Origin of the sequence: Bacillus sp. DE0042 (genome assembly GCF_007680225.1) — a bacterium.
GTDB classification, from domain to species: domain Bacteria; phylum Bacillota; class Bacilli; order Bacillales; family Bacillaceae_G; genus Bacillus_A; species Bacillus_A wiedmannii.
The window spans coordinates 112,185-169,855 of sequence record NZ_VEJP01000008.1 but is presented as its reverse complement, the minus strand read 5'-3'; the positions used below and the strand labels follow the sequence as shown (position 1 = coordinate 169,855).

The window sequence follows — 57,671 nt, the reverse complement described above, 5'->3', positions numbered from 1 at the left end:
CTTCCAATCTCTTTTCCTGGTACTGGAAACCGTCAACTAGAAAGACGAGTAAATGAACTTGAACAAAGAGTACGTCAATTAGAAAACACGGTTGAGCGTCATACACGTAGATTAAACCGATTAAACCAACGTTTACGTACAATAGAAAACAGACTAAACATTCCATTTTCAGCATTAGAAGACGGATTTTAATTTCGAAAATAAAAAATATATAAAGGAAGGGGCTCCCCCTTCCTTATATAAATTGACGAAAGTTTTTTCCATCTCTATACTGATAAGAGTTAATGAAATGAAACAAGGTGATAAATATGGATTTTGAAATAAATTATCTTTCCTTTTATGTTGTACAAGTAGAAGGAAAAGGTGAAGCTGTTGATAAACGCTACAAACATTTTCAAACGTTAGACGCTGAAGAGTATGAAGATAGCTCCTTAAAAGAATTTTTGAATGGTGAATTATTAAAAATTTCAAAGCGAAAAGTAGAACGTCATGCGAAAACAGAACAAGCTCCGACAAAGATCGGTCGCTTCATTGTAGAAGAAGGGCACGAACTTGATTCAAACCCTCATTACAACCTCTTTAATCGCATTCGCTTTGCGGAAACAAAAGAAAACTTCAAAGATATGAGTGAACCTCTCGTTTATACATATCTGGACACAAGCGCTGTACGCGGTGGTGTATTTTTAATTGCGCAAGCAAAACTACGCAAATACTTTGATGATCCATTCGTTTTCGTTATGAAATGTGACTTCGAACCGAAAGTCGCTTCTATTTCAGATGAATCCACACTGATTCGTAACGTTGAAATGGCCATCACAACAAAAAACATGAAATCTATCCAATATCCGTACATGCCTGAAGAAGGTATGGTCGAAGTGGGTGAGCTAAAAATTCACCAAGCATCACACGCCCGCTACTTTGAAGACTTCTTAAAATTCGTCGAGTACGAACGCTCTATGCCTGAAATTATGAAAACACAAGTAATGGACATGGTATACGACCAAATTGAAGATGTATTTGAAGAAGGTACGGAAGAACGCGAACAATTCGACCAAGCAATGGAAGTATGGGCTGCCAGTCCGAAACGCGAAATTATGGAACAATTTTCAACCGAAGAAGTAATGGAAGCTACCGCTCAAATCGTCGAGCATGCTCCTGAAGTGGAATTAAAGCTAAAAGCAGATCATATCTCTGTGAAGGCCCTGCTTGCTGATTTCGGGGATCAAATACATATCGCAAAGGTAAATGATCGATACGTATTAATGATTGAGGCTGATACACTTACGTTTGAGAAAGGCTTCTCTCCAATTGAGTTTCTGAAGCCAGATGAATTGCAAGATGTGATTGAGCGGATTGAGAATAAGCAGCAGTATTCTTATGATCCGAACGGGATTGAATAAAGTGAAACTTTAATCAGTGGGGGTTTTGTTCATCCCCACTGATTATTAGTTGAACCAATCGGGCTTTTACGGGCAGTTGATCCCCCATCTAACTTCGTTGCTTCAGCTGAATTTTAAGGTGGGGGGTCTTACTGCCCGTTAATGCGGGATAAATCCTTCCATATATCTATTTTTACTGAGCGCTGTTAATAAGCGCTCTTTTATTTTGAACTTAGTTGACGTTTATATTAAAAACCGATTCTACTAAGAATCGGTTTTTCTGCTTTATAACAAAATATGTTTATTTTTAATCCAAGATAACAATTGTTGCAGAATCCAGCAGATTCCTTCCTTGTTGTACAAGCGTATTTCCATTAGAGTATTCACTATGTATGTTGGTAAAATGAAAATTTCACTTCACTACCTCAAATTTATTGTACTCGTAAAAAGATAATTGAAAACGATATTCTGGATGCTCTCTCACCCAATCATAGGCTTCTTCTAAAATATCCATTTTGTTTTGCAAGTCATTAAGTTCACTACATTCGTCCCTTTTCTGTTTGCACAGAGGGCAGAATCCATTCACTATTTCGGCACTCGTCGCCCTAATAGTTTTACTTTCTAAGTCAACTACTAGACGAAGAATAAAAGAATGCTCAGCTTTTGTAGTCACCATCATTTCAGCAAGCCCATCCTCATTCCAAAAGACTCCGTTTAATTCCATCTGTACGGTGACGTCTTTAATATCCAAGTCTATCACTATCACACCTCCCTTGTATAAAACTCATATTTACTCTTCGATTTTAATCTTTAATACACCACGCTTTAAAGATATATTAAGCTTTTTCCAATTCTTCTTCTTTGCTATGAAAGGAAGTGTAATTACTGCTAATAGCGTGGTAAATATTATCCCAAAAACTAAAACTGTTACAATGTTAAAGATTGCTTCCATTTAACTCTACCCTCTTTCATTTCTATGGGCTCTAATTTTATGAATGTATTTAAAAATTCTTACCACACCTTAATTTTCAAAGCAATTATAATGGCCTAATCACAACAAATCAATTCCTATTTAATATGAATACTTTATTCATCCATCAGTACAATGACGTTAAATTTATGTAGCTAGAAATAGAGGAGAATGTCATTTAACCTCTACATTCTCCTCCATCTCAGTCAAATACCTAATCTGCCTTTCCGCTTTTCTAACCGCCGTACGAAAATGCTTTTTCAGAAGTTCTATTGTAGCTTCACTTATATAATATCTTTCCGTTATACTTTCCCACGTGTCACTACTTTCAAATGCACTCCAAACGAAAGGACGCTCTGTATTTTTTCTCATTTCTTTAAATACCCATTTTCGCATCTTTTTTTTCGCTTTTTCTGTTAGTTTTCCGTTCTCTACAAGTTCAAGCTCACCATGTCTTTTGTACCGTTTATGAATGTCTCTCTCGCTATATACTTTAAGAAGTATATTCGCTGTATTCTCAGCATCCGCTAAAGCTCGGTGCTGCTTCCCTTCCCACGTTAAACCGAGCTGTTCTACTGCAAATTGTAAACTTGGTGTATGCTCAAATAACTCTTCATACGCTTGGAAAACAAACTTCTGCAAATCAAATTTGCTCTCTTTTTCCATACATGGGCATTCTACACCGTATAACGTACAATCATGAGATAGAAAACGATAATCTTCTCTACCCCATGAAACAAATACAGAGTCTTCTCCGATAAATTGAATAAATTTCTCTATAATTTGTGGGAATTTCTCCACACCAATTAAATCTTTCTTTGTAATTCCCGTTAATTTTGTCGTATGACGAGTGAGTCGTGCACTCGGCTTTACTAACTCCGAAAATTCTCCAATTACCTTCATTGTACTTGCTTCTATTTTTACAGCTCCGATATCAACTATCTCTGACGGATCTTCTGATTTATACGGCCTGAAATTTCTCTCTATATCGAACACAATAAAATGTGTAGCGTTTTCCAATTTATTTACCTCTTTCTAAATTCCTTTTCACACACATACTCTATTTTCAGTATTTATTTATTCATTCATGCACTTTATGCATGAAATACTTCGTCTAATAAACGAAAATTTAATCTCATTATTATATGTACATAGGAGGTTATTCAATAAAAATGCAAAAAAAAGAAGGGCAAGCCCTTCTTTTTTCCGTAATTACTTCTTGTTTACGTTTGTAGCTTGAGGTCCACGGTTACCTTGTTCTACTTCGAAAGTAACTTCTTGACCTTCTTCTAAAGATTTGAAGCCGTCGCCTTGGATAGCTGAGAAATGAACGAATACGTCTTCTCCGCCTTCAACTTCGATGAAACCGAAACCTTTTTCTGCGTTAAACCATTTTACTTTACCGTTTTGCATTTAAAAAATCCTCCTACAATGTACCTATATGTACATATTCATTTTCAACCACTTTACAATAATACTTCAAACATTAAAAAACTGCAACCCCAGAGGAGATTTAACATTGCTATCCTCCTCGGAAGTTACAGCTCATTTAAATCTCTATATTATTAAAAGTAAAATGGTTTAAAGTAACTATATCATATCAATATAATAAAAGTAAAGTTTTTTTTGCTATATAATTTTTTTCTTCCATTGCATCGCTTTTGATTCACCTGATCCAGCTACAACATAACCCTCTTTTTGGTTAACGATGCGCCAGCCATGCCCTTTAACTGAGTCACATACTGTAACAAGTCCTTCTTCTAGAAGTACACGACAAACCGTACTAATCCCCGCCTTATTTTGCGTTGACGTTGTATATAGCACATGTTGATCTACACTCAAGGCTAAATAGCTACTTGCTTTCTGCTCACTTTGACATGTATGCCAATATGTTTTTTCACTCTCAATACTTTCATCTATTTTACAAAAAGAAATATTCCCGCTAATACCCTTGCATGATCCACTCGCTGCTACTATATAAGAATTGTGTACAGTCAACGCTGAGATCATCTGATTCATCACGATTTTAATCCTCTTTAATTTACGTGTCTCCAAATTAAAGAGCCAAACACCACCATATTTAGCATGTATTTTCGTACCGATAAATAAGTAATGTTTATATAAAAATAACGATCGAATAGATGGTGCCCCGCCACCATACTCAAGAAATGGATGAATGGTTTCCCATGTCGAACCAAAATCATTAGAATGATACAACGTTTTATCTCCATGAGCAATGACTGTTCCTTGTACATTACTACAAACATTCCAACTCGTTGCTTTTGTTGGAAAACGCTGAACCGTCCAGTTCTCTCCACCATTCATACTACGAATAAAAATCCCTTCGTCACCTACACCATACACTACATTATCTTCGCTATGTAAATCCCTAATTCGTTTTTGAAAACCATTTAATATTTGTTTCCATTCTCCGTCTCGTTCAATAAATAAGCCATTATATGTAGTAGCTAACATAAGTTTTCCATCTCTTAACTTTGTAATAGCGGTCGCACTTAACATTGTCTCCACGTTGACACTCCCATTCTTAGAACTTCTCAGCAAATGCAATTGCAAAATTACTGCATTTTTCAACATCCTCTTCATCTTCTGGAGCTAGTTCGATTTTCAATCCTTCTTGCACAAGCTCTGCACCGCGTTCTACAAGTCTTTCTTCAAATATCGTTACCGCTTCACAAAATAGTTCATACGCCGTATCACCTGATCCGAATACCGCTACTTTCTTCCCTGATAAATCTATATTTTCTAAGTCCTCATGGAAATCTTCCGCCTCAAACGGTAATTCACCATCGCCCCACGTATAAGATCCTAAAATGATTCCATCATAGGCTAATAATTCTTCAGCATCCATGCCTTCCATTTCTTGCAATACTACTTCATGATCAAAAGCATCTAAACTAACTTTTATTAAATCAGCAATACTCTCTGTATTTCCTGACATACTTGCATAAGCTATTAAAATTTTTGCCACTTCGGCATCCCCCTCTTACAATAAATGATTCTCATTCTCATTATATTAATAATGAGAATCAATTTCAATTATATTTTTCATTTTTATTTATTCCATACAAAAAAGCACAGATGACTATACAATCACCTGTGCTTTTTTATTACTTTTTAAAAATACCAAACGGCTTTCCAACTGGTAATACAACTTTACCGAAGTGTGTATTTAACACTGCTGCTGCTGAACCATAGAAAGATAATAATGAAATACATAGTTCAGAATACGCTGCTAAATTATGCATTGCATGCGGCATAACACCTAAAGTACTTAATGAAAGACCAATAAATAAGAAATCAATAAGGACGAAAATCATAAATAATACTTTATGTGTTTCCATTGCACCAATTGTCATAAAGATTGTGAAAATCAAATATCCAATAAAGGCTACACCCAGCTGTTTTGAATCTGCAGCTTGTGCTAATTTTTCGCCAAATACTCCAAGTTGAATTAACCAAGTCATTCCAACACCTAACCAAAATAGGCCGTATGCACCGAATGCTGTTGTACCGAACGTATTGTTATGCTTTGCATCGTGAATGCACGCAAAGATTTGTGCAAATCCTCCTAAAAAGATTGCCCACGGTAATACAAGTGAAACGCCATCTGTTAAGCCTAACTTTTGAGATGATGCTACAAGTGTTACCATCGCTAATCCAAATAGACCAATTCCAGATGGATCTGCTGTTGTCATTTTCACATGATGTGTAGTAGATTGATTGCTCATATAAACCTCCTGATTATAAACATACTCGAATACAATACTTAAATCAGAAGACTATGTCAATGGTTTTTTTTGTATGTTGTCAGACCTTACTTTTTATAATGATTGAATATACTTCCGACCACTTCATACGGTTTTATATTCACTTTTTCCAACTCGTGTATCGGCAACCACAACGGAATATAACTCCCTCTATCTTTCAGCTTGAATTCTTCAGCTTTACCACTTCCGAAAACTCCATCTATAATATGGGCATTAAAATAATACTCCGTACCTTTATACTCCACCTTTGCAATCAGATGCTCCACTTTTATATGTACCCCTAATTCTTCATAAATTTCTCGCTTCGTTGCTTCTTCAGCTGTTTCTTCTTCTTCAATTCCTCCGCCTGGAAAAACATAATATGTTTCCCCTTCTCGAATACGTTTTATAAGAGCAATTTTCCCTTCCTGCACAATGATAGCCCCGCCGCGATTTCTTATCATTTTATTACCTCAATACGAATCGCAACTGTTCCCCACTTTTTTTCTTGTTCTTTCGTATATATTTTGTATGTACTTTCTAGCATTTCCTCTAAACTATCATTTTCACAATCCAATAATTTTTTATCAATTTGTTCGTACATTGCTTTAAAGCTTTCGTATCGTTTTATTTCCGTCACTTTGACAGTCATCGTTGCTGCTGTCGTAAGGTTCGTAAATACAATATGATCGCCTTGTTTTATAAGTTGACGTTTTGCATCGTATAAACGTACTTCATATACTTTTTTTCCTGATTTAATTGACTGAAAAGGTTTATTATATAATCCCATTTTGTATATCATTCATTCCACCCCCTTTTTATTCGTTGCACCTACTAATTGTATATTACCAATTCATACAACACAGTTCGACTTATTCCAAGTTGCATATAATGTTCCATATCCATTACTTGCTTTAGAGAGGATGCTAAATTTGTTATGTTATTTTTAAATCAAAAACCTGAATATAATAAATATGATATTGGTGATTATACTTATAGTAAAGTAGGTCCAACCATTTTTTCTTGGAATGATGAAACGAAATTAAAAATAGGTAAGTTTTGTTCATTAGGAGAAGAAGTCGTTTTCATACTTGGCGGTGAACATCGCGCAGACTGGATAACAACTTACCCATTTAATGCATTTTTTAATGAAGGAGCACATATTACTGGTCATCCTTCTTCAAAAGGTGACATCGTAGTCGGCAACGATGTATGGATTGGTTATCAATCCTGCATTTTATCTGGTGTTACAATTGGTAACGGAGCCATTATTGGGGCAAAGAGTGTTGTCACAAAAGACGTACCTCCATATGCAATTGTAGCTGGTAATCCTGCAAAATTTATTCGATATCGTTTCCCGCAAGAAACGATTGACAAACTAGAGAATCTTGCATGGTGGGATTGGGATATTTCTGTAATAAAAGGAGCCATTCCATTTCTACTTTCCAACAAAATCAACGAGTTTTTTACCTCGCCCGAAAATGAATCTATGTGATTAATACAAAAAGAGCATCCTGAAAGAATAGGATGCTCTTTTTTGTTTTATTTTTTATGTTCGTGCAACTGATTACACGGAGAACATTGAAATGGAATTTTATCTAAGCAATTAAAGTTTGTTTCACAAATTTGTTCGATCGTTGGGACGAACGGTATGACCACAATATTACTTTCTATTATTTGTGTAACAGGTGGTAACACTGTACCTACTTGATGTTCGAAGCGAATACTCGCTTGATTTATATAATTTCCTGAACCACTTGGCGCACTCTGAACTACTACTTGGAACGAGACTGTGCGTGCTTCACCTGGATTTAAACTTCCTATCAGAAATCCTGATACTGGATTTACATTTGGCACTGGCGTATTATCAACCGTTACACTTCCAAGGACAAATTGAACACTACTATCTAACATATCTTGAAAACGAATATTTTGTATCGCTGTATCTCCCATATTTGTAATAACTGTCGTAAACGTAATAACATCTCCAATTGTTGCTGTTTGATGATCCGCTGTTTTTACGACTGTCGTTGAGACATTTTGAGGAATAAACGGGATAACAACTGTATTGCTATCGCCTTCAACTACTACAGGCGGTTCATTTGGATTCACAGTTGCAAACCCACTCGCTGTCGCTGTATTTGTAACTAAGTTATTTATTTGCCCTCCTGTTATTACAACTTGAAAATTAATAATAGCTGCATCATTTGGCTGAAAATCACCTAACGGAATACCCGTATTCGGGTTGGCAAATGGAAAAGGTACATCATTTACCGTTACCGTGCCATTTATAAATAGCGTATTCGGATCAATGATATCCGTTAAAACAATATTCGTCACAGGAACTGTACTATCATTTATAACAGCAATTCCGTAAGTGACAACATCTCCTACCATTGCTACTTCAAAGTTTGCTCCTTTTGCAACAAATAAGATTGCAGTATTTACCGTTACAATAACTGTATTACTCGTGTCCATCACTGTAACTGGCGGCTCTCCTGGTACTAAAATATATTCTGCTGATGCCCCAGCAACGTTCACTACTGTACCACCATCTGGAAAACTCGTAATCGTAGCTTCATATGTTACAATCGCCGTCTCACCGACTGGAATGTCTAAAATCGTAAATCCAACCTGCGGATTTACTCCCGGACGCGCTACTCCATTTATCGTTACACTATTTGGTACAAAAACAGCTTCCGGAGATAGTACATCAATAAATTTAACATTCATTGCATCAGCCGTACCAGTATTTAATATGCGAACACGGTACGTTACCGTTTCTCCTACTCCAACAATTGAATGATCTACTTCTTTCAGCATATCTAAACTGCCTCTATTTACTGGTGTGACTGTCGTATTACTTGAATTCGTAATTGTAAACGGTGGTTCTCCTGGAATCAATTCGAAATCACCAGTTACTCTCGCTGTATTCATAATGCTACTAGAAGGCGGAATTGCGATTACGTTTACTTCAAATGTGATTAATAAGCTATCCCCTACTGCAAGATCCGGTAATGAAAAGCCTACAAAAGGATCTAAACCTACTTGTGGAATCCCATTTATTTGCACACTTCCTGCAACGAATTCTAAACTAGGCGATGGGACATCAATAAACTGAACATTTATCGCAGTTACCGTTCCCGTATTTGTAACTTGCACACTATACGTTAACGTATCTCCTAATCGCGTTGCTTGCTTATTCACGGTTTTTATAACATTAAAGCGCCCTCTATTTACCCTTGTTATCGTCGTATTACTCGGTTCAGTTACTACAACAGGTGGCTCTCCTGGCACTAAAGTAAAGTTTCCTGTTATATTTGCAACGTTCGTAATTGTTCCTGATGACGGGATGGTTGTAACTATCGCTTGAAACGTCACTATAACGGTTTCACCAACGAGTATATCTCCAACTCCAAATCCAGTAATCGGATTTAAGTTTGGTTGCGAAACTCCATTTACCGTTACACTACTCGATACAAATGACGCTCCTGCTGAAATTGTATCAATAAACTGAACATCATTTGCTGTTACTGTTCCTGTATTCGTTATTTGAACCGTATACGTTAATACATCTCCAGCGAGAGTAGCTGCTCTATTTACTTGTTTAATAACATTAAATCGTCCTCTATTTACAGTTGTGAGCGTTGTGTTACTTGGCTGATTTACTATAACTGGTGGTTCTCCTGGTACTAATATAAAGCTTCCAGTAACATTTGCCGTATTGGCAATTGTTCCGTTTGATGGAACACTAACAACGGTTACTTGGAATGTGACTTCTACACTTCCCCCTGGATTTATATCTGGCAGCGGGAATCCATTATTAGGATTGAACCCAGGTTGTATCACACCACCTATCGTTACACTATTCGGCACGAATGCTATAGAGGAAGGTAATACATCACTATATTGAACATTCGTCGCCGTCACTGTTCCCGTATTTTGAACTACTGTCGTATATGTGATTGTATCGCCTACTGCAACAATCGGCTCACTTACTGATTTTAAAACATTCAAACCAGATTCATTTATTTCGGTTAATGTCGTGTTACTTGTCGTCGTCTCAGTAATAGGCGGTTCTGTTTCACTTACAGCAAATGTAGCGGTAACGTCTACAAAGTTAACAACTGTACCACCTTCTGGTATGCTCGTTACCATCTCTTGATATGTGACAAGCACAAAATCATCTACAGGTATATCTGGAACTGTAAAGCCGATGAACGGATCTAATCCCGGTGCTGGTACCCCGTTTATGCTCACACTTCCCGGTACAAATGCTACACCCGCGGAAGTAGTATCTATAAATTGAACATTCGTCGCTGCCACTGTTCCAAAATTAAAAATCAATACATCATACGTTAAAATTTCTCCTACAATCGCTACTTCTTTATCTACTAGTTTTAACGGAAAAATAAACGCTATATTAATTGTCGTAACGACTAAATTTGTTAATATCGTTTCCGTAATCGGTGGTTCCTGCGGATTTGGTTGTGAAGTAAATGTAACGTCTGCATCATTTAATATGACTTCATTATCTGGAATTTCTGTAATCGTCACTCGGAACGTTACCTCAATACTTCCACCATTAATTAATAATGGAGTAACTGTAAATCCTATTTCTGGATTTACACCAAGTTGCTGCACCCCACCTATCGTTACACTATCTTCTACAAATGTCGTTCCTTCTGGTATGACATCTTGGAAGAACACATCTGTAACAGGTATAATTCCTACGTTTGAAATTAGCACGGTATACGTTAATACATCCCCAACCGCTCCAGTTGCAACGTCAACTGTTTTTGTTGCTGTTACTTCACCAGGAGGAGGTAACGGTATCGTAACTACTGTCGTATTACTTGAATTTGTTGTTGTTACAGGGGGCTGTAAAGGATTTAATAAGAAAGTAGCTGTTGCAGATGCGGTGTTTAGTACGGCTCCACGCGTGGATGGTGCAACTACTGTTACTTGGAACGTTACAGTCAATGATGTGCCAGCAGCTATATTAGGAAGCGTAAAACCTATATTTGGATCAAATCCAGGTTGAGGAGTTCCATTTATCGTTACACTATTTGCTACAAATGTTGTTTCTGAAGCAATTGGATCAATGAAAGAGACATTCGTCGCTGTTACCGTTCCATTATTTCTAATGACAACAGAATACGTGTAAATTTCTCCAAGTGCCGCTTGTTGTACAGATGAAGATTTTTGTATATTTAACTGCGCTGTGTTTACTTGCGTCACGACGAAATTGCTATTCGTAACAGTTGTTATTGGAGGATTGGCTGGATTTATAAGAAAACTTGCAGTAACGTTCGATTGGTTTCTTATATTTCCACCACTCGGAACGCTCGTCACTGTAACTTGAAACGTAATCGTAGCCGTTTGCCCGACAGGAATATTTGGTACTGGGAAACCTGCCATAGGATCCGCGCCTTGCTGAACGACTCCATTTATCGTCACACTATTTACTACAAACGCAGTACCAGACGGAATTGGATCTTGAAAAATAATATTCGTTGCAGGAACAGTTCCTGTATTTTGAATACGAATCGTATACGTTAACGTATCTCCTACACCTGCTTGTGGTGTAGTTACACTCTTTATTACATTAATTGATCCTACATTCACTCGTGTCACAACAATATTACTAATTGTTACAATTGTAATTGGCGGCTGCAAAGGACTTACTTGAAAATCAGCTGTTACATTCGCATTATTCGGAAGAACTCTATTTGGTGGTACACTCGTGATCGTCACTTGAAAAGCAACTGTTACCGTTCCTCCTACTGGAATATTAGCAAGTGGAAATCCAGTTGTTGGGTTTAAAACTGGTTGAGACGTTCCGTTTATTGTTACACTATTCGCTACAAACGTTGTTCCAGATGGAATTGGATCAAGGAATGATACATTTGTTGCTGCTACTGTTCCACTATTTTGTATACGAACTGTATACGTTAACGTATCCCCTACACCTGCTTCACTAGCACTTACGCTCTTCATTACATTTAACCCTGAAGAATTCACCACTGTCATAACAGTATTACTTGGCACTGTTACAGTAATTGGTGGCTCTGTTGGATTTACAAGGAAATCTCCAGTGACATTCGCATTATTGACGACATTATTTCCTTGGGGAATTTCATCAATTAATACTTCAAACGTAACAATTACACTCGTGCCAGTAGGCAAATTATTTATTGGGAATCCAAGTTCTGGATCTGCCCCTTCTTGTAAAACACCATTAACCAATACACTATTTTCAATAAATAAAGTCCCTTGCGGAATTGAATCTTGGAAAAACACATTTGTAGCTGTTACACTACCTGCATTAATTATTTCGATTGTATATACTAAAACATCCCCTACCGTTGCAACATCCGTATTCACTGCCTTCACAACTTCAAAGTTCCCTGATTGTACTGTTGTATTCACAACATTACTCGGAACATTGATTGTTACTGGTGGTTCACTCGGATTCACTTGAAAACTCGCTGTTACATTTGCTTGATTTAAAATATCTTCATTTTCTGGATCCTGTACAATTAATACGTCAAATGTGACTACAACTGTTTGAGCCGCAGGAATATTTGGAAGAGAAAATCCTGTATTTGGATTCAATCCACTTTGTGGTACTCCATTAATTGTTACAGAATTTGCAACGAATGAAACAGCGGAAGGAATAGGGTCTTGGAAAAATACATTTGTTAACAGTACGTTTCCTGTATTTTGGACGGCAATTGTGTATGTTAAAGTATCCCCTACCGCCGCTTGCATTGTATTCACTTCTTTTATTACATTTAAACCGCCTGTATTAACTTGTGTCACAACTGTATTCGTTTGTCTATTAATCGTTATCGGTGGCTGATTCGGAATAACGACGAAATTAGCAGACACATTTCCACGATTTGCAATCGTACCTCCTGATGGTGTAGATGTCACTCGTACTTGAAAAGTCACTGTCCTACTTCCGCCAGGAGATATATTCGCTACGGTAAACCCAGTCGCAGGATTTGCCCCAGGTTGTGAAACCCCATCTACAGTCACACTATTTAGGATAAAAGTCGTTCCAATTGGGATTGGATCTTGAAAAATAACATTCGTCGCAAGTACATTCCCGGTATTCTCAATTGTAACGGTGTACGTAAGAACGTCATTAACTGTCGCAAAAGCTCTATCTACTGTTTTTCTCGTTCTTATATCAGCTATATTAATTGTAGTAAATACAGTATTACTTGTCGCTTGGCCTGAAATTGGTTGCTGACCAGGCACTGGAATAAAGTTAAATGTTACACTCGCACGGTTTGGAATTGGATTTACAAGAGGATTAGATGTTACTCGAACTTGAAAGCGCACTACAGTCGTTTGCGAAGCATTAATACTTCCAAGATTAATACTACTTGCCGGATTTGCTCCTGGACGCGCTACTCCATTTACCGTAACACTATTTGTTATAAACGTTGTTCCAGCAGGTATACTATCAACAAAAATAACATTATTTGCAGCGACATTCCCATCGTTGGTGACATTCACTGTGTACGTTAATACATCATTAATTGTTGCCGTCTGTAGATCTACAGATTTTTGTAAACTTACATTTGCGCGATTTACCGTCGTCTGTACTGTATTTGAAGAAGCTGTACTTGTGATAGGAGGACTTCCAACAAAAGGACGGAATTGGTATGACACCATCGCACGATTTGAAATTGGATTCGGATTCGGGAATGACGTAACTCTCACTTGAAACGTGACAACTCTTTGAGCATTATTCGGTATCGTTCCTAAATTAATTCCACTAGCTGGATTGGCGCTCGGCTGAGTTACTCCACCTACTGTAACACTGCCTGCTATAAACGTAGTTCCATTCGGAATACTGTCTTGTAATACAACGTTTTCTGCACTTCCTGTCCCTGTATTCGGAACAGTAATCGTATAGGTGAGAATATCACCTACTGCTGCAACGGTTTTATCAACAGATTTAACAGGGTTTATAATTGGCCCTGTCGCATCAATTTGAACACCAAAACCAGCTGCAGCATATCCATCTCCATTTGTAACGAAGCGAACAGTCGCTGACGTTTGATTATTTACTAATGATGACGAGGCATCTACATTCGTAATATCCCATCCTTGTCTTCGGACGGCTAAAGCTATCCCTAACGGCTGATTCAAATTTCCAAAGGTGCCAGTTGTATCTAAATTCCCACTATCATTACAAATTTGTGACTGAAAGAAATTATTTGCGGGATTTCTCGGTCCGAATAAAGCAACTGTAGCATTCGCATTCGGTCCAAAGCGAAGTTGATCTCCAACAATGTTAGAATCACCTTCTTGAGCAGTTACAAGTACTCTTCCTGTAACAGAACCTGTAGATGGAGTTGCGAAACCTGAAATAGTAGCATCAACTGGTGGTGATGAAGCATCAATAATTTCTTGGCCTGCATACACTGACAAATTCCGAAGTGGTAAACTTGTATTTTGATAAACTACCTCAAGCGTCCAACCAGCTGAACGACTGACCGTTGGATCAGCAGAAGTTCTTGTAGCCGGTACAGCACCCGTTGTATATGTTCCCGCTCCCCCTGTATTAACAAGATTCGTTACGTTAGCTGAACGTACGTAATAAAACTGGTTCCCTACTGAACCTTGCTGCGCAGTTGCAGGATCTGGTGTAACAGAAAACGTTCCTGCCGGTGTTGTAAATGTAATGTTATCATTTAAAAAAGCTGAAACATCCTCTGTATCGGTCCGGTATGTGCCGGCCCATACTAGTTCTGCGTATAAAATACTACTCCCTGCCGGAAGATTCAAAATTGCACTTGAAGAATTTAATGGCCAGTCATTCGTCGTTCCTGCTGGGAATCCAGGTACTTGGATTGATGTATTTACCGTTGTAAATACATCAATCGTACCGAAGTTATTATTTGGTGCAGGCGATGTAGGACTTAGTCCTAACGTGTTCCCAGTGAACGTGACGGCACCAGTTACTGTTGTTGTAAAGCGATTCATAAAAGGCACACAATCATCTCATTTCAATTATAGTAAAAAGTGCTCTATACTATAAAATGTAGACAAACTATACAATGTACGTTGTCCAACAAAATTCCACATATATGGAGAGGAGTTTACTACACTATGCGCTACGTTATCATAACAGGAACTTCACAAGGTTTAGGTGAGGCAATCGCCACACAATTATTAGAAGAAAATACAACCGTCATCTCTATTTCTAGAAGAGAAAATAAAGAGCTTACTAAACTCGCAGAGCAAAATAACAGTCATTGCATTTTTCATTCCTTAGATCTTCAAGATGTACATAAATTAGAAACTAACTTTAACGAGATCCTTTCATCTATGAAGGAAGACAATATATCATCTATTCATTTAATTAATAATGCAGGCACGGTTGCACCAATGAAGCCAATTGAAAAGGCAGAAAGCGAGCTTTTCATTACAAACGTTCAAATTAATTTACTTGCACCGATGATTCTTACCTCTACTTTCATGAGATATACGAAAGACTGGAAAGTAGATAAACGTGTTATCAACATTTCATCTGGTGCAGGAAAAAATCCTTATTTTGGATGGGGCGCTTATTGTACAACGAAAGCTGGTGTAAATATGTTTACACAGTGCGTAGCAACCGAAGAAGCAGAAAAAGAATATCCAGTAAAAATCGTCGCTTTTGCACCTGGTGTTGTTGATACAAGTATGCAAGCACAAATTCGTGAAACAAATAAAGAAGACTTCATAAATTTAGACCGCTTCATCGCACTAAAAGAAGAAGGAAAACTACTGTCACCTGAATACGTTGCGAAAGCAATTCGTAGCTTACTAGAAACTGAGAATTTCCCGCAAGGTGAAGTCATTCGAATTGATGAATAACAAAAAGGCACGCTCTAATAGCGTGCCTTTTCATTTTATTTCTCTAAAAATATAAGTACAGACTCCGCAATTTTTTCATAACCAATTTCTTGATAAATTTTATTAGACGTAGGGTTTGCTAGATCAGTATATAACGTAGTCGTCTTATATCCTTCATCTAACATACGTTGACTAAGTGCAGCGACACAACTAGATGCGTACCCTTTTTTCCGCGCTTCTTTCGGTGTATATACGAAATTAACTGTTATATTGTTTGTAGTTGGTCTCGTTTTTGCAGCTACAGAAACAAGCTTCCCATCTACTTCTAAACCAAATAGACGACGGTTCGTAATTAATGTATGAGCGGTTTGTTTCGCTTCTTCTTTCGTAGTAGGAAGCCTTACATCTTCGCAAAATTGATAAATCCACTGTTCTATTAATGGTAGCTCATCACTACCTATTTCTCGAAAATCCCCATCCTCGGTCCACTTCTTCTTAACTTGTTGTAATGCATACACACCTTGCTCCATTACAACATTCGTTTTCTTATTTTCTAACACGGCAATCTCTTCCGCTAATTTCTGTACAATTTTCTTATTACCAATCAATCCAGGAACATTTGAATATACTTTCGTTAATTTTTTTGCAAGTTCCACGATATCCTCTTCCGCAATTTCAGACGTAGCAACAATGATTTGTTTCTTTTCTTCTGTTTGAAGAAATACAACTACAATTTCTTCCTCTTGTTTGGCTACCCCCATAAATATCGGTTGTTGGACCATTTGTAATACACCTAATATGAGATTATTTTCCTGCTCATTCTTTTCTAAAAATGGTGTAACCTCTTCTTTAAAATTAAGAATCTCTTCGTATACATGTAATTGAATCATCGACAATCTCTTCCCTCTATTTATAGTTTCATTAAGTATTGGCGATTAATTCATTAAATCCCTCTTTTACGATTCAATATTATGCGAAGTTAACATATTCAAATCAGTTTCAGCTTGTAAAATTCTCTGTTTTTCTTTTTCAAATACCTCTTCTTCTTTTTGAAATGACTCTTTTCGATTTTTAATCATACGCTCCATTTCTTTTTTACTCGGTCCACCGTATACATTTCTTTTTTGAATAAATGCTTCTGGCGATATAATTTCATTCCAATCTTTTTCTAATAAATGTATTTTGAATTTTTCTTGTAAGTATATATTTACATCTTTTAAATGTAATTCATGCAGCTCCTTTTGCTGCTCCAATGACATATTCGCAATAATACTCGCTGCATGATGCGCATGCCGAAATGGAATGCTATAGTTTTTTGTTAAAACATCTGCGAAATCAGTTATCGTAATTGCATGTTTATAAGAACGACTTTTCAACGTTTCTTCTTCTACTTTCATCGTTCGAATCACTGCATTCATAATACAAAAAACACGAATGGTCTTTTCAATTCCTTTATATAAATACGGCTGCAAATCATCTTCTGTATCGACAATATCACCAAATGGTGTATTATGAATCATTTGAAATACTGTAAATGCTTCTCCTAAAGCGCTACTCGTAATCGCACGGGCATGTTCAATGGAAACTGGATTTCGCTTTTGCGGCATAATGCTACTTATTTGTACATATGGCTTTGCAACAGTAATACCATCATATTCTTTCGTCGCTAATAATAAAAAGTCATGAATCCATCTACTCGTATTCGTCATAATTACCATAAGTAACGAGCTAACTTCTAATAAATAATCCGCTCCAGCAACAGCATCATATGAGTTCTCAATTACATTTGTAAACCCAAGTAAATTGGCAACTCGCTCTCGTTTAATTGGGAAACTTGTTGTGGAAAGAGCGGCAGCTCCCATTGGAGACTGATTTATAAGTTTGTACGTTCGTTTCATTCGTTCTAAGTCTCTCTGCATCGTATCATAAATAGCTAACGTATAATGACCAAATGTTGTGGGCTGCGCTGGTTGTGTATGTGTATAAGCTGGCATAATCGTTTCCTTATGATCAGCAGCAAGTTGTAGTATACTTTCTTGCAATAACAAATGATGCTCCATTAGTCGTAGTACATATCGCCTTAAACTCATACGATACATCGTTACACCCATATCATTTCTACTTCTACCAATATGCATATTACTTACAAAATCGCATTTCGCTTCTTGAGAAATTAAATGTTCGACTAGAAAAAAGAGATCTTCATGCTGCTCTGTATATAGCAATTGATCTTTTGGAATTCCCTCTATCTTTTTTAGTGCGTGTAATATAACTTTAGCTTCTTCCTTTTTCATTAAATTTTCTTCAGTCAGCATTGTAATATGTGCTTTATGCACTTGAAACATATCTTTTAATAAGTAATTTCGTTGAAAATGAAATACATGTTGTAATACACAATCCACATATGTTTTCCCAGGGAAATCAGCGCCTTCACTCTTTATAAACTCTTCTTTACTTTGTTTCATCACCTTTTCCCCTCTCACTTAAGTATTACTACCCATCATACCCACAGAGAGTAAAAAAGTGCTTGTACATAAAAATAAACTCGGTGCTCTCTGCACCGAGTTTACTTAATAAAAGTCGCATCATACTTATCACTTTGCAACACTTGGAAATGTAAGTTTGCTAAATGTTTCCGTATTTCTGCACTGTCGTCCTCATTTAAATTATTGGCTAAAAACACTATTTCTGTACAGTTCCCGCGTTTATCCATCGCATAAACTGCTTTTGTAACTGTCCATGGCGTATAACCATTCTTTTGCCCTGCATGTCTAAATGTTTTACGGTATTTTTTAGCACTCATATCCGTTTCAACGATATTAGCCCACACTTTTTCTTCGGCCTCTGTTAGGCCACCTTTATGATTTGCCTTTTGAAGCAGTACCATATAATCGTTTGCAGAAGCTGCTGGTAATCGATCTGACCAAATTTTATCGTAACGTTCCTCTAAATAAAGAGGTATTTCCTTCTGTAATAATGGCCCCTTCTTTTTTAAGCGTTCATGAATAATCATGGCATATTCACGATATTGCTCTTGAGACATTTCTTTTAACTTTTTCTCTATTTTATATTTCGGAACATGTAGTTCTTTATGCAAATATCCAGGGATGTATAAAGATGAAACAATCGGAAATAGCGGCTGATGTGCTGGAAGGGATAAACTTTGTAAATTTCGATTAATATTATCTAACCCTAACACTTCCATTAAATATTCAGCATTCGCATTCGAACTAAACTTAACCATTCCTTTTGCCACTTCTTCTAAAGAAACTGCCTCTTCTGTTATCTTGTCTGTCTTTTGCAAATACCTTTGCCATCTATCTTGTGCACCGCCATCTGTATTCGGCACATAATAACGATTTATATCATTAATGGAAACGAAACTAGACGGATCAATTTTTCCTTCCGTAACTTGTTTCGTATATTCAAGCGCCACAATTAACTTCATCGTACTAGCAACTGGCAATACAACATTTGGATTTACAGAATAAACAACTTTATCATTTCTCTTCACGAGAAGCGCACTATTTTTTTCATCTTTATGTTCTTCAATAAAGGATGCGATATACTCTGCATCATCATTATTTGAACTCCACACTTTTTTCACTAAAAAATTACCCGATATTAGCAAAACGAAAATACCCACAATCACTGCGCATACTATAGTTTTTTTCAAGTAAAATTCCTCTCCTATTGTATAACTCTTCTCTATCTATCTCTTACAAACAAAATAATGGAGATGATTATTTTAGTAATCATCTCCATTATTTTAACTTGTATTCTCCTATTATGTCTACGTCATAATTTTCACGAAGTCTTCGAGAAATTTTTTATAATGTAATGACCAACCGATTCGCACCCAATTCTTTAAAGATTTTGCATCAGGTTGTGGACGGAAATCAGCAATACTTTCTCCCTTTGCAATCCCTACTGTATCCACATCGACACGACGGTACACATAATCCAAAATAGACGGATTCGCCGCAACCATCATTGTAACAACGTCATGTACTGGGCTACCTGTTATTTTCGGATTTAACTTTTTATACGCTTTATAATAATACGTAAATATCGGTTCAATTAATTTATTAAAATTCGTTTTAGAGTGTTTCGTAATATATTTCACCATTTCTGGCGTAATAATTGCTTCAGATGTAACGTTAAGTGGCACTAATGTCAAATTCTTGGCATTTTGCATAACTAATTGTGACGCAATCGGATCACCATGAAAATTCGCCTCTGCGACTGGTGTCACATTGCCGGGCATTAAAAAAGCACCACCCATTATATAATATTCTTTCACATACTTCATCATCGGCTTTTCTAAAATAAATGCTGTCGCTAGTGTCGTTGACCTACCAGCATCAACAATGATTAATTCTCCTTTATACTTTTCAAGAATATCAAAAAAAGCACAAAAAGGTTTTATATTTGGCGAAAAAGCTTTTGGAGGTTTAATTGGCCCTAAACCGTCTGCCCCATGAATTTCTGGATAATACGTTGTAACATCTCCGGATAAAGGAATTTTCGCACCATTAATAACAGGTATATCCTCCCGCCCTGCCATTTGCAGCAAATATGCTGCATTACTTGTCGCCTTTTCTTGTGTTACATTTCCATATCCGGTTACAACACCAACAATATCAATATCAGGATGCATAATTCCATACATGATGGCTAAAGAGTCATCAATTCCTGGGTCTCCCAAAAATAACACTTTTTTCATCGACCTCAACTCCATCCCCTCAATTGTTATTAATTTATGAATAACCTTACATATACAGAATAAAAAAGAATAAATTCACACAAAAAAACGTAATCCTCTATAAGGACTACGTTCTTCCTCTAACCTATACTGTTTTTCTTCACAGCACTCATACTTCCAATGATATAAGCGATAAACGCAAAACAAATTGGGAAGACAACTGTATGTATACCGAACGGATTTGGATAGAAAAGATGAATACACATATATGAGCCTACCCCAACTAAAATAGAGGCAAGCGCTCCTGTTGCATTTCCTTTTCTCCAATATAACCCTAATACAATTGGCCAAATGAATGCTGCTTCTAATCCACCGAAAGAAAATAAATTTAACCATATTAAAAAATCTGGTGGTTTAATTGCTGCTGCATAAACGAGCAGCCCTACGATACCAGTAATCCACAAACTTCCTTTTCTGATCGTACTGTCTGCTGCATCTTTATTTATGTAATTTACGTATATGTCTTTAATAATTGATGAACTTACAAGTAACAATAACGAGTTTACTGTAGACATAATTGCTGCCATTGGCGCGGCTAAAAAAACTCCGGCTAACCAAGGTGGCAACACTTCCATCGCGAGTAGCGGCATTACTTTATCTGGTACCGTTATACCCGGAAGTACGACTCGTGCAAATACACCTGTTAAATGCATACCAATCATAATTGTACCTACAACAACCGTTCCAATTATTAACGCTTGATGCATAGCTTTTGAATTTTTATAAGACATGGCACGCACGCTAATTTGCGGTAAACCAACAACACCAATTCCAATTAAAATCCAAAATGATGTCACATATGACTTCGTTAAACTACCATCCGCTCCGAATGGTGTAATTAAATTTGGATTGATTTGAATAAGCTCCTGCATAATCTTTTCAATTCCACCACCAGCAATGACAGTAGCAATTAAAATGATTGTCGTTCCAACTAACATAATGATTCCTAATAACGTATCTGATAAAGCAACTGCACGAAACCCACCAATTAATACGTACACAAGTACAGAAAAAGTAAATAAAAATAGTGCTGTTGTATAAGATAGACCCGTTAGCGATTCAATTAATCGTCCACCGCCGACCCACTGAGCTACTGTTGCTGAAAATAAGAAGATAATTATACATAACGCAGAAAGTATAACAACTGCTTTATTATTGTATCTTCCCTTTAAATAATCGATAAGAGTAATGGCTTCCATCTTCCTAGCGATAATTGCAAACTTTTTACCGATAACCGTTAAAACGATATACCCTGTTACAACTTGAATCGCAGATAATAATACCCATCCGAGGCCCATATTGTACGCAATACCTGGACCACCAATAAAGCTACTAGCACTACCGTACGTAGCAATCATTGTCATCGCTAATAATAAACCGCCAAGTTCACGCCCACCAAGAAAATATTCTTGTAAAAATTTATTATTAGCAGTCGCTTGTACGCGTCTTGAAGCATATACACCAATTAAAAACACAACGATAAATGAAATTATCATTGGAATGATTACATACCAATTCATCTATTATTCCTCACTTTTTTCTTCCTCATCGAGTGAAATATCTTGAAATACAAAACGAACAACTAAACTAAGTAAAATAACCATAACGACAAATCCAACGATACAGCTATAAAAAAACCATGCTGGAAAACCGAATACATATGTATATTCACTTGGATTTTTACTACCAAGCCCATAAGCAAATCCGTACCATATAATAAAATTAATAATAGCAAGTCCAAGACCAATTAACGCTTCTCTATGGGCAATTCGAAAGCGTGGATCATCATGATAATCCTTCATTTTTCTCCCTCCTCTCACGATGTATTATTGTACCATTGTTCTTCTAGTTTTTCCTACTAGAAAGCAAAAACAAGCAGGATTTTTTATAATCATATAGAAGACCCTCTTACATTACATATTTTTTACAATTGTAACACAAATGAAATTTGAATTTTCAGCATTTGTTAATTATGATTTAAATTAGAGGCTTTCCATCTAGTTCCCACATCCTTGATTTCGGAATAAACGCCGTCTCGTACTGCGTTTACATTATACTTTCAAGGGGGTTATACAATGAGTCAACTAGCTGTAAATCTTCATGAAAAGGTAGAAAAGTTTCTTCAAGGTACAAAAAAGTTATATGTGAATGGATCTTTCATTGAAAGCGCTTCCGGAAAAACATTTAAAACACCTAACCCAGCAACCGGCGAAACACTTGCCGTTGTTTCTGAAGCTGGTCGCGAAGATATTCATAAAGCTGTCGTTGCAGCTCGCATGGCTTTCGACGAAGGTCCTTGGTCTCGCATGAGCACTGCTGAGCGAAGCCGTCTTATGTACAAGTTAGCTGATTTAATGGAAGAACATAAAGAAGAGCTTGCACAGCTCGAAACGTTAGATAACGGAAAGCCAATCCGTGAAACAATGGCAGCAGACATACCACTTGCAATTGAGCATATGCGCTATTATGCTGGCTGGGCTACGAAAATCGTTGGTCAAACAATTCCTGTTTCCGGTGATTATTTTAACTATACACGCCATGAAGCTGTTGGTGTCGTTGGTCAAATTATTCCTTGGAACTTCCCACTTCTTATGGCAATGTGGAAAATGGGAGCGGCGCTGGCTACAGGATGTACAATCGTTTTAAAACCTGCAGAGCAAACTCCACTATCCGCTCTATACTTAGCTGAATTAATTGAAGAAGCTGGGTTCCCGAAAGGTGTTATTAATATCGTTCCTGGATTCGGTGAATCAGCTGGACAAGCTCTTGTTAATCATCCACTCGTTGATAAAATTGCATTTACTGGTTCTACTCCAGTTGGTAAACAAATTATGCGACAAGCATCTGAATCATTAAAACGCGTTACACTTGAGTTAGGCGGTAAATCACCAAATATCATCTTGCCAGATGCTGATTTATCTCGCGCGATTCCTGGTGCACTTTCTGGTGTTATGTTTAACCAAGGACAAGTATGCTCTGCTGGATCACGCTTATTTGTTCCGAAGAAAATGTATGATAATGTCATGGCTGACCTTGTCCTTTACTCTAAAAAATTAAATCAAGGTGCTGGCTTAAGTCCAGAAACTACAATCGGTCCTCTCGTTTCTGAAGAACAACAAAAACGTGTAATGGGCTACATTGAAAAAGGAATTGAAGAAGGTGCTGAAGTACTTTGCGGAGGAAGTAATCCATTCGATCAAGGCTACTTCGTTTCTCCTACAGTATTCGCTGACGTAAATGACGAAATGACGATCGCAAAAGAAGAAATTTTCGGTCCAGTTATTTCTGCAATACCTTTTAACGATATTGATGAAGTAATTGAACGTGCAAATAAATCACAATTCGGCTTAGCGGCTGGTGTGTGGACAGAAAATGTTAAAACAGCACACTATGTTGCAAGTAAAGTACGTGCTGGTACTGTATGGGTAAACTGTTATAACGTCTTTGATGCAGCATCTCCATTTGGAGGATTTAAACAATCCGGTCTTGGCCGTGAAATGGGATCTTACGCATTAAATAACTATACAGAAGTGAAGAGCGTTTGGCTCAACTTAAATTAACGAAAAAAGAACCTGGCCTATCCGGTCAGGTTCTTTTCATTATGTATTCCTTTAAACTTGTAGTCCTCCGCTCACATTCAATACTTCTCCTGTAATATAGGATGCGTATTCTGATGCTAAAAAGGCTGCTGCGTTCGCAATATCTTCTGGCGTTCCAATTCTACCAACTGGAATCGCGCCAACCATCTTTTCTTTCACTTTATCTGGTATCGTTTTTGTCATATCTGTATCCATAAACCCTGGACAAATCGCATTGCACGTAATGCCGAAGCTTCCAACTTCTTTCGCCGCTGTTTTCGTTAAACCTACAACTCCTGCCTTTGTAGCAGCATAATTCGCTTGACCTATGTTTCCTTCTCTACTAATTGAAGATATATTAATAATGCGTCCATACCCTTGTTGTCTCATGTAAAGAAGCGCTGGCTGCATACAATAAAAAACACCTGTTAAATTTACTTGCAGTACTTGCTCCCATGCAGGTTTCTCCATTTTATGTAACATTGCATCTCGCGTAATGCCTGCATTATTTACTAAAATGTGCAGTGTACCAAATGTTTGGACAGCGTATTCAATTAAGGACTTCGCATCATTTTGATTACTCACATCACAACGATACTGCTTCACTTCATATCCTTCATCTGCTAATTCACGTGTCGTTTTTTGTAGCTTCTCTTCATTTACATCGCTAATTAATACTTTCGCCCCTAGTTTTGCATAAACCCTTGCAATCTCTTTTCCAATTCCCTGTGCAGCTCCTGTTACTACAGCTGTTTTCCCATTTAAAAACTCCATCCCTATCCCTCATTTCTATTACTTATACTGTATATTTCGGCTCTTTGCTTCCCAATTCCTCTTTGTATAAAAAAGTCTATTTGTGTCAAACTAACTTTGCAACGTCGCATAAAACACAAGGAGATTGTGTCGAATGAACAAAAAAAATTTCAAGCAAAACAAAGCTGCTGATGGCATTGATGTTGAGTTCTCTCGCGAACTCGCTGACCACAATGACTTAGAAGCAAACGCACGTGCAAATGCCGCTGATGCACGTCAAAAACGCCAGTCAACAGAAAAATAAGGAACGCACAACCTTATTCTTTTCAACAGGGACCTACTACCCAACAAAATAAACCGAGAGATATCCTCTCGGTTTATTTTCTATATTTTTTTATATAATGTGCCAAAGTAAGTAGCGGATATATATAGGCATAGCTATGATAACGAATATAAAACCCACCTGGCAAACCTGTTCCGGTAGGATATTTTTCATTCACATAAGGATTCGCAAGCAAATATGAAATACCTTTTCGAATAGCTGGTGTTTCTTCATCATGGTAAGAAATGAGAGCATCTAACGCCCAAGCTGTTTGGGATGGTGTACTAAATGGTAAAGTAACGAACCTTTTTTCCACGCTACTGTGGCACGATTCCCCCCACCCACCATCTTCATGCTGTATATGTTCTAACCATAAAGCTGCTCTTTTCATTGATGGATTGCTAGATGGAATTCCGAGTGACCGTAAACCAGTCATAACAGCCCACGTACCATATATATAACAAATCCCCCATTTCCCATACCATGATCCATTTTCCTCTTGCACATTCATTAACCAATTTATCGCACTTTGTTTTTGTTTCTCAGGCAATTCATTTTGCGCGTATGTCCCGAAAAGCTCTAACACTCTTCCTGTAATATCTGGTGTAGAGGGATCTGTAATCATATCGCTTGCATTTTCGATTGGTAAATTTGCTAATAAATTACTCGTCACACCTTTTTCAAACGCTCCCCAACCACCATCATTATTTTGTAATCCTTTAACCCAATTAACCCCTTTCTTCCAAGCATTATCTACATTTTCGTTCCCTCTACTTCTTGCCAACGCTCTTAGCACAGCTGTTGTATCATCGACATCTGGAATTGTCGTATTCACATCCGAAAAACCCCAACCGCCTGGAGTCAGCGCCGGAGCATGTACGCTCCAATCAGCTTTTTTTGTATGCTGTTTTTTTAATACATACGCTGTTGCATGTTGAATCATCTTATTATCTTTCGAAGCGTGGGCCTCTTGTAACGTATAGCTGAGTAAAGCCGTATCCCATACAGTTGAAGGAGAGTTTTGCAAATGATTCCCTCTTTCCATCTTCCATATATAAGATGTTATCCCTGCTATAGCTTTTTGAATCATCGATGATTGAAGAGAATGTCCTAACGCGAGTAAAGCATAAATCATATAAAATGAGGCAGTTGCGTAACTATATAACGTTCCATTTTCATCAATACGCTCTTTCATAAAACGTTCGACTTCCTCATATCCTTTATGGTGTAAAGAAAGTGGATACGATATAATTTGTTTTACATCACTTAATAACGTTTGAAACAACGGAGACCGCTCCTCCCGAAACCATTCCCCGCCCCCGCCTGCGATATGATTTAAATTTGGCAGTAACTTTTTTCCTACTCGAAATCTTTTATTTAAACAAACCATCATCGGAATTAAATGGATACGTGCTGAGCTACTCAATTCAAATATACTGAGGGCTGAATCATTTTGCAGAAACATAATCGGTGTTGGCAAATGAAAAAGCGAAGGGTATTCATATTCTCCATGAATTGCTAATAAAAACTTCGTCATAAAATGAGCACGCGCCACGCCTCCACGTTCCTTAATAAACATTTCGGCTCGCCTCATATTCGCATCTTCTTTTGTATATTTTTTTGAAGCTAGTAAGGCAGTATAAGATTGAATTGTAGCAGATAAATTGCCACCCACTTCATCTTCATACAATTTCCATGTTCCTTCATTTGTTTGAAGTGATGCTAATCTTTTTACAAACGGTTCTATCTCTTTATCTCTACCTAATAATTTTAATAAAAAAATCATATGGCAATCTGTTAATGGTGCTCCTTCAAAACAAAACTGCCACGTACCCTCTTGCCGTTGCATCGTTTGAAGTGCAGTTGTTCTTCTCGCTATTTCTTCATGCACTTTTTCATATAATAACAAGTTACTCACCCACCCTTTCGAAATCCGTATAACGATATTCAAAAAGGTAGCTAAATATGTATGAAAACAAAGAAAAACAGAACATATAAAATGTTCTGCTCATAAGCAATATCCCACTCCGACAATAATCCCTACTAAAGCACCGACTACTACTTCATACGGTGTATGCCCGACAAGTTCATTTAACTTCTTATATTCTGTTTGTCTACCGTGAAAGAACTCATTCAATATTTTCGCTTGTTTACTAACTGCAAGTCTTACTCCTGAAGCATCATACATAACAATTATTGCAAAGATAGCAGCAATAGCAAATAAGGTACTTTCCACACCTTCCACAACGCCAACACCTGTCGCAAGTGCTGTAACAGTTGAAGCATGAGAACTCGGCATCCCACCTGAAGCGAAAAACTTTGCAAAATCAAATTCACCCGTTTTGAATAATTTAAAGACTACTTTCGTTAATTGTGCTAGAAACCATGAAATTACAGCGGCCATAAGCGGATCATTATGTAAAATTGTTTCCACGTTCTCAGCTCCCTACTGACTATAATGGAAATCTATATAGTATCAGTATAAAGAAAAATGCGTAGAAAATACTACGCATTATGATACTTTTGCTGATTTATTTTTTATAAATTTCGGTTGTTTCTGCACTAAAAACCTTGTTTTCGCTATTGAAAACACAAATAATGCAACCCATATACAGAAAAATGCCATCATATGAGTAGATGTGAAATGTTCACCAAATACGAATACACCTAAAATTAAACTAATCGTTGGTGCAATATATTGTAAAAATCCTACCATATAAAGCGGAATAAGTTGTGCTCCTTTTGCAAAATAAAAAAGTGGTAAAGCTGTAACAATGCCTGCTCCTATTAATAGTAACGTCGATGACATGGAAATAGATCCAAATGAACCGAATCCATGCGCTCCTGTCATAACGAGATAGATAATCGCAAACGGCGTCACTAACATTGTTTCCATCGTAAGACCAATTGTCGCATCATAGTTTAACAATTTTTTTGTTAATCCGTATAATCCAAATGAAAAGGCAAGTGATAAAGAAACCCACGGAATAGATCCGAAACGGACTGTTAAAATGATAACCCCTATTCCAGCTAAACCAACTGCAACATATTGCCAAAAGTTTAACTTTTCCTTTAAAACGACTGTACCAAGTAAAATACTAATAAGCGGATTAATATAATATCCAAGACTTGCTTCAATGACATGATTATGATTAACGGCCCATATGTAGACAAACCAGTTTCCGCTAATCAAGACTGAAGCTATTGTTAATGACGTTAATAATTTAGGTCGTTTAAAAAGATTCACGAACTCCCCAATAAACTGACGAAACCTCTTCGTAACACCTAACACAAGTAACATAAAAACGAACGCCCAAACGATGCGGTGTGCTAATATTTCATCTGCTGGAACTTCCTCAACCCATTTCCAATAGATTGGTAGGATTCCCCACATCGTATAAGCACCAGCCGCATATATAATCCCTTTTTTTTGCTGTGCTGATTGACTCCCCATCTTCCCTTTTCTCCTCTTCTCATTTTTCTCCATTATACGGTCCCGCATGCTCACTTTACCAATAATCAATCTGCAATTCTTTCGACATTTCTCATACAGCAAAAAGTAAACATACTGTTATAACGACAAGTAACGGTATACCGAAAACAAATTTCTTTTTATGTGTTTTATGGTGAAACATATACATACCAATCCAAGCACCAACTGCGCCTCCAGCTACCGCTGATAAAAACAACGTACTTTCTGGCGTTCTCCACTGTTTCTTCTTCGCTTTTCGTTTATCAAGCCCCATAAGGCTAAAAGCTATAACGTTAATAATAATAAAATAAATCCATTTCATCGCTTTCTCTCCCTATGAAAAATTCGCTTAATGGTAACATGAAAAAACGATGGAAACAACTGAAGATCACTTTTTATTAATTAGTTACCTTTATATTTAAATAACCAACTAAAATCACAGTTAAAGCAATTAAATAGAAAGATGTTATGAGCAGAATCTTATATTGCATTCCCTTCATCCACTACCATATCATCGAAAAAACTTCTCTCAATCTCTTTTTCATCAAAATGCAGAACTACAATTAGTCCTACATATAAAGAAACGAAATTTAGAAACCATTCCCCATTATCATCTTTCTTAGCTAAACATTTAAATATCTCTTGAAATTGCATACGTTCATCTGCTGCAACAACCGGGCGCACACCAAAATATTTCAATACGAAATGTAGGTTTAGCTGCACGGATAATGATAAAATATATTTTAATATCTCCGTATACTCCGCACTATCTTTTTGACTATACAACTTCACAAGCTTTTGATGTAAAGTAGAAATCGATAATTCTTCGTCAGTCACTTTAGTTGCTTCTATCGTTTCAATCATCTTTTTCATATCCATTACATTCACCCCTTCTGCAAAAAAACAAAAGCCAAAGCGTATTTATTTTATAATCAGCAATAATTGAGTATTTCTCATCTCTCTTTCTTCTTCACTAACTAAGTCATACTTTTTTAAAAGATGAAAGATATCATTTAATATTTCCTGTGAATGATTACCTTGCAAAAATCCCTTCAATCCTGTAAAAATCTCTTTAGGCAAAAAACTCTTCTGACTTTCAAGCTTATTCATTACATCTTCCATAGAATGATCGATATTACACGCCATACTAAACTCCCCCCCTCTATCCTTTATAAATAATATCCTCCGCTAACGATGTAAACACTTCTCCTACAAGAGAGTCTTCATCATATACAGATGAACCGTTATTTTCTTCTCGTTTTGCAAAAGGTATTTGTGCAATCACTTCTGTTTGCAATTGTTCTGCAAGCATTTCGCCGCCACCTTTTCCGAAGAGATAATTTTTCGATCCATCTTGTTCTTCATAATAAGCCATATTTTCTACAATCCCTAAAATCTCGTGTTTCGTATGTTTTGCCATAACACCTACTCTAGATGCTACGAATGAAGCTACGTTGTGTGGTGTTGTAACGATAATTTCTTGCGCCTGCGGGATCATTGCTGCAACATCAATAGCTACATCTCCTGTGCCAGGTGGTAAATCAAGAAGTAAATAATCTAATTCCCCCCAGTGCGTATTCGCAAGGAAATTTTGAATCCATTTATTTAACATCGGTCCGCGCCACATAACTGGGTTATTTCCTTCCGTAAAAAATCCCATCGACATAATTTTAACACCGTGACTAACAACTGGAATTGCTGTTTGATCAATCATCGTCGGTTTTTGATTCGTTTCCATCATAGCTGGAATGCTAAAACCATATATATCTGCATCTAATATCCCCACTTTTTTGCCCATACGAGCTAAAGCAGTGGCAAGGTTAATTGTCACCGTTGATTTTCCAACTCCACCTTTACCGCTCGTTACAGTAATAAATCGTATCCCTGAATCAAGGCGAAGCATGCTCGGCATTCCAGTTTCTGTTCTACTATTTTTCTTTAACTTCTCTGTTAGCGCAGCTCGTTCTTCTTGTGTCATAGAACCAAATGTCAAATCTACTTTAGATGCACCAATTGCCTGAAGAGACTCTTCCACATCTTGTTGAATTTTTGCCTTTAATGGACAACCTTGAATCGTTAGCACTACTTCAAGTTTAACCTCTGTTCCATTCATTTGTATATTTCTAACCATATTTAATTCTACAATACTTTTGTGTAACTCCGGATCCTCTACATGTTTTAATGCGTTCATTATTTGTTCTTGAGTAATCATAGAACTCATCCCTTCTCGTATTCGAATTTATATACAACATCTTCTTGGCGAAAAAGCTTATTATCCCCCACTAACGGGCGGGATTAATGCGACTATATCTCCAGCTTTTATCATCTCTTCATCCGTTACAAACTCTTCATTAACAGCCGCCATCACTCTATCAAGCGATTGTAAGCAATAACTTGCTTTGAGCCATTCTTTTAATTGCTGAACTGTCATTTCTTGCTTTTCTAAAATTACTAGTCGATCCGATCCGACTTCCTCACGTAAATTTGCGAACAATAAAATTGTAATCATCTTCTCATTCTTCCTTCTTCGGTTTTCCATCCGGATATGCCGTATTTTCAAGTTGATCTCCAATCCACATCGTTCCATCTTCCCAAAATTCTTTTTTCCAAATTGGGACGATTCGTTTTATACGTTCAATCGCGTATTCATTCGCTTCATACGCTACTTTACGATGCGGTGATGAAACTGCAATAACGACCGCAATGTCCATGATTTCTAACCGCCCTACTCGGTGCGTAATTGCTACTTTTGCGTCCGGCCATTTTCCATTAATTTCTTCACCAATTTTCGTAAGTTGTTTTACTGCCATCGGTTTATATGCTTCATACTCTAAATGTAATGTTCGTTTTCCTTTTGTTAACTCTCTCACCGTACCAATAAAAGTTGTAATTGCACCTGCTTCTCTTCTTGCGACTTTATTCGTTACTTCTTCAACTACAATCGGTATATCTACAATCTCAAATAGCGCTTGTCCCATTAGAAACACCTCTCACTTTATAAAATGCCCAAGGCCATTCACTACCTTCGTTATCTTCCAGCAAGAGAACATCTACGAACATATCTTTTTTATAACCTCTCGTACCACCTGGAAGTACAATAAATATATTTGTCTCTGCTAGAGAAGAAACCGAGCTAGATTTATCAAACCCTGACGGATAAGCAATTAATTGCCCTTCGTTATATGTCAGTTTTGCTCGCACAAATCTTGTAAATGGATTTGGTTTTAAAAAATCTTCTCCTAATAACGCTTTTTCTCTTTTTACATGTGCTTTTTCACTAAACATATACGTCCGAATACACGGCCTTACAAATAATTCAAATCCTACGTAACAAGCAGATGGATTTCCTGATAAACCAAATAATAACTTGCCATTTAATTGCGCTACAGTCGTAACACTTCCTGGCCGCATTGCAACTTTATTGAAAAGAACCGATGCACCTAACTTTTCGTAAATAGCTGGTAAATAATCGTAATCCCCTACTGATACACCGCCTGTTGTAATGAGCATATCCACTTGGCTTAACGCTTCTTTTACAGCTGTGAAACATGTTTGAAAATCATCGCTAAACTTCCCAAAATATTTTACTCTTCCGCCTGCTCTTCGAATTTGAGACAATATCATATACGTATTACTAATTCGGATTTTCCCTGGCTGTAATGAATCATTTACATCCAGTAATTCACTACCAGTCGCTAACAATCCAATTACAGGCTTTCTCGCCACTGGTACCTCACTATATCCGAACGTAGCAAGAAGAGCTAAAATCCCTGGATGAATGTATGATCCTTTTTTTGCAAGAACCGTTCCTTTACGAGCATCTTCACCTTGAAAAGAAATATTGTCGCCCATTTTGAATGATCGCTTCACTTCCATATAATTGTTGCCAGCTTCCTCATATTGACGAGTCAGCTCTAACATAACAACCGCATCACACCCATTCGGAATTTGTGCTCCCGTCATAATTCGAACCGCTTGAAACGGACCTACTTTCTCATCGAATAGCGATCCTGCGCCAATTTCACCAACTACTTTAAATACAATTGGCGTTTCATAACCCGCTAAATTCGTATCTTCTGCTCTAATAGCAAACCCATCATACGGTGAACGATTGAATGAAGGTACATCATGGTCAGCTACTAAATCCTCCGCTAATATACGTCCGTAAGCTAATTCAATAGGTAGTAGTTCCTTTAATCCCTCATTAGCAAATCCCATTACTTTACGAACAGCTTCTTCAACCGTAATTGGCACTCTTCTTTCCATTATTGACAACCCTTTCTATTAACCGAATACACGATAATATAATTGTTTCGCTTTCGAAATATCATTTGTACCATGAATGAAAACACGACCATCCCGAAAAATAACGACGCGGTAATCATCTAGTTGGCAAGATAGTAAATACAGATTCCGCTCTACTTTCCCTAGTTTGTTTAATACTTTTTCTATATCGTCAAAATCGTACTTTCTATTTTCTACTGGCCTAATTTGCACTGTATTTCTTCCGCATAAAGCAGCTACCTTCGTTTGGTTTTCGTATGATAAATAAGGATAAGTTCGATTCGAACCGCACGAAGGGCAATCGTCTGTTTTGCTTTTCCCTAGTTTTATAAAATGGTTTTGATTACTCCATATATCAAACATGAAAAATGTTTTTCTAATTGCTGAGAAATCTCCTACTAAAATTTTGAATGCTTCCGCCACTTGATATGCTGCGACAACTTGAACAGTCGGGCTAATAATTCCAGCTGTATCACATGTCACACCTGTAACAGGAACGTTCTTCAGCACACAATGTAAACATGGTGTCTCTTGCGGAATAACCGTATAACTCATACCGTACGATCCAACGCAAGAACCATATACCCAAGGAATATTATGTTTTTGTGATAAATCATTTATTACAAATCGAATATCAAAATTATCTGTTGCATCAATTATTACATCTACATTTTTTAATAGGTCTTCCATATTTTCTGCAACTGCATCCATTACGAAAGCATGTATTTGTACTTCCGAATTAATTTGTTCTAGCCGATTTTTAGCAGCGATTGCTTTCGGTATTTTCTCTCTCACATCTTGTTCAGAGTACAATTGTTGCCTTTGTAAATTACTCCATTCAACGTAGTCACGATCAATAATCGTCAACTTGCCAATACCTGCACGTACGAAACTTTCGGCACTTGCACTTCCTAATGCGCCTGCTCCTACAATTAACACATGTTTATTTCGAATTTTTTCTTGCCCTCTACTCCCAATCGGTTTGAACAACTGTTGTCGTGAATACCGCTCAGCCATTACATACCCTTCCTCTCAAGAACTCTATTTCATATTAGAATGTTGTTTTTGATAACAAGCAAAGTAAGCAAATCCAACAAATCCAGCTCCTCCAATTACATTTCCGATAAAAACAGGAACAAAATTTTTAGCAAGATCCATCCACGTCAGATGACCTGCAAAAATAACTGCCGAGATGACAAACATATTTGCTACTACTTGCTGAAATCCAATCACTACAAATGCCATAATTGGAATCCAGATTCCGATTATTTTCCCGACAAAATCACTCGTTCCATAAGCGAGCCAAAGCGCAAGACAAACGAGCCAATTACAACCAATTGCTAATATTAAAGTTCTCCCAAATGATTCATGTAATTTCCCTTCCGCTATCGCTACCGTTTTATTTAAATAATCTCCCTCTGTTAATCCGCCAAGATGACCGAAACAATACGCAACAAAAATAGCTCCCACGAAATTCATGAAAGTAATCCAAACCCAATTATTTAGTACACTTACCAATGTAATTTTCTTTGCATAAAGCGCCATAGAAAGTGACATCATATTTCCGGTAATTAATTCTCCTCCTGCTAATACGACGAGCATTAATCCAACAGGAAAAACCGCTCCTCCTAAAATATTGACTAAACTACCCCAGCGCTCAGGTAAATTACCTAAAACGCGAATGTTAAGTAAAAAACCGAGCGAAATAAACGCTCCTCCTAAAAAACCGAGAATAAGCATTGCTGGCAACGTCTGACTTACTTTTTGAACACCGGCCTCAATTACAAGCTCAGCAATTTGTTCCGGTTTATGAAATGCCATTACCAATTCCTCCATTTTCTCCAAATAAAAAAGCAGCTTCAAAAAACCTCCTCAAAATAAAGGTTTTTGAATGCTGCTTAATTTCTCTGCACATCTTTTACAGAGATATCAATCATCACTTTTACTATAAAATAGAAAATCTACAAACGTTGCATACTTTCCATTTTGTATATACTTCCTCAAAGCGTCACTCTTATATATCAACCACCAATATGTGACATTTCAATTTTAGGCGATCTTTTTTTACTTGTATGACTTAAGCGTTCATCTGAATAACGATCTTCTCGGTTGTTCCATATATCACGTACGATATATGTTATTTCCTCGTCACTGTATCCAGATCGAAGTAGTTCTCTCAAGTCATTTCCTTTAGAAGCGAACAAACAAGTATATAATTTTCCTTCTGCAGAAATACGTGCTCTCGTACATGATGAACAGAAGGAATCTGTTACTGATGAAATAATACCTATCTCTTCATCACTTCCAATATAACGATAGCGAGTCGCAACTTCACCTGCATAATTTGCTTCTATCCGTTCTAATGGCATAACTTGATGAATAACATCTACTATCTCTTGTTTCGAGACGACCTCTCTTAATTCCCAACCGTTATAATTCCCAACGTCCATATACTCAATAAAACGAAGAATATGCTTATTTTCCTTAAAGTATTGCGCCATCTGCAAAATATCTTGTTCATTTTTCCCTTTTTGAACGACCATGTTAATTTTAATTTTCATACCAACTTCAGCTGCAGCCTGTATTCCTTCCAGGACCCTTTGCACTTTGCTTCTATTACCATTCAAATAGAAAAACCGATCTTCTTCTAAGGAATCTAAACTAACTGTCACACGTGATAAACCCGCCTTATATAAATCAGGAGCAAACTTTTTCAGTAGTGATCCATTGGTTGTTAAACCGATATCCTCCACACCATCTATTTTATTAAGACGCTCAATAAGCTGCGGAAGACCTCTTCGAAGTAACGGTTCTCCGCCCGTAATTCGTAACTTTCTTACACCTAAAGAAACAAAAATACGTGTTATCCTTTCAATCTCATCAAAAGATAAAATTTTATCATTAGACAAAAACGAATAATCCGGACCAAATATTTCTTCTGGCATACAATAGCGACAGCGAAAATTACAGCGATCAGTAACAGAAATACGTAAATCCTTTAAAGGGCGTTGTAGTTTGTCTAATGTGACAGATTTCATCTTTATTGCCTCGCTTTTACTTATTTTATATTTATAACACGCTCTGGATGCGTATATACATTTAAGGATTGATTCCGAATAAACCCTATCGTAGTAATACCTAATTCTTCTGCTAGCTGCAAAGCCAACTCGGTTGGAGCTGATTTTGACAATATAATTTCACAACCGATCTTTGCAACTTTCAATAATATTTCCGAAGAAATACGACCACTAAAAACAATAATTTTATCTTTTATAGAAATATTATTTTTTAAACAATAACCGTAAATTTTATCTAACGCATTATGCCTACCGATATCCATTCGGCTTAAAATAATGCCATTCACATCGCACAAAGATGCATTATGAACGCCGCCTGTATGACGAAATGTCTCCGCAGATTGCTGCATTTCTTTCATTAACCGAAAACAGTCCTCTACATCAACCTTTACATGGATACCATTCATTTTTTTAGCGCTTAGTGCATCATTTGCAAAAACAAACCCTTGTCTACTCATACCACAACAGGAAGTAATATATCGTTTATTTTGCATTTGTTCATAATACGGATTTACTTTTGTCGTTGTTACATGTACAAATCCTTCTTTTTCCTGTACCCATATGTCATCAATATCTTCATACTTCCGAATGATTCCTTCAGATGCCAAGAACCCGATTACCATGTCTTCTATATATTCTGGAGTACTAACCATTGTAACAAACTCCTGTCCGTTCATTTTGATCGTGACTGGAAACTCTGTTACAATGCTGTCCTCTATATGCTTAAACGCCCCTTGTTCATAACGGAAGATTTCTCTTTCTACCTGTATCGGTTTCACGATCAGTATCCTTCTCTCACGTTATATTTTTATCAAAAACAAATACCGAAACTGCAATATCCTCTTCTACTTTCATATCTGAAAATAAATTCACTAATTTCGCTCCAACAAGTTCCTCCAAATGTTCACGGGAATTCGCAGCATACACTTCTTGAATCATTTTCGTTCTAGCCATATGAACCATTTCCGCACCGTCCATCGTACTTGAAATGAATTTTTCAGTAGGTGTTAAGTTTCCATAAAGGGTTGCAATCGCCATATTTTCAGCAAATACAGTATGAATTCTTTCTGGCCCTTTTCCGAAAAGTTCTTTTCGAAGTTTTCGTATCATATCATTAAATTCATGTACTTTTTTTGACATACAATTATACCTCCCAAAAGCCTCATTTTACTTTATTATATATTTTACCAAAATGATCCTTCCGCCCAAACTATTTCGTACAAACATTTGGGCGAAAAGGTTCACTTCATGAAGTTTATTCGTCTTTTAACCCTTTCCCCATACCTTTTAAGAAATGAAGTCCAAACCCGATAGCACGGTTAATGTCTGGGTCTTTCAATACTTTCATAAGATCGAATACCCCTACTTTTTTGTTACTCTCTAGATGTTCATTACCTTCTTCTAATCCTACTAATAAGCTACCTATAAGCTTTTTCGTAAGCCCCGGATCAAGTTCTGTTAAAGCACCCGCAGCACCCATCATATTATTAATTAAATTTGTAACAGGCTCACGAGTCACTTGGCCAAGAACAATCTTTGCGATTGGTTCTTTCGCCTTTAACATAGAATTTGCAGCTTCTAGCATTCCGATGTCATTTAATTCCCCAACAATATTAAACATTTGATTTAAAGCTTCTTCATTATTAGCTAGGAGCTCTTTTAAATCATCTAATTTTTGCTGTTTTATTTCTTCCTCAGTTAATTCTTGTTTTTGAATCATTTTTATAGGTGCAGCCATATTTTTCTCCTCCTACTTATCCGTTAAATGCACATACCCTGGACGTGCCCACTTACGATTCACCTCAATACCAGCTTGAGGATGACGTTTTTTGTTACGCGGGTTCGCTTTTGGCATCGGATTTGCGCCATCAACTTCTAGCACTTCCATACGCACTTTCGTTTGTTTATAAGCAGGTGTGTTGGTACGTACGTCCACAGCAGGACCTGTTAAGAAATTAATTGCTGTTTCATTATCTGTAGAGTTCATCGGTAAATATAACTCATTCGCTTTTACACGGTCTGTTACAAGTGCACGTAATTTTAATGCTCCAAAAGGAGAGACAAGGCGAACTAATGAACCTGTTTTCACTCCACGTTCTTTTGCAAGTGCTGGAGAAACTTCAACAAACACACCAGGTACTTTCGTTTGAATACCTGTTGATTTATTTGTCATATTCCCTTCATGGAAATGTTCAAGCATACGACCGTTATTAATGTGAAGATCGAACTCCGCTGGGAATTCAGCTGGACGTACCCAGTCAGCAATTGCAAAACGAGCTTTTTTATCTGGGAAGTTAAATCCATCTTGGAACAGAAGTGGTGTATTCGTTCCATCAAAACTTCCCCAATGGAAACTATTCCATCCTTCAAGTACTTCATAATTTGCTTGTGAGAATAGTGGTGATAAACTTGCCATTTCAGCAAAAATTTCACTTGGATGGCTATAATTCCAGTTTGCACCTAATTTATTCGCAATCTCCTGCACAATCCACCAATCTGGCTTCGCATCTCCAAGCGTAGGAAGAACTTGATACAATCTTTGTACACGACGCTCTGTATTTGTGAAAGTACCTTCTTTCTCAAGAGACGGTGCTGCCGGTAATACAACATCTGCATATTGAGCAGTTTTAGATAAGAAAACGTCTTGCACAACGAAGAAATCAAGGCTTGATAACACTTCATGTACGTGGTTCGCATTAGAGTCTACAAGAGCCATATCCTCTCCGACAAGATACATAGCTTTCATTTTCCCTTCATCAATTGCGTGAAGCATTTCAATATTATTAAGACCTGGTTCACTATTAATTTTCACTCCGTAAGCCATTTCAAATTTCGCACGTTCCATATCGTTAGTAACGTGCTGATATCCAGGAAGCCATCCTGGTAAAGTACCCATATCACAAGCACCTTGTACGTTATTATGGCCTCGAAGTGGATATGCACCAGCACCTGGACGACGATAATTACCTGTTGCAAGCAGTAAGTTTGAAATCGCAGCGGAAGTATCCGACCCACCTGTATTTTGCGTTACTCCCATACCCCAAAGGATACATGTACCATCTGCATCACGAATCATTTCAGCCATTTGAATAAGTGCTTCTTTTGAAATACCAGTCATTTCTTCTGCATATTCAAGTGTATATTCTTTCAGACTCTCTTTGAAATCTTCAAAGAAGTTTACATTCTCATCAATAAATCGTTGATTGTGCCAGCCTTGGTCAATCATATATTTCGTAACAGCCATTAACCATACTTGATCTGTTCCTTGCTTTGGACTAATAAAGATGTCTGAACGCTCTGCCATTTCTGTTTTACGAAGATCAGCCACAATTAATTTTTGTCCGTGTAATTTATGCGCACGTTTAATACGTGTAGCTAAAACAGGATGACCTTCTGTCGGATTACAACCTACAATAATAACAAGACCGGATTTTGCGATATCTTTAATCGTTCCAGCATCTCCACCCATACCAATTGTACGGAATAATCCGTCCGTCGCTGGTGATTGACAATAACGTGAGCAGTTATCAATATTATTCGTTTCAAATACTTGTCGAGCTAATTTTTGAATAACATAATTGTCTTCATTCGTAATTTTAGATGAAGAAATAAAACCGATAGCATCTTTACCGTATTCTTCTTTAATAAATCCTAATTTACTTGCAACTACATTTAGTGCTTCTTCCCATGTAGATTCAACAAACGCTCCATTTTTACGAATTAAAGGTTTCGTAATCCGTTCCTTAGAATTTACGAAATCCCAACCAAATTTTCCTTTTACACAAGTAGAAATTGCGTTAACTGGCGCATCAGAAGAAGGCTGTACTTTAAGAATTTTACGCCCTTTCGTCCACACTTCAAATGAACAACCTACACCACAAAATGTACATACTGTTTTCGTTTTCTTCGTACGAGTATCACGCATGGCCGCTTCCACTTCTGATACCGCAAAAATTCCGCTATATCCAGGCTCAACTTCTTTAATTAAATCTACCATCGGTTCAAGAATATCTGGTTTTAATCCCGTCATAAATCCAGCTTCACCGAGCATCGTTTTCTCCATTAAAGCATTACAAGGGCAAATGGTTACACATTGACCACAGCTCACGCATGAAGAATCATTAATATTTACTCCTTCATCCCAAATAACTCGTGGGCGTTCCGCTTCCCAGTCTATTGATAACGTTTCATTTACTTGTAAGTTTTGACATACCTCAACACATTGACCGCATGCAATACATTGATTAGGATCGTAGCGATAAAACGGATGCGTCATATCAACTTCACTTGCATCTACTTTTGGTTCATAAGGATATTTTTGATGTTCAATCTCCATTAATTCTGCTGTATTATGCAGTTTACAGTTCCCATTGTTGTTGTCACATACTGTACAGTATAATAAATGATTTTCTAGTAACCGATCCATTGCCTCTGTTTGTGCTTCTTTGGCATGAGCAGAATTACGTTCAATGTTCATACCTTCTGTCACTACTGCCGAACAAGAGCGCACTAACTTTCCGTCAACCTCTACAATACAAGTGTCACATGTTTGAATAGGATCTACTTCTGGCACGTAACAAATTTGCGGATGTTCAATCCCGTTCTCATTAATAACACCCAATATCGTTGAACCAGGCTCCGCTGTATACTTTTTTCCGTCAATTGTAATATGAACCATGTTGTTATTCATGGTCTTTCCCCCTTTTTGAGAATAAAAAAACTCCACCACGAAAATATACGCACCACATTTCGGCACGTTATTATCATGGTGGAGTAGTTTATTAGCACATCTTGCTAAAATACCAATCCATTTATTCATAAATAAAACGATAGATTCATAACAGGTCATATCACGATTCCATCTTTAACACTATAATTATAGCGTTAAAGCTAAAAATATACAATATAAAATTTAAACTACGCATATGTCAGCACGGAACTATCCATAATAACCCATATAAAACATAACAAGGAGTAAGCGAACAAATGGGGTCTTTTAATAAATGGATACGTGGTGAAAAATCTTTCTCTGCACAAGAACAAGCTGATCACCTTTTAAATAAATTTATCTCTTCCTCTCTTTCCCTTAATCTAAAGCACTTGTCCAAACTTTTTAGCGGTATTCCAGAATTAATTACACGTACTTTTCCGTTAAAAAACGGAAAAGAAGCTGCAATTATATATATGGAAGGACTTGTAGACAAAACTGTTATTAACATTGATATTCTTCGCCCTCTCCTATTTAAAGAGTGGAATGAAGATGATTGTTGGGAATCCTCAGTTACAGTCGGGAATATAAAGAAAGTTCAGCAGTGGTCAGACATTGAACAGTCCCTTTTACATGGTAAAAGCATTTTATTTATAAACGGACAACTTACAGCATTAGAACTAGATACACAATCGGCGCCAAAAAGAAGTATTGAAGAACCTACAACAGAAACTGCCATAAAAAGCTCCCACGAAGGATTTAATGAAGTAGCGAGCGACAGTCTTGCACTTATTCGTCGATATATTCCAAATCGCGAATTGAAAGTGAAGGAATTCACTGTTGGTGAACGAGCTACTTCAAAGGTTTTTTTGCTGTACTTAGCAGACGTTGCAAACGAAGGCGTTGTACAAGAAATGGCATGCCGCATCGAATCAATCAAAGTGGATGCCATTATTACTACCGGAGAATTAGAAGGGTTTGTTGAAGATAATTCCTATACTCTCTTTCCGCAATTATCAATAACCGAACGCCCTGATACAACGGCCCATCACATTTTGGATGGACGAATTGCTGTTGTTGTAGACCGCTCACCCGGCGTATTAATTGGACCTATGACCTTTTCATCTTTTTTTCAGACGATAGATGATTACAGCTTCCGCCCAATGATTCCATCTTTCATACGACTACTTCGTTTTACCGGACTATTTATTGCAATATTTGCTCCAGCTCTTTATATTGCTATGATTTCCTTTCATTATGAAGTGATTCCACTTAAATTATTGTTAACAATTGGAGAATCTCGAGCTAAAATTCCTTTCCCCCCTATATTAGAAGCACTTTTGATGGAATTAGTACTTGAAATGCTCCGCGAAGCTGCGGTTCGGCTTCCTGGTCCCGTTGGACAAACGATTGGAGTCGTAGGAGGGATTGTCATTGGACAAGCTGCTGTTCAAGCAGGAATAGTAAGTAATGTTATGGTTATCGTCGTATCTATTACTGCAGTCGCTTCTTTTATCATCCCTAACATGGAAATGTCAGCAGGAATTCGGCTTCTTCGCTTTCCAATGATGATAACCGCTTCTTTGTTTGGGGTCATTGGAATTATGGTCGGGATGGCAGTTATCATCATCCATATTCTTTCTATGGAATCACTTGGTGTTCCTTATGGTAGTCCTTTTTCTCCGTCATTTGCTTCGGATTTAAAAGACATTCTTGTACGGTTACCATGGAAACTAATGAAAAAACGACCACTATCCCTTAACTTAAAACAAGAGAATCGACAACGCGATATAGAAGAAACGGAGGAAGATAAGTGACAAAGCGTGCAAAGAGGGAGATTAGTTTATTTCAATACATTTTAACAATTAGTGGTGTTCAAGTAGGGTTCGGTGTCCTTACACTGCCACGTGAAGTTGCGCAAGGGGCGAATACAGATGGCTGGATGTCTATTATAATAGGATGCGCTATCACTACTTTAGTCAGTCTATGTATTGTAAAAATTATGGAAAAACATCCCGGGTATACTTTACTTGATGTGCTAACTCGTTATCTTGGGAAGTGGCTAGGAAGAGTAGGAATGATTTTTTGGATTTTATATGCTGTTCTTGCAGCTGTATCCTTAATTTTTTCCCTCTTATACGTTATTCACATTTGGATTTTACCTAGATCTCCAATGTTTTTAATCATGATGTTATTATCTATCCCAATGGTTATGCTCGCATGTAAAGGTGTTCTTATTATTAGCCGCTATGCTGTTTTTACTGTCTTATTTACACTCTGGATGCCATTGCTATTATTTATCCCACTTAAAGACGGGCATTGGGTTTATCTTCTTCCTCTCCTTAAAGAGGGATGGCTACCAGTTTTCAACACAGTAAAATCAACTATTATTGCCTTTCTCGGATTTGAGTTTGCATTTGTCCTTTATCCTTATCTCAGTAATAAATCATCTGCAAAAAAAGGAATCGTTATTGCAAATATGATTACTTTATTCGTTTACCTGCAAGTTACGTTCGTTTCTTTCGTTTATTTTAGCCCAGATGGTATAACTAAGTTTTTATGGCCCACTCTTTCTCTCGTTACACCATTTCACTTTTCATTTCTGGAACGGTTTGAAATTATCTTTTTGTCATTTTATCTCTTCATTATTTTTGATTCTTGCATTCCTTATATTTTCACTGCTTCAGATGGAATCAATCAGTTACTTAACAAAAAAGGGAGTTCATTACCTGTTTGGTTTTTATTATTCGGGTGTGTTTTCGTTTTATTTTTTTATATCCCATCCTCGTATCAAATAAGTGCATTGCGGGAATTTTGGGGAACTGCAAGTTATTTTATCGTTTTTCTATTCCCAGTCGTATTTCTCTTATACATGACACTTTATCAGCATTGGAAAAGGAGAAAAATTTAAATGAGACGCTTTATTTTCACTATATTTTGCTTTCTCATAACCTTTTTAACAGGATGTGGGGGAGATCGGCTCGACCTAGAAAAACAATCCATTTCATTAATTTACGGGTTTGACGCAAAAGCAAAAGGAAAATTAATTGTATACCACGTAAACCCTATTTTTAATGAAGATGTGGAGAAAAAATACGAAACTCATGAAGCGATAGTACATACCCCTCGAGAAGCAAAAGCAACATTTAATAGTTCAAGTAACGGTTTAGTATCTACAGAAAAGTTACAACTCATTTTATTTAGCACGAAATTTTTAAAACAAGAAGGAGCTATGCCTTACCTTGATGTTTGGTATCGCGACCCTAAAAATACTGGAAATATGCGCATGGTTGCAGTAGACGGTCCAATCTCCTCAGTTATATATAATAATTTTAAAGATAAGCCTGCACTTCCTGAATATTTAACAGATTTAATTAATACGAACAAACTATACAATCGAACCGCGTTTACGACATTCCATGAATTCCATAGGCAAACTTTTAATAAGGGTATAACACCTGCTATCTCAGAAATAAAAAAAGGTAAAAAAGATATTCTCGTTACCGGCTCTGCATTATTAACTTCTCGCGGAATCTATAAAATGTCTTTAAATCGATATGAAAGTGCCCTTCTTCTTCTATTACAAAAGAAAGCGAATATCCCCGTTTCACTTACACTGAAAATCCCGTCTAATTCAGTTGAAAGTAATAGTCATCTAAAAGATACAGACGGCGACGATTTCGTAACAATAAATGTTCTTAGCATGAATCGTGACATTCACACAGGCTATAACGATAACCACTTCAAATTTAATATTGCAATGAATTTTAAAGTTTCCGTATCTGAACTTACATTCAACATGGATATAGACAAAGGTAGAAAGAAATTAACTTCACTTATTACAAAACAACTAAACAAAGATTTAAACAATTTAATCCACAAAATTCAAAAACAGCAACTTGATCCATTCGGGTTTGGTGATTATGCGAGAGCATTTCAATATAAAGAATGGAAAACGGTTGAAGACGATTGGCCGAGTGCCTTTTCAAAGGCTAATGTGAAAGTAGCACCTACTATTAAAATTTTAGAGAACGGGATTATTAAATAATAAAAACACGCTACCTGTTCTTATAAGTAGCGTGTTTTCATTTACATTACAATTATTATTTCAATGGACTATACTCTATTTCCATTTCTAACATTACTGTGTTTTTTAGCATATACAAAATATATAAATACACCTATTATTACCCATGCTACAAAACTAATTAACGTAAGCTGAGAGAGGTTCAAAGCTAAATATATACAACTTACTATTGAAACGATTGGTAAAAAAGGTACTAGCGGCGCACGGAATGGCCTTTTCATATTAGGATGTGTCTTTCTTAATACAATAACGGCTATAGATACAAAAACAAATGCTGTTATCGTTCCCATATTCACTAAATTAGCTAATAAATTCAAATCCACTAATCCTGCTAATAAAGCTGCAATAATACCTGTAACCCACGTATTAAAAAATGGGGTTTGTAAACGTTTATGTACACTTGAAAGTCTTTTTGGTAACAACCCATCTCGACTCATCGAATAAGATACACGAACAAATGCAAACATAGCTACTAACAGAACTGTCGTTAGCCCCGCTATCGCCCCCACCGATAACAATCCAGCAATTCTATCTTCTCCCACAATACGCAATGCATATGCAACTGGATCAGCGACATTCAACTCCGTAAACGGAACCATTCCAGTTAATACGAATGAAACACCTACGTATAGAATGGTACAAATGAACAATGAAACAAGTAGCCCAATTGGCACATTACGTTGTGGACGCTTCACTTCCTCTGCAGCTGTTGCAACTGCATCAAATCCTAAAAAAGCAAAAAATACAGTAGCAGCACCTCCTACTACACCATGAAAACCAAAAGGTAGAAATGGTTGCCAGTTCTCTGGTTTTACATATTGTGTCCCTACAACAATAAACCCTACAATAACAGCCAGTTTAATAATAACCATTATATTATTTATTCGTGCACTTTCTTTTGCACCACGACTTAATAAAAATGTAACAACTAAAATAATAAGAACTGCTGGTAAATCAATAATTCCACCCTTTCCCATACCAGGTGCCGAAGCAAATATTGTAGGGATATGAATATTAAATCCTAGTAACAATGACTGAAAATACGCTGACCATCCTGCAGCTACCGCAGAAGTCGCTAATAAGTACTCCAACATAACGCACCAACCGACTATAAATGCAAAAATCTCACCTAGTGTCATATATGTATATGAATATACACTTCCCGAAACTGGAACTGTAGAAGCAAATTCAGCATAACAGAAAGCTACACACGCACATACAATCGCCGCTAATATAAACGATAATACAATCGCTGGGCCAGCATGTTTCGCTGCTACAATACCTGTTAATACGAAAATCCCTGTACCAATAATTGCTCCAATCCCTAAAAGAGTTAAGTCAATTGCACCTAAAGTTTGATTCAATACTTTTTTCTTTTCTTCATCCATTGTTTTCTTTATTAAAAGACTCATTCATTGAAACCTCTTTTTCAATTTTATCTCTTACTTATTGCAATCTTTATTACTGTTCTGTTTAAAAAATAAAAATATACATAATTCACTCTCCATAAACTTAATAATTTGATAAAAGACTGAAAAATGAATCTTTTTAAACTGTAGTAAATTGTAAAACAATTAATTCAGCAACACATCACTAAGAATGCTGATTGAATTTATCATACAATTAATTATATTGTCAACAATAAAATTAATTAAACAATAACGGTTAATTATGTATCAAATGTTATTTTTAAACATAATTATTTTCTTGAAAACATTGTTCCTTCTCATCTTTATATTTATATTCATTTTTTTATATTGATTTTTATACATTTTTCATTATATGAAATTTAAGAAACATCATCGTACCCTTAACTGAACTGTTATCTTCAAATAACAATCCAGTTAAGGATATGGAACCATTTTAAAGTAAATAAAAAGTGCAGATTTTCATCTGCACTTTTTTTATTCTTCTACTTCAGCTTCTGCACTATTATTTTCAAGATGTTCCTTCTGAGCCTTTTCTTGTAGCTCAGCTGAAATCATTCCATAATAAATTTCTGGATACAATCCAAATATTTGATATACACTTCCTAAAAACGGCATCGGAATCCCTCTTTTCTAAAGTTGTATTGCCACTTTTAAGGATTCCCTTTTCATTCATTATACATTCGTTTTTGGCGTTTCTTCTTCATCATGAACGCTTAATAAATTTTGCCACTTTTTATAAGGAGCACTATTTGGATCTACATAACCTTTCGCATACGAACGATCCCACAATTGTTTAATAAACATTTCTTTCTCTTTCTTTGCAACCATATCAGCACCTGTACCGTAATAATTTTGGAAATACAACTCAATTTCATCAAGGAATAGCCTTAATAATTCATCAGAAGTTTCTTCTAGCGTTGGGTCATATTTTGCTTCACGGTCATACATTAAAATCATATCTAAAATATTATGGACATGCTCTTTACGAAGCCATCTAATATCTTGAGCACCTAATACAAACGGATGTGTATATAAATGTCCGCCCTGTATCATAGCTTTTTCTTGTTCTTCTTCAAATCTGGATAAGATGTTTTCATAAATAAACGGATTATGAAGCAATGCTCTGTGTAATTTGTAACTTTCACTTGAAATATTTTTTCCCATCGACTGAATTAAGAAGCTACGTCCAACGCCGTTATATTGATACACGAACTGACCATCAACAGCAACTAAACTAATCCAGCGATACATATACGCGTATAGAAGAGCTCGATTACATTTATCATAATCCAACTTCGTTTGCGTTGCATTTAAGTCCGGCATGAATGCTGGTAAGTGCCAATACTTATCTAAATGCGGCGTTAAACTAGATTTTTTACTATTCAACTTGTTCACACGGCGATAGTATGACTGAAAATAATCACCTTTATCATTCATAAATCCATTTGCAATGTGTCCAGACGAAAGCTTAGGGAAGTCTTGCAACGATAAACCGTAATGCGCACGATAACAAATGACTTCAAATGGAGAAAAAGCTTCATGTACTGTATCTTTTTCTTTAAACATTTCTTGAATTAATTCCTCTTGTAGTTCTTTCTTTAAAGATGGATGTATACCCCAATATTGTAATTCCCTATGATGGGAAACTTTCGGCACAAATGGACTAGCTAAATGGAACAAGTCTTCAATTTTTTCACGGACGTATTCATCACGATCACGCTTCTTATAATCCGCTTCTTTTCGTAACGCCTCAACGATATTCAGTTCTAATTTATCGCGATAGCGTATTTGTAATTCATCGTAGCAATAACTTAGTATGTGCTCACGATAAAAGTCTTCTACCTTTTTCGATTGAATCTCTTCTGTTTTCGCATCCCGGCAGTATTCCCCGTATAAACTCATATAAATTTCTGCAGATATATCTTTCGGTAATACACCTAAATTTAAATGTTGCTGCATATCTTGCCATATTTTTTCTTGCAACTTCTCTTCAGCTAATACGTATACATTCGTTGGATTTGTTTTCCCTTCAAATTCCTTGCTGCGTTTTTGGATTTCGAACAATAAATTTTCACGTGTTTCGTGTAAATTATCAAAAAATCTTTCCCAATATTGAATCATTTTATTAACTGCTTGATATAGTGATTGATAAACGAGTTCTAATAGCATTTCTTTACGATACTCGTTTAATTTGTGTACGTACTGCGTTACAATATCTTCAAATTCTTTTTTAAACAAACGCTGCTGATTATTCATCATTTTTCCAAACCAGCCTTGTTGCTGTGCGATTTCTACTCGGCGAACAGCTGTTACCGTTCCATCAATATTACTCACATTAAATTTCTTATCGTAGTTTTGAATTAAATTACGCTTTTGTTCATTATTTTCATGTAAACGATTCATTTTCTCTACTAACTGCTTTCGAATTTCATACAACATAAAACGAGCTGATACTGGATGAACAGGATCTGTTTTCTTTAAAAACCATGTATTTAGTTGATATGACTGGCCTTCAGAACCACTTGGTGAAAAACGGTCTGATTCAATCATGTCATATAAAAGTGTCGTTACATGTTCATGTACGCGGCTCGGAATCGCATACGCATATAAACGAACCGCATGGTCCACCCTTGCTACTTCACCTTTCATTTGTTCCATCATTTTCAGTTTCGCAGCCGAAATTTTACACTCGTGCTGCAGACGGTTTAATTCCTCATCTTTTTGCACGGTACGCTGTACATAGCTTTCTACAGCCTCTAAAAACAGTTTAGATTTTGCAACACCAACCTTACCGCCTTCTGCTCCTTCACGCGTTTCATTGTACATTTGTCTATAGAAAATATGAGCCTGTTCCGGACGAGTAGCAAGATGTTCTAGGTCTTCTAAATAACTTTTCCCACGCTCTGGCTTTTCACGCTGCATCCCACGTTTTACATCTTGATCATATCTTTGCTTCTTCTCTTGAAACAATTGATCTAAATGAAGCCACGATTCATCCAAACCTTGCACAGCCCATTTTAAAGCACAATATTTTAACACGTGCTCATACGGATAAATAATCTTTGCCGTTCCTGCCCCGCAATATCGTCCTTTCCCGCTTGATTCTGCTAATTGCTGAATTTGATTATCTTCCTGTGCAAAATGATTTGCAGACATCGGACTAAATAACTGTAAATAAATCGTATTTGCCATTTGCTCCATATAATCTGATAAATTGTGCAGATGGTGTCCATGTAGATTTTCGTAATCGTATAGGAAACAATAATTGTACGGTAAATGATGTTGTTTAATCGTATGATTCGTTCTTCCGTCTTCATCTACTTGATCAGGTCGATATTCTAATTCAATCGTCACACCGCCGCGTTTTGATAATTCTCCAGTGGAACCGAGTGTAATGGCATGTAATTCTTTTAACGAGGCATAACCGTTTGCTTGCACCGTTTCAAACTCTTTCGCACTAACCGTTCTCGTCTTAACTAAAACGTCAGGCATTAGAAACGCACCACGTATTAAAATGTTGTGATGCTGCAGTTTTTTACGAAGCATTTCACGTAAATATAATGCAATTTGTAGAAACATCCCTGAACCTGTTCCGCCCGCTAGTGATGTTACGATAATGACACGCACTCCATATTCCGTTTGATCGCTTGTAACCGGAAAAATCTTCTCGATTTCTTGCCAAAAGGATGTCAATTTATCTTCTTTCATCGCAGCAAGTAACGCTAAACGGGAAATGACGCGTAACTGTCCTGCCCCTTCTGTCAGTGGTTTATCAAGTATAGTCGGGTCCATTGGAAACCACTCTGGAATCGTTGGATCTCCCGCAATATACTCTCTTGGCGTTTTACTAGAACTCGTTTGCGTCTTAAACTTTCGAATGTGATCAAATTTACTCAATGTATTCACATCTGTATCAAATACGTGCATTGCTACCTTTTTTCGGCGCTCCTCAGGTAGCCTTTCATATATTTGATGTGTCACAGTACTACCGATTCCACCTAAACCAATTAATATCGTTGGAACTTGTAACGTCATGTGAACCACCTTCCTATTCTTGCTTGTTTGAAAAGAAGGGGAGAAAGATGAGACTCCCTCCTTTTCCCTACCTACTATTCACACTCATATTTGTAAATTTCTTTACCATACCCTCTATCAATTACTAAAAGTTCATTTGGATATAGCGTCTTATGTTCCATTCCAATCTCATCTTCTGTTATAAACATCCCATCAATAATCATTCCTACTACTTGTGACTCTTTCGCTACAAATATTGATTTCGACCCTTTCTTTGCTATAAACGTAACGGATTGCACAGTCTTTCTTTCTGCTCGGAATGGAATACCAAAATAGTGCTTCCACCATTTATTTTTAAGTAATTCTGGCTCAGATTGATATAACCAATCTTTCGCTACTTCTTGATCCCATTCGTAATACAATAGTGCTTTTCGGTGAAATCTTGGGCGAACAATCCATCCTAAAACGATTATTCCTACTACTAACAATAATAAAGTGATAGGAATAACAAACTTAAAAATAAGCGCATATTTTTCATAGAACGGTGCATTTTGAATATGAAGTGATATATTTTTCTTTACTTCTTGTAATTTTGAATCTTGTATAGTGATGGTAGCTTCTACGGTGCCGGTATCTGTAAAATTGAATGTGTCGGAGTAATGAGGGCGAGGATAAATATAAATTTGATTATCCTGTTGTTTTATTTCATAGTTGATTGATTGTTTAGATGTGACACCAGTAGATTTTAATAGTTTCTTTACAGCTTCTTCTGTCATCGGCTTACCATCTAACTGTGGTTGTATAATAAACGGTTTACTATTCTCTAAATTCGTTACTTTTTCCTCATAATCTTTCGTAATAGTTTGCAATGATAATTTTGGTTTTTCAGTTACTTCGATTTTAAATTCCTTCGTCTGTCTGTAAAACCCCTTTATGTTCATATGAACTTTCCCGCGCACTAACCCTTTATCAATCTTCGTTTCGTAGTAAAATACATGTTTTTTATCGTCCCACTTCATCGGGTACTGTTTTCCGTCTATTTCTACTTCTGACTGAAAATATGAAGACTGAATTGGTAATTCCGTAGGCTTCGCTTCAATAACAGCAGTAACACCTTCGTACATTTTCTCCACATTTTTTTGACTACTATCGTCTTTGTCATAAGTAGAAACAGTATAGTTAAGCGCCGGTTCAACTAGTACTTGTAATCCTTCTTTCTCAATATCTCGATCCACTTCTATCTTATAAGTTCCTGGTTTAATAACTTCCTGATTTTCCGTACTTATATGAACTATATTTCCGAATAATTTCGCTTCTCCTGGTGCATGTATGGAATAAGAAGATTGTAATTGTAATGGTTTAGAAATTTGTGTGACCTGATAATTAGACAAAGAAGGCGATTGTCGTACAAGCGTCATACGCTTTAACGGAAATGGCGTTGTAATCTCTACTTTCTTCCCTACTACTTTCGTTTTTACAATCGATTCAACAGAGGAGAACGGATCACGATTTGCAACTAACGCTGCCACTTGATTGACGCTTTTTACAATACCGTCCTCTCCACTAGATGGCATCGTAACTCCATTTATCTCTTTCTTCCATATTTCTTTAAACGTATTTAGTTGTGCCTTTTCTTGCTGCCCTAAATCCTCTTCCATCGTAATTAAAATTGGATGTAACGATATCTTTTTTGCATCCATTTCTTTCTTAAACTGTGCTAACTTCTGTGTAATTTGTTCTTTTCCGCCAACCTTATCTTTCTCTAAATCATTAAATGCCCCGTCAGTTAAGACAATAAGCCAAAATTCACGTTTTCCATCTATATCTGCTTCCTTTTTTATAGATTGCATCGCCGTTTCTACTGCGCTAAACGGGGTATTTAAATACGTTTTCCATGCTCCAATTCCCTCAATTTCTGTTTGTCTCTTATCCTTCGTTAACGAAATGTTTAATGGATCATTCGGCTTGCTCATTGGAACATAAAAGAATTTATCTTTTTCATCTAATAGCGCAACTAAACTTTGCAAAGCATAATTGGCATATTTCCAGCGATCGTTATTTCTCATGCTGCCCGAATCATCATATACAAGTGAAACGACCCTTTCCTTTGCCTCCTCTCCTTTTGCAAAAGTCCAAAAAGGATGTAACCATATAAATAGAAACAACATGAATGTGGCACAAATTCGAATTTTCATGATGAGGCTTCGCCACCTTTGTAGACAAATTCCTATGTTTAAATTTATGAGAGGAAACAAGATATATGACTTGTATTTTAGGACAACTAACACACCATAACTTTATTATGTAAATAGTTATATAAGCTGAATATGATTCCTTCTAGCGTTTTCCATCCAATACTATAAGTAAAAAAGCCTGTTTAAGCTCTACACTTAAAACAGACTTTTCCTACTTTTCATATTGAAAACACTTAACAAAAAGTTTGATTTTAAATTAACACATCACTTCAATTGCAAATCCACCAGGTGCTTCCACATAAAACGTATACGCATGTGCACGTTTAGGAGCCTCAACCAAAAATCCATCTTCCTTTAATCTTTGATTTATCTTATCTACTTGTTCTTCACTTTCTTGTGGAAATCCTACATGAAATGTTTTTGGATAATGTACGTCTTTCCCTTTCATTAACGTTAATATAAACCCATCATTATCACGCATAACTGCAAAGCCATTTCCCCTTGTTCCGCTACAAGTTAAACCAAAATACTTTGCTAAAAACTCTCTCGCAGCTTCTACATCTGCAACTGTTAAATTAAGATGTTTAATTCCCAACCCTTCACCTTCTTTCTCAATTTTCTAATATTTTATCATACAAATAAAAAACACGCCTTTCACAGCGTGTTTCATTGCTTCACATACACTTCAACAATCGGATTATCTTTATGATCCGCATGCAAGCGTATATTCTCCTCACTCGCGCTATAAATACTAGCTAATAACATAATTGTTAACAAATTAGGAGTCTTTGCATCACTCCCGTATTTCCTTTCAAGCGCTTCCTTATATTCATAATCCAAATCCCCCTGCACATATGTATACACTTCAAAACCATCTTCTAAATTACAAACTACTGTATCAATAATATCTGCCCCTACTTGCTTCTTCATTTCCTCTCGCAACGCTTCAATAAATTCTTCCCACGGTACTTCGTATGTCTGAAACTGATCTGTAGATTTCATTGCCTTTTCCTCCTTGCTATATCCTCTTCCTATATTTCCCCTTTCCTATAACAATTATGATAGATAGGGCATTCGTACAAGCCGCACTTGTCCCCTTTACATATCGTATTACTGTAATGGGGAAGGAGGAAAGAACATGCATAGACAAAAATGTTATGATACATGCCAACGTTATTTCGGTAAAGTCGTTCGCATTGAAGATCGTGATGGTCGCATTCATTTAGGGAAAATAATTGATGTGACAAAAAGCTCTGTATGGATTGAACCAGTGCAACAGCGCTCATCTTTTGACACTGGATTCGGATACTACGACGCATATGCAAACGGTGGTTGTGATCTTTGCGGCGGCCTTAGCAGATGTGATAGTTGCGGATTTGGTTGCGGTGGTGGTTGCGGCGGTGGTTTTAGTAGCTGTGGATGTGGCGGTCGTGGTTGTGGTGGTTGCGGCGGCGGTTGGGGTGTTGAACTCGGATTTGGTTTCATTTTCGGAATTACTTTAGCTGCATTATTTTTCATTTAACATAGTAAAGAGTTGACTACCTTTAGCCAACTCTTTTGCTTTATTTTTCACATATAAATATGCGGTGTCCTAAAACATGTTGATACATAAGCCTTACACTTTCATGCTGTACCCACGCATCATATAATTCATTTGGAATATATGATGATACATTCCATTCCGGCTCTTCTATATAGCCAGAGATCGTTTCCGCAATTGTACCACCACCAGCAATTGTAACCCGCTTAAAGTTTGCTTTCTGAAATAATTGTACCCACTCAATCTCAGTTAATAATTCTTTCATCCCATATAACCTGGAAATCTTTTCTTCTTTACTCTTCTCAATGTGTCTATCAATAATCATTTCAATCACAACAAGCTTTCCGTCCTTCTGTAATACACGATAGCACTCCGAGATAACCCTTTCTTTCTCTGTAAAAGCGAGTATCGATTCTCCGAGTACGAGCTCAAATGAATCATTTGAACAAGGTAATTGTTCTACATGCCCTTGAATCAATTGTATATTCAATCCTTCAAATGACCATCTATCTTTCGCCTTTTGAATCATAATTTCATTCTTTTCAACTGCTGTTACTTTATAACCACATTCTTTTGTCATATACGCCGCTGTTTTCCCCGTGCCGCAACCTATCTCAAGGACATTCGCTCCATCTCTAAAAGGCAGTTGTGCTAACAATTGTTTTGTTAACGTAAAACCGCCAGGATGAGCACTCCCTATTCCGTAATAAGCTAAGAAATCGATGTATGTGTTTCGTTTCATGGAATTCTCCTTTTAATTTTCTATATTACTTATATTCCAATCTACAAAAATGGTGCATTCCCCCACTAAAGCTCTTTTCAAAATAAAAGCAATCCAACAATGAATTAATCACGTTGAATTGCTTTTATTAAAAATCATCATATTAATATCAAACAAACGAAAATTTAGAATACTGCATCTTATAAGATGTTATACCAAATTTAATATAATTTTTACACTTCTAACTGAGAATTTGTATTTCTAATACGACTTTTCCATGCTCCAATACACCAAAGAGCTATCTCAAATAGAGTTAGACTTAATAAAATTAAACCATCCCAAAAATTAATTGAATTTATTTGATAGCTACTAATTTGTTGCACCGCTCCATTAATAGCTGTATATCCTGCTGGAACTGTATAAAATATAAATAATAAACTCGCTGCTATACCCCCAAGCACATAAAAATAGCTGTAATACTTCGCCAGTTTCTTTTCTTTTTCTGGTAAATTAACATATATGTTCTTTTTAGAAGCCACAATACTTTTCAATAAGTATGCTGTAGCACTTTGAGTAAGGTTAGAACTATTAAAATATGTTATTAAAATATAGTAAAAGTCTGTCCTTAAAAAGATTGCAAATTGAGATACAATCCTATACATTTGAATAAGTATAATCATTCTAGCAAAGTGATAGATAAATTCTTGGTTTTGCATAAAAAACTGTATCAATACAGCGATAAAGAGAACCACCATATCCCAACAAAGACCAGCTAAAAAAGGGATATACCTTTTTTGTTTTTCCTGTGACCATAGTTTATTCATATCAGCTTCTATAACAATCCAAAACCATCTAATACTTAACTGAAACCGAACTGGGACATTTTCTTTTGCAGCTGCAAAATAATGTCCAATTTCATGTAAAAATGTTAGAAGCCACGATACAATAAAGAATATGAACAAGCTGATACCAACTGATTCAAAAAGAAACATGTCTTTATAATTTGGTAAAAGACTAGGCTCATAGCAAAACATTCCAACAGTTAATATACTTAATATTGTATACATAATTACCGTTTCTTTTCGAAAAAACAAATTACCTATTTTTTGTTTCCATCCTAAATTCATATCCGTTTTTATTATTTCCATCAATACTTTGCCATCTAATTTATGTATAAGATTTAATTCTAATAATAATTCGACAAAATCTAAAACATCGATTTCAATTTTATATTTATTCTCAATTTCTTTTTGAGCTTCCTCAATACTCAAACCTTTATTTAACAGTTCTATTACTAAGACACCCTCGTATGGAATTCTAATAAATATATCATTATACAAATCTCCTACCGTATATTCCTCATCATCTTCTTTTTGAATTGATAAATGACTTAAATCCACTATAGAGTCTAATGTTAATTGATTACTCATTTAACTGCCATCCCTTGTTTCGCTATTGAAATTAATTCTTCAAGACTAACTGGCTCAATATTCTCATTCCCTTTTCCACATGTAGGGCAGTCAGGCAGCTTGTCCCACTTGAAATTCTTTTTAATCTCTATATTTATTTTATCATAAATCATTGTAGTAGAAGCAGGCATAGCCTCTGTATAGCCTGAAAGCAACTTAGCTACTTCAGAAGTCATAAAGCCATTTAATAATGCAACATGAGGACCGGTTGTAACATTTCTACCTGGAAAATGATTATTATAAATTGCTTTTAATTGATGTTCAAAGAAAGGATCTAGGCGAAGGGCATGAATTAAATAGCAATCATAACAACCACTTTGATTAGGTACTATTCTCTCCCAAATTATTTGTGTGTTACTTACTCCCCCTTGAATAAAAGGAATATTTTGCTTCACACAAGCTGCATTTACCCATCTATTACAAAGAATCGCTGGTGAATCTATAGCATTTATTACAATATCTGCTTCTTTTATAATTGAGTTCAAATCATTTGAACTTTTAATTTTCTTATTAATAAATTTAAAATTCACATCACTATTAAGCTCTTTCAGACGGTTCAATGTTGCTTCTGTTTTTAATTCCCCTATATTTTTCTCTGAATATAAAAATTGTCGATTTAAATTACTCGTTTCTACTAGATCATAATCCACACCAATAATATTTTCCACACCTAGCCCTGTTAAACACGCCACACCTAAGCTAGCACCACCAAGACCTAATATCGCTACTGTTGAATCTTTTATATTTTTTTGAAATTCAAATTTATTTTTTTCTAACGAAGTAAAATTCGTATAAAATGTTAAATTAGCTCTGTACCTCTCTAAATCTTTTTCATTTATGTATTGATATGGATCAATACTATCATCCTCAATACAACCAATTTCATTGAGAGCATGAATACATTCTTCAATCAGATCAACTGGTATTGAGCTTACTTCAGAAATTTCAAGTATATCTCTCTTGCCATCCAACAACTCAATTATTTCGTTTATCACGCCATCTGAATCATCAATTTCATAGCTATCCGTTTCTAATCCTATCCGTATTACATTTTGATGTACTACTACGGGTTTCATTATTTCTTTAAATTTCGGTCTCATACAAATACCTCCATCAATTTTGATAGACCGTACATAAAATAATGCACGGCCATTTTTTCTAACTTGGTATTAACTATGGTGTACTACTAACGGTACTAACTTCTCTACTTTACGTACTTGGATTTTTACTTTTTTCATACTAGAACCTCCCTTACTTATTTAGTCTATTTTTCAATGAT

General features: G+C 36.4%; 53 protein-coding genes (1 of these 53 only partly in view). 10 read left to right on the top strand and 43 right to left on the bottom strand.

What is annotated here, in order from left to right:
* Together FS802_RS25315 and FS802_RS25310 are read left to right on the top strand one after the other, a co-directional pair.
* Positions 1-192: the 3' portion of a hypothetical protein gene (locus FS802_RS25315; protein WP_116480664.1), read on the top strand. Its footprint begins 150 nt before the window's first position; the window shows 192 of its 342 coding nt (coding positions 151-342); its start codon lies beyond the left edge, outside the window; the stop codon is at positions 190-192.
* Between the two features lie 116 nt (positions 193-308).
* Positions 309-1,400: a DUF3900 domain-containing protein gene (locus FS802_RS25310; protein WP_000345047.1), complete on the top strand. Its 1,092-nt coding sequence runs from the start codon at positions 309-311 to the stop codon at positions 1,398-1,400.
* A 391-nt stretch (positions 1,401-1,791) separates the two neighbouring features.
* On the opposite strand, the gene FS802_RS25305 is transcribed toward FS802_RS25310, so the two are convergent.
* The 9 genes from FS802_RS25305 to FS802_RS25270 form a co-directional block, all read right to left on the bottom strand.
* The gene (locus tag FS802_RS25305; protein ID WP_141546029.1) at positions 1,792-2,139 is read right to left on the bottom strand and encodes a hypothetical protein; all 348 of its coding nucleotides are present in this window, start codon (positions 2,137-2,139) and stop codon (positions 1,792-1,794) included.
* Between the two features lie 30 nt (positions 2,140-2,169).
* Positions 2,170-2,331 (bottom strand): hypothetical protein, encoded by a 162-nt coding sequence (locus tag FS802_RS31265; RefSeq protein ID WP_000387289.1) that lies wholly within the window; start codon positions 2,329-2,331, stop codon positions 2,170-2,172.
* 192 nt (positions 2,332-2,523) lie between these two features.
* On the bottom strand, positions 2,524-3,369 hold the full coding sequence (locus FS802_RS25300; protein ID WP_000426516.1) for an exonuclease: 846 nt from the start codon (positions 3,367-3,369) through the stop codon (positions 2,524-2,526).
* 192 nt (positions 3,370-3,561) lie between these two features.
* Entirely contained in the window at positions 3,562-3,762 is a 201-nt protein-coding gene (gene cspB / locus FS802_RS25295) for a cold shock-like protein CspB (protein WP_001179147.1), read from the bottom strand.
* 216 nt (positions 3,763-3,978) lie between these two features.
* Positions 3,979-4,878: a WD40/YVTN/BNR-like repeat-containing protein gene (locus tag FS802_RS25290; RefSeq protein WP_098057390.1), complete on the bottom strand. Its 900-nt coding sequence runs from the start codon at positions 4,876-4,878 to the stop codon at positions 3,979-3,981.
* Between the two features lie 16 nt (positions 4,879-4,894).
* Positions 4,895-5,338 (bottom strand): flavodoxin, encoded by a 444-nt coding sequence (locus FS802_RS25285; protein WP_001062763.1) that lies wholly within the window; start codon positions 5,336-5,338, stop codon positions 4,895-4,897.
* Between the two features lie 139 nt (positions 5,339-5,477).
* The gene (locus tag FS802_RS25280) at positions 5,478-6,098 is read right to left on the bottom strand and encodes an acetate uptake transporter (RefSeq protein ID WP_000070921.1); all 621 of its coding nucleotides are present in this window, start codon (positions 6,096-6,098) and stop codon (positions 5,478-5,480) included.
* Between the two features lie 86 nt (positions 6,099-6,184).
* Positions 6,185-6,580 carry an NUDIX hydrolase gene (locus FS802_RS25275; RefSeq protein ID WP_098654654.1) on the bottom strand — a complete coding sequence of 132 codons (396 nt, stop codon included), beginning with the start codon at positions 6,578-6,580 and terminating at the stop codon, positions 6,185-6,187.
* Positions 6,577-6,918, bottom strand: a complete 342-nt coding sequence (locus tag FS802_RS25270; RefSeq protein WP_000639513.1) for an ASCH domain-containing protein — start codon at positions 6,916-6,918, stop codon at positions 6,577-6,579. Before FS802_RS25270 ends, FS802_RS25275 begins: the two co-directional genes overlap by 4 nt.
* Positions 6,919-7,053: 135 nt before the next feature.
* Here FS802_RS25270 and FS802_RS25265 point away from each other — a divergent pair, with 135 nt between their 5' ends.
* Positions 7,054-7,611, top strand: a complete 558-nt coding sequence (locus FS802_RS25265; RefSeq protein ID WP_000898178.1) for a CatB-related O-acetyltransferase — start codon at positions 7,054-7,056, stop codon at positions 7,609-7,611.
* A gap of 47 nt (positions 7,612-7,658) precedes the next feature.
* Here the strand turns inward: FS802_RS25265 and FS802_RS25260 are convergent, their stop codons facing one another.
* Positions 7,659-15,131, bottom strand: coding sequence for a DUF7507 domain-containing protein (locus tag FS802_RS25260; protein ID WP_144525550.1), 7,473 nt, complete (start codon positions 15,129-15,131; stop codon positions 7,659-7,661).
* A gap of 117 nt (positions 15,132-15,248) precedes the next feature.
* Here FS802_RS25260 and FS802_RS25255 point away from each other — a divergent pair, with 117 nt between their 5' ends.
* Positions 15,249-15,998, top strand: a complete 750-nt coding sequence (locus tag FS802_RS25255) for a (S)-benzoin forming benzil reductase (RefSeq protein WP_001271045.1) — start codon at positions 15,249-15,251, stop codon at positions 15,996-15,998.
* A 35-nt stretch (positions 15,999-16,033) separates the two neighbouring features.
* Here the strand turns inward: FS802_RS25255 and FS802_RS25250 are convergent, their stop codons facing one another.
* The 6 genes from FS802_RS25250 to FS802_RS25225 form a co-directional block, all read right to left on the bottom strand.
* Positions 16,034-16,867 (bottom strand): GNAT family N-acetyltransferase, encoded by an 834-nt coding sequence (locus FS802_RS25250; RefSeq protein ID WP_098654652.1) that lies wholly within the window; start codon positions 16,865-16,867, stop codon positions 16,034-16,036.
* Between the two features lie 66 nt (positions 16,868-16,933).
* Positions 16,934-18,442 (bottom strand): argininosuccinate lyase, encoded by a 1,509-nt coding sequence (gene argH / locus FS802_RS25245; protein ID WP_098654651.1) that lies wholly within the window; start codon positions 18,440-18,442, stop codon positions 16,934-16,936.
* A 101-nt stretch (positions 18,443-18,543) separates the two neighbouring features.
* Complete coding sequence (locus tag FS802_RS25240) at positions 18,544-19,653, bottom strand: serine hydrolase (protein WP_098654650.1); 1,110 nt, start codon at positions 19,651-19,653, stop codon at positions 18,544-18,546.
* Positions 19,654-19,770: 117 nt separating this feature from the next.
* A complete protein-coding gene (locus FS802_RS25235; RefSeq protein WP_000756434.1) occupies positions 19,771-20,703 on the bottom strand; it encodes a nucleoside hydrolase in 933 nt (310 codons plus the stop codon).
* Between the two features lie 119 nt (positions 20,704-20,822).
* On the bottom strand, positions 20,823-22,262 hold the full coding sequence (panF, locus tag FS802_RS25230; RefSeq protein WP_001104842.1) for a sodium/pantothenate symporter: 1,440 nt from the start codon (positions 22,260-22,262) through the stop codon (positions 20,823-20,825).
* A gap of 3 nt (positions 22,263-22,265) precedes the next feature.
* Entirely contained in the window at positions 22,266-22,544 is a 279-nt protein-coding gene (locus tag FS802_RS25225) for a YhdT family protein (RefSeq protein ID WP_000656242.1), read from the bottom strand.
* A gap of 273 nt (positions 22,545-22,817) precedes the next feature.
* On the opposite strand from FS802_RS25225, the gene dhaS reads away from it, so the two are divergent.
* Entirely contained in the window at positions 22,818-24,302 is a 1,485-nt protein-coding gene (dhaS, locus tag FS802_RS25220; protein ID WP_000080277.1) for an aldehyde dehydrogenase DhaS, read from the top strand.
* A gap of 51 nt (positions 24,303-24,353) precedes the next feature.
* Here dhaS and fabG read toward each other — a convergent pair whose 3' ends face one another.
* Positions 24,354-25,094, bottom strand: a complete 741-nt coding sequence (gene fabG / locus FS802_RS25215) for a 3-oxoacyl-ACP reductase FabG (protein ID WP_048562617.1) — start codon at positions 25,092-25,094, stop codon at positions 24,354-24,356.
* A gap of 133 nt (positions 25,095-25,227) precedes the next feature.
* Here fabG and FS802_RS25210 point away from each other — a divergent pair, with 133 nt between their 5' ends.
* Positions 25,228-25,377, top strand: a complete 150-nt coding sequence (locus FS802_RS25210; RefSeq protein WP_001035806.1) for a YfhD family protein — start codon at positions 25,228-25,230, stop codon at positions 25,375-25,377.
* 73 nt (positions 25,378-25,450) lie between these two features.
* Here the strand turns inward: FS802_RS25210 and FS802_RS25205 are convergent, their stop codons facing one another.
* The 17 genes from FS802_RS25205 to fdhF all read right to left on the bottom strand — a co-directional run bounded on the left by FS802_RS25205 (position 25,451) and on the right by fdhF (position 40,918).
* Positions 25,451-27,304 (bottom strand): terpene cyclase/mutase family protein, encoded by a 1,854-nt coding sequence (locus tag FS802_RS25205; RefSeq protein ID WP_098708129.1) that lies wholly within the window; start codon positions 27,302-27,304, stop codon positions 25,451-25,453.
* A gap of 99 nt (positions 27,305-27,403) precedes the next feature.
* Positions 27,404-27,829 carry a divergent PAP2 family protein gene (locus FS802_RS25200; protein ID WP_000447816.1) on the bottom strand — a complete coding sequence of 142 codons (426 nt, stop codon included), beginning with the start codon at positions 27,827-27,829 and terminating at the stop codon, positions 27,404-27,406.
* A 78-nt stretch (positions 27,830-27,907) separates the two neighbouring features.
* Positions 27,908-28,849 carry an EamA family transporter RarD gene (gene rarD / locus FS802_RS25195; RefSeq protein ID WP_098654648.1) on the bottom strand — a complete coding sequence of 314 codons (942 nt, stop codon included), beginning with the start codon at positions 28,847-28,849 and terminating at the stop codon, positions 27,908-27,910.
* Between the two features lie 91 nt (positions 28,850-28,940).
* Positions 28,941-29,189 (bottom strand): DUF1294 domain-containing protein, encoded by a 249-nt coding sequence (locus tag FS802_RS25190; protein ID WP_000871331.1) that lies wholly within the window; start codon positions 29,187-29,189, stop codon positions 28,941-28,943.
* A gap of 158 nt (positions 29,190-29,347) precedes the next feature.
* Positions 29,348-29,746, bottom strand: coding sequence for a nucleoside triphosphate pyrophosphohydrolase family protein (locus FS802_RS25185; protein ID WP_098720304.1), 399 nt, complete (start codon positions 29,744-29,746; stop codon positions 29,348-29,350).
* Positions 29,747-29,788: 42 nt separating this feature from the next.
* Positions 29,789-30,013 (bottom strand): hypothetical protein, encoded by a 225-nt coding sequence (locus FS802_RS25180; protein WP_000752391.1) that lies wholly within the window; start codon positions 30,011-30,013, stop codon positions 29,789-29,791.
* A 16-nt stretch (positions 30,014-30,029) separates the two neighbouring features.
* Positions 30,030-31,079 carry a P-loop NTPase gene (locus tag FS802_RS25175; RefSeq protein WP_098654645.1) on the bottom strand — a complete coding sequence of 350 codons (1,050 nt, stop codon included), beginning with the start codon at positions 31,077-31,079 and terminating at the stop codon, positions 30,030-30,032.
* Positions 31,080-31,139: 60 nt separating this feature from the next.
* Positions 31,140-31,376: a molybdopterin converting factor subunit 1 gene (gene moaD / locus FS802_RS25170; RefSeq protein ID WP_141546028.1), complete on the bottom strand. Its 237-nt coding sequence runs from the start codon at positions 31,374-31,376 to the stop codon at positions 31,140-31,142.
* A gap of 4 nt (positions 31,377-31,380) precedes the next feature.
* On the bottom strand, positions 31,381-31,845 hold the full coding sequence (gene moaE, locus FS802_RS25165; protein WP_000529380.1) for a molybdopterin synthase catalytic subunit MoaE: 465 nt from the start codon (positions 31,843-31,845) through the stop codon (positions 31,381-31,383).
* Positions 31,826-33,133, bottom strand: a complete 1,308-nt coding sequence (moeA, locus tag FS802_RS25160; RefSeq protein ID WP_144525548.1) for a molybdopterin molybdotransferase MoeA — start codon at positions 33,131-33,133, stop codon at positions 31,826-31,828. Before moeA ends, moaE begins: the two co-directional genes overlap by 20 nt.
* Positions 33,134-33,151: 18 nt before the next feature.
* The gene (locus FS802_RS25155) at positions 33,152-34,168 is read right to left on the bottom strand and encodes a molybdopterin-synthase adenylyltransferase MoeB (RefSeq protein ID WP_000840959.1); all 1,017 of its coding nucleotides are present in this window, start codon (positions 34,166-34,168) and stop codon (positions 33,152-33,154) included.
* 24 nt (positions 34,169-34,192) lie between these two features.
* Positions 34,193-34,972 carry a formate channel gene (locus tag FS802_RS25150; RefSeq protein WP_000864002.1) on the bottom strand — a complete coding sequence of 260 codons (780 nt, stop codon included), beginning with the start codon at positions 34,970-34,972 and terminating at the stop codon, positions 34,193-34,195.
* Positions 34,973-35,172: 200 nt separating this feature from the next.
* Complete coding sequence (gene moaA / locus FS802_RS25145) at positions 35,173-36,189, bottom strand: GTP 3',8-cyclase MoaA (RefSeq protein WP_218012318.1); 1,017 nt, start codon at positions 36,187-36,189, stop codon at positions 35,173-35,175.
* 20 nt (positions 36,190-36,209) lie between these two features.
* Complete coding sequence (gene fdhD / locus FS802_RS25140) at positions 36,210-37,007, bottom strand: formate dehydrogenase accessory sulfurtransferase FdhD (protein WP_000802678.1); 798 nt, start codon at positions 37,005-37,007, stop codon at positions 36,210-36,212.
* A gap of 16 nt (positions 37,008-37,023) precedes the next feature.
* Complete coding sequence (locus tag FS802_RS25135) at positions 37,024-37,368, bottom strand: Na-translocating system protein MpsC family protein (protein WP_000039582.1); 345 nt, start codon at positions 37,366-37,368, stop codon at positions 37,024-37,026.
* 115 nt (positions 37,369-37,483) lie between these two features.
* Positions 37,484-37,966 (bottom strand): helical membrane plugin domain-containing protein, encoded by a 483-nt coding sequence (locus FS802_RS25130; RefSeq protein ID WP_000729895.1) that lies wholly within the window; start codon positions 37,964-37,966, stop codon positions 37,484-37,486.
* Positions 37,967-37,978: 12 nt separating this feature from the next.
* Positions 37,979-40,918, bottom strand: coding sequence for a formate dehydrogenase subunit alpha (gene fdhF, locus FS802_RS25125; RefSeq protein WP_144525546.1), 2,940 nt, complete (start codon positions 40,916-40,918; stop codon positions 37,979-37,981).
* A 296-nt stretch (positions 40,919-41,214) separates the two neighbouring features.
* Here fdhF and FS802_RS25120 point away from each other — a divergent pair, with 296 nt between their 5' ends.
* From FS802_RS25120 to FS802_RS25110, 3 genes are read left to right on the top strand one after another with little or no spacing between them, the layout of a single operon-like run.
* Positions 41,215-42,753: a spore germination protein gene (locus FS802_RS25120; protein ID WP_098708126.1), complete on the top strand. Its 1,539-nt coding sequence runs from the start codon at positions 41,215-41,217 to the stop codon at positions 42,751-42,753.
* Positions 42,750-43,847 (top strand): endospore germination permease, encoded by a 1,098-nt coding sequence (locus tag FS802_RS25115; RefSeq protein ID WP_000166512.1) that lies wholly within the window; start codon positions 42,750-42,752, stop codon positions 43,845-43,847. The genes FS802_RS25120 and FS802_RS25115 overlap by 4 nt, the downstream gene beginning before the upstream one ends.
* Positions 43,848-44,984, top strand: coding sequence for a Ger(x)C family spore germination protein (locus FS802_RS25110; protein WP_098720303.1), 1,137 nt, complete (start codon positions 43,848-43,850; stop codon positions 44,982-44,984).
* A 68-nt stretch (positions 44,985-45,052) separates the two neighbouring features.
* Here the strand turns inward: FS802_RS25110 and FS802_RS25105 are convergent, their stop codons facing one another.
* The 6 genes from FS802_RS25105 to FS802_RS25080 form a co-directional block, all read right to left on the bottom strand.
* Positions 45,053-46,435: an amino acid permease gene (locus FS802_RS25105; protein ID WP_000054731.1), complete on the bottom strand. Its 1,383-nt coding sequence runs from the start codon at positions 46,433-46,435 to the stop codon at positions 45,053-45,055.
* 492 nt (positions 46,436-46,927) lie between these two features.
* Positions 46,928-47,068 carry a hypothetical protein gene (locus FS802_RS25100; RefSeq protein ID WP_001116184.1) on the bottom strand — a complete coding sequence of 47 codons (141 nt, stop codon included), beginning with the start codon at positions 47,066-47,068 and terminating at the stop codon, positions 46,928-46,930.
* A gap of 57 nt (positions 47,069-47,125) precedes the next feature.
* Entirely contained in the window at positions 47,126-50,488 is a 3,363-nt protein-coding gene (locus FS802_RS25095) for a tubulin-like doman-containing protein (RefSeq protein ID WP_000175132.1), read from the bottom strand.
* Positions 50,489-50,562: 74 nt separating this feature from the next.
* On the bottom strand, positions 50,563-52,662 hold the full coding sequence (locus tag FS802_RS25090; RefSeq protein ID WP_098654638.1) for a vWA domain-containing protein: 2,100 nt from the start codon (positions 52,660-52,662) through the stop codon (positions 50,563-50,565).
* 256 nt (positions 52,663-52,918) lie between these two features.
* A complete protein-coding gene (locus FS802_RS25085; RefSeq protein ID WP_048565909.1) occupies positions 52,919-53,257 on the bottom strand; it encodes a VOC family protein in 339 nt (112 codons plus the stop codon).
* A 71-nt stretch (positions 53,258-53,328) separates the two neighbouring features.
* Positions 53,329-53,664, bottom strand: coding sequence for a hypothetical protein (locus FS802_RS25080; protein WP_016086844.1), 336 nt, complete (start codon positions 53,662-53,664; stop codon positions 53,329-53,331).
* A gap of 136 nt (positions 53,665-53,800) precedes the next feature.
* Between FS802_RS25080 and FS802_RS25075 the strand changes: the two genes are divergently transcribed.
* Complete coding sequence (locus FS802_RS25075; protein ID WP_098708124.1) at positions 53,801-54,184, top strand: hypothetical protein; 384 nt, start codon at positions 53,801-53,803, stop codon at positions 54,182-54,184.
* 40 nt (positions 54,185-54,224) lie between these two features.
* Here FS802_RS25075 and FS802_RS25070 read toward each other — a convergent pair whose 3' ends face one another.
* The 3 genes from FS802_RS25070 to FS802_RS25060 all read right to left on the bottom strand — a co-directional run bounded on the left by FS802_RS25070 (position 54,225) and on the right by FS802_RS25060 (position 57,492).
* The gene (locus tag FS802_RS25070) at positions 54,225-54,944 is read right to left on the bottom strand and encodes a class I SAM-dependent methyltransferase (protein ID WP_098654636.1); all 720 of its coding nucleotides are present in this window, start codon (positions 54,942-54,944) and stop codon (positions 54,225-54,227) included.
* 212 nt (positions 54,945-55,156) lie between these two features.
* Complete coding sequence (locus FS802_RS25065) at positions 55,157-56,353, bottom strand: hypothetical protein (protein WP_098654635.1); 1,197 nt, start codon at positions 56,351-56,353, stop codon at positions 55,157-55,159.
* Positions 56,350-57,492, bottom strand: a complete 1,143-nt coding sequence (locus FS802_RS25060; protein ID WP_098654634.1) for a HesA/MoeB/ThiF family protein — start codon at positions 57,490-57,492, stop codon at positions 56,350-56,352. The genes FS802_RS25065 and FS802_RS25060 overlap by 4 nt, the downstream gene beginning before the upstream one ends.
* Positions 57,493-57,671: the final 179 nt, after the last annotated feature.

Coding starts and splice junctions, on each gene's coding strand:
- FS802_RS25310 (WP_000345047.1), top strand. CDS start 309: ATGGATTTTGAAATAAATTATCTTTCCTTTTATGTTGTACAAGTAGAA.
- FS802_RS31265 (WP_000387289.1), bottom strand. CDS start 2,331: ATGGAAGCAATCTTTAACATTGTAACAGTTTTAGTTTTTGGGATAATA.
- cspB (WP_001179147.1), bottom strand. CDS start 3,762: ATGCAAAACGGTAAAGTAAAATGGTTTAACGCAGAAAAAGGTTTCGGT.
- FS802_RS25280 (WP_000070921.1), bottom strand. CDS start 6,098: ATGAGCAATCAATCTACTACACATCATGTGAAAATGACAACAGCAGAT.
- FS802_RS25275 (WP_098654654.1), bottom strand. CDS start 6,580: ATGATAAGAAATCGCGGCGGGGCTATCATTGTGCAGGAAGGGAAAATT.
- FS802_RS25270 (WP_000639513.1), bottom strand. CDS start 6,918: ATGATATACAAAATGGGATTATATAATAAACCTTTTCAGTCAATTAAA.
- FS802_RS25265 (WP_000898178.1), top strand. CDS start 7,054: ATGTTATTTTTAAATCAAAAACCTGAATATAATAAATATGATATTGGT.
- FS802_RS25255 (WP_001271045.1), top strand. CDS start 15,249: ATGCGCTACGTTATCATAACAGGAACTTCACAAGGTTTAGGTGAGGCA.
- FS802_RS25250 (WP_098654652.1), bottom strand. CDS start 16,867: ATGATTCAATTACATGTATACGAAGAGATTCTTAATTTTAAAGAAGAG.
- argH (WP_098654651.1), bottom strand. CDS start 18,442: ATGAAACAAAGTAAAGAAGAGTTTATAAAGAGTGAAGGCGCTGATTTC.
- FS802_RS25235 (WP_000756434.1), bottom strand. CDS start 20,703: ATGAAAAAAGTGTTATTTTTGGGAGACCCAGGAATTGATGACTCTTTA.
- panF (WP_001104842.1), bottom strand. CDS start 22,262: ATGAATTGGTATGTAATCATTCCAATGATAATTTCATTTATCGTTGTG.
- FS802_RS25225 (WP_000656242.1), bottom strand. CDS start 22,544: ATGAAGGATTATCATGATGATCCACGCTTTCGAATTGCCCATAGAGAA.
- dhaS (WP_000080277.1), top strand. CDS start 22,818: ATGAGTCAACTAGCTGTAAATCTTCATGAAAAGGTAGAAAAGTTTCTT.
- fabG (WP_048562617.1), bottom strand. CDS start 25,094: ATGGAGTTTTTAAATGGGAAAACAGCTGTAGTAACAGGAGCTGCACAG.
- FS802_RS25210 (WP_001035806.1), top strand. CDS start 25,228: ATGAACAAAAAAAATTTCAAGCAAAACAAAGCTGCTGATGGCATTGAT.
- rarD (WP_098654648.1), bottom strand. CDS start 28,849: ATGGGGAGTCAATCAGCACAGCAAAAAAAAGGGATTATATATGCGGCT.
- FS802_RS25190 (WP_000871331.1), bottom strand. CDS start 29,189: ATGAAATGGATTTATTTTATTATTATTAACGTTATAGCTTTTAGCCTT.
- FS802_RS25185 (WP_098720304.1), bottom strand. CDS start 29,746: ATGGATATGAAAAAGATGATTGAAACGATAGAAGCAACTAAAGTGACT.
- FS802_RS25180 (WP_000752391.1), bottom strand. CDS start 30,013: ATGGCGTGTAATATCGATCATTCTATGGAAGATGTAATGAATAAGCTT.
- FS802_RS25175 (WP_098654645.1), bottom strand. CDS start 31,079: ATGATTACTCAAGAACAAATAATGAACGCATTAAAACATGTAGAGGAT.
- moaD (WP_141546028.1), bottom strand. CDS start 31,376: ATGATTACAATTTTATTGTTCGCAAATTTACGTGAGGAAGTCGGATCG.
- moaE (WP_000529380.1), bottom strand. CDS start 31,845: ATGGGACAAGCGCTATTTGAGATTGTAGATATACCGATTGTAGTTGAA.
- moeA (WP_144525548.1), bottom strand. CDS start 33,133: ATGGAAAGAAGAGTGCCAATTACGGTTGAAGAAGCTGTTCGTAAAGTA.
- FS802_RS25155 (WP_000840959.1), bottom strand. CDS start 34,168: ATGGCTGAGCGGTATTCACGACAACAGTTGTTCAAACCGATTGGGAGT.
- FS802_RS25150 (WP_000864002.1), bottom strand. CDS start 34,972: ATGGCATTTCATAAACCGGAACAAATTGCTGAGCTTGTAATTGAGGCC.
- moaA (WP_218012318.1), bottom strand. CDS start 36,189: ATGAAATCTGTCACATTAGACAAACTACAACGCCCTTTAAAGGATTTA.
- FS802_RS25135 (WP_000039582.1), bottom strand. CDS start 37,368: ATGTCAAAAAAAGTACATGAATTTAATGATATGATACGAAAACTTCGA.
- FS802_RS25130 (WP_000729895.1), bottom strand. CDS start 37,966: ATGGCTGCACCTATAAAAATGATTCAAAAACAAGAATTAACTGAGGAA.
- fdhF (WP_144525546.1), bottom strand. CDS start 40,918: ATGAATAACAACATGGTTCATATTACAATTGACGGAAAAAAGTATACA.
- FS802_RS25120 (WP_098708126.1), top strand. CDS start 41,215: ATGGGGTCTTTTAATAAATGGATACGTGGTGAAAAATCTTTCTCTGCA.
- FS802_RS25110 (WP_098720303.1), top strand. CDS start 43,848: ATGAGACGCTTTATTTTCACTATATTTTGCTTTCTCATAACCTTTTTA.
- FS802_RS25105 (WP_000054731.1), bottom strand. CDS start 46,435: ATGAGTCTTTTAATAAAGAAAACAATGGATGAAGAAAAGAAAAAAGTA.
- FS802_RS25100 (WP_001116184.1), bottom strand. CDS start 47,068: ATGCCGTTTTTAGGAAGTGTATATCAAATATTTGGATTGTATCCAGAA.
- FS802_RS25095 (WP_000175132.1), bottom strand. CDS start 50,488: ATGACGTTACAAGTTCCAACGATATTAATTGGTTTAGGTGGAATCGGT.
- FS802_RS25090 (WP_098654638.1), bottom strand. CDS start 52,662: ATGAAAATTCGAATTTGTGCCACATTCATGTTGTTTCTATTTATATGG.
- FS802_RS25080 (WP_016086844.1), bottom strand. CDS start 53,664: ATGAAATCTACAGATCAGTTTCAGACATACGAAGTACCGTGGGAAGAA.
- FS802_RS25075 (WP_098708124.1), top strand. CDS start 53,801: ATGCATAGACAAAAATGTTATGATACATGCCAACGTTATTTCGGTAAA.
- FS802_RS25070 (WP_098654636.1), bottom strand. CDS start 54,944: ATGAAACGAAACACATACATCGATTTCTTAGCTTATTACGGAATAGGG.
- FS802_RS25065 (WP_098654635.1), bottom strand. CDS start 56,353: ATGAGTAATCAATTAACATTAGACTCTATAGTGGATTTAAGTCATTTA.
- FS802_RS25060 (WP_098654634.1), bottom strand. CDS start 57,492: ATGAGACCGAAATTTAAAGAAATAATGAAACCCGTAGTAGTACATCAA.